Source organism: Saccharopolyspora soli, from assembly GCF_022678645.1.
Taxonomy (GTDB): Bacteria; Actinomycetota; Actinomycetes; order Mycobacteriales; family Pseudonocardiaceae; genus Saccharopolyspora; species Saccharopolyspora soli.
The window spans coordinates 57,149-113,711 of sequence record NZ_JALBWV010000022.1 but is presented as its reverse complement, the minus strand read 5'-3'; the positions used below and the strand labels follow the sequence as shown (position 1 = coordinate 113,711).

Sequence of the window (56,563 nt, the reverse complement as noted above, 5' to 3'; positions counted from 1 at the left end):
CGAGGGGGGTGCCGATGAATCCGAACCGATACGAAGTCAACCTCTCGATCCTGTTCACCGAACTGGACCTGCTGGATCGACCCGCCGCGGCCAAAGCGGCCGGATTCGACGGGGTGGAGTTCTGGTGGCCGTTCCCGGTCGCGGTGCCCGCCGATCGTGACGTGGACCGGTTCGTGCAGGCCATCTCCGACGCGGGAGTTTCCCTGGTAGGGCTGAACTTCTTCGCCGGGGACATGCCCGCCGGGGACCGCGGTGTGCTGTCCAATCCGGACCGGGCGGGCGAATTCGCCGACAACGTCGACGTTGCCGTCGGTATCGGCGAACGCCTGGGCTGCCGCGCGTTCAACGCCCTGTACGGCAACCGGATCGACGGCGTCGACCCGGCCGTGCAGGACCAGGTGGCCACCGAGAACTTGGTGCGCGCGGCGAAGGTGGTCGCCCGCATCGACGGTGTCGTGCTGATCGAGCCGGTCAGCGGAATGCCCGCGTACCCGCTGAAGAAGGCCACCGACGCGCTCGCGGTGATCGACCGGGTGCACAACGAGGGCGGCGTGGACAACCTGCGCCTGCTGTACGACCTGTACCACCTGACCGTCAACGGCGACGATCCGGACGCGGTGATCGACCGCCACGCCCGGACCATCGGGCACGTGCAGATCGCCGACGCGCCGGGCCGCAACGAGCCGGGCACCGGTGAGATCGACTTCGAGCACTACTTCGAAAAGCTCGACGCGGCGGGCTACACCGGCCGCATCGGACTGGAGTACAAGCCCAGCGGAGCCAGCGCGGACAGCTTCGGCTGGATCAAGCGCGACTGAGCGGTGCCGGTCGAGCCTGGCGAAAGCGGCTGCGCCGCTTGCAAGAACGAGCGGTCGTGAGTGGTTCTGGTCGCGGTAGCAACCGTTCCCGCTCACGACCGGCACAACCACGGAGGTACTTCAACCATGAGCAAGGTCGGATTCATCGGACTGGGCATCATGGGCGGCCCGATGGCCGCCAATCTGGTCAAGGCGGGCCACGAGGTCATCGGCTGCGACCGCAGCCAGGCCAGGGTCGACCAGCTGCTCGCCGACGGCGGCAAGGCAGCGGCGAACGTGGCCGACGCGGTCAGCGACGCCGAGGTCATCATCACCATGCTGCCGGACTCGCCGGACGTCGAGGGCGTCGTGTTGGGCGAGGACGGCGTGCTGGCCAACGCCCGGCAAGGCGCGCTGCTCATCGACTGCAGCACGATCCGCCCCGACGTCTCCCGCCGGGTTGCCGAGGCCGCCGCCGAGAAGGGCGTGCGGGCGCTCGACGCGCCGGTCAGCGGTGGTGAGCCGAAGGCGATCGACGGCTCCTTGTCGATCATGGTCGGCGGCGAGGCGGACGTCTTCGCGGCGGCGGCCGAGATCCTCGGTGCGGTCGGCACCACGGTCGTCCACGTCGGACCGGCCGGTGCCGGGCAGACCGTCAAGGCGGCCAACCAGCTCATCGTCGCGGGCAACATCGGGCTGCTCGCGGAGGCGCTGGTGTTCCTGGAAGCGCACGGAGTCGACACCGAGGCGGGCTTGAAGGTGCTCGGCGGCGGACTCGCGGGCAGCACCGTGCTGGACGCCAAGGGCGAGAAGATGCGCAACCGCGAGTTCGCGCCCGGTTTCCGGATCGAGTTGCACCACAAGGACATGGGGATCGTGCAGGCAGCCGCTCGTGAAGCTGGCGTGACGATTCCGCTCGGCGCCCTGGTCAGCCAGCTCGTCGCCGCGGCCTTCGTGCAGGGCGACGGCAAGCTGGACCACTCCGCGCTGTTCAAGCAGATCACCCAGCTCAACGGCCGCGAGTGAGACCACGCGGTGCCTGCGCGGAGCGCCCCTCGCCTCCGGCTCCGCGCAGGCGCCGCCATCCACCGCGTGCGCGATTTCGCGAGAAATCGCGTTCACCGCGGGATCCGCGCATCGTCGCGCGGCTGGCAGAAAGACGGTCACGGGTCAGCGGCCAGCGCCGCCAAGCAACTCGACCGCTAACCCGCTCCCAACTTGGTGCGCGCCGAAGCGCGTCACCCGAGAGAAAGTCTTACACCATGCCCAAAGTTCCTGTCATGCAGGCCGTCGTCGAAGTGCTGAAGTCCGAGGGCGTCGACATCACCTTCGGTTGCCCCGGCGCGGCGATCCTCCCGCTGTACGCGGCCATGGAGAACAGCGGCGTCAAGCACCTGATCGTCCGCCACGAAGAGGGCGCCACCCACATGGCCGACGGCTGGGCCCGCACCAACGGCAAGGTCGGGGTGGCCATCGGCACCTCCGGCCCGGCGGGTACCAACATGATCACCGGTCTCTACACCGCGCAAGCCGATTCCATCCCGATCGTCTGCATCACCGGTCAGGCGGTGTCCACCAAGCTGCACCAGGAGGCGTTCCAGGCGGTCGACATCGTCGACATCGCCGAGCCGGTCACCAAGTGGTCGGTGCAGGTCAAGGAGGCCGCGCAGGCGCCGTGGATCTTCCGCGAGGCGTTCCGCACCGCGCGCTCGGGTCGCCCCGGCCCGGTGCTGGTCGACCTGCCGCTGGACGTGCAGAAGCAGGAGATCGAGTGGGACTCCACATTGGACGCTCCGCTGCCGGTGCCGCGGGTGGAACCGCACCAGCCGCGGGTGGAGCGTGCGCTGGACATGCTGCTGGCCGCCGAGCGGCCGCTGATCCTGGCCGGTGGCGGTGTGATCCTGGGCGAAGCCCACGAGCAGCTGCGCGAGCTCGCCGAACTGCTCGGCATCCCGGTGCAGATCACGCTGATGGGCAAGGGTTCGTTCCCGGAGGACCACGAGCTGTTCGCGGGCATGACCGGGATCCAGACCAGCCAGCGCTACGGCAACCAGTCGTTCCTGGAATCCGACCTGGTCCTGGCGCTGGGCGCCCGCTTCGGCGACCGGCACACCGGCGACCTGGAGGTCTACCGGGGTGACCGCGAGTTCATCCACGTGGACATCGAGCCGACCCAGCTCGGCAAGGTCTTCGGGCCCGACCTGGGCATCGTCTCGGACACCCGGCTGTTCCTGGACGCGCTGCTGGACACCGCCCGCCAGCGCGGGGCGACCGGGGACCACGCGGCGTGGGTCGCCAGGGTCGGCGTGCTGAAGCAGACGTTGACCAGGCCGGACGACTACGAGACGGTCCCGATCAAGGCCCCTCGGGTGTACCGGGAGATCAACGAGATCTTCCCGCCGGAGACCTACTTCGTGACCGCGATCGGCCTGTACCAGATCTGGGGCGGGCAGTTCCAGACCGCGCACCTGCCGCGGCACTACCAGGTGTGCGGCCAGGCCGGTCCGCTCGGCTGGGAGATCCCGGCCGCGATCGGCGTGAAGTCGGCCGAACCGGATGCCGAGGTGGTCGCCGTGGTCGGCGACTACTCGTTCCAGTTCCTGGTCGAGGAACTGGCGGTGGCCGCCCAGTACGACGTGCCGTTCGTGATCATCATGCTGAACAACGAGTACCTGGGCCTGATCCGGCAGGCCGAGGGCGACGGCTTCGACATGAACACCGAGGTCGACATCCACTACGACGAGTTCGGCACGGACAACGTCAAGATCATGGAGGCGTACGGCTGCGTGGGACGACGGGTGCACGAGCCCGGCGACATCGCCGACACCATCCAGTGGGCCCGCAAGGAGGCTGTCGCCACCAGCCGCCCGGTCCTGGTCGAGGTGATGATCGAACGGGAGGCCAACACGGCGCGCGGTGCCCGAATCGACGCCATGATCGAGCCAGAAGACGTGCCGAACGCCTGAACGCCCGTTCCCAGCTCGGTTTGCGTGGCGTAGGTGGGCTGAGCGGCTTCAAAAAGGACCAAGCTCAGGTGCGGACGCACCGACGGGCTCGGGGTGCGGTCGATCGGCGACGCGCAGGGAACCGCGTCGGCCGGTCTCGCCACACTCCCGCACCCCAGCGCAGGGCTTTAGGGCGGCCCTGCGTGGGGAGCGCTCGTCGGAACTCGCGGTGGGGTTCCGGCGAGCGCACCCCGCACTTCCCCCTGGACGGGGTCGTCGGGTGGAATACGGACGACCCTTGGTGTCCTCCGCCGAGAACGTGCCGGGCGGCTCGGCGGAGGACACCGCCCAAGCGATCTCGGGAGTTCGTGTTGACTGGTCCTGTCCTCATCGCACCGGACAAGTTCAAGGGTTCGCTGAGCGCGCCGGAAGTCGCCGAGGCGGTGGCCGCCGGACTGCGCAGGGTCCGGGCCGACGTCGAGGTCCGGCTGGCGCCGGTGGCCGACGGCGGGGACGGCACCGTGCAGGCGGCGCTGGCCAGCGGATACATCTCGATTCCGGTGCGGGTGGCCGGTCCGATCGGCGATCCGGTCGACACCGAGATCGCGATCAGCGGCGACACCGCCGTCGTCGAGATGGCCTCGGCCTCCGGGCTGGCGCTGCTCGATCCGGCCGAACTCGCCCCGTTGGCGGCTTCCAGCGAGGGCACCGGCGAGGCGATCCTGGCAGCACTCGACGCGGGTGCCCGCACGGTGGTGCTTGGTGTCGGTGGCAGTGCGTGCACCGATGGCGGCGCTGGCATGCTCGCCGCGCTGGGCGTGCGGGTGCTGGACGCGGCGGGAAACCCGTTGCCCCCAGGCGGTGGTCCGCTCGCCCAGGTGGCCTCGGTGGACCTCTCCGGCCTGGACCCCCGGCTGGCCGAAACGGATGTGCTCCTGGCATCCGATGTGGACAATCCGCTGCTCGGCGAGCACGGCGCGGCGCACGTCTACGGCCCGCAGAAGGGTGCCGACCCGGAACAGGTGCGGTTCCTCGACGAGGCGCTGGGACGCTGGGCGCGCGCTGTGCTGGCCGCGGGCGGGCGCGACGTGGCTGATCAACCAGGTGCCGGCGCGGCCGGTGGGGTCGGTTATGGGGCGCTGGCGGTGCTCGGCGCGCGGATGCGACCCGGTGTCGACGTCATCCTGGAACTGGTCGATTTCGAAAAGCGCCTCGCCGGAGCGGGGCTGGTCATCATCGGCGAGGGCTCGATCGACGAGCAGACGCTGCGCGGCAAGGGCCCGGCTGGCGTCGCGGTGCGAGCCGTCGCGGCGGGAGTGCCGGTGGTGGCGGTCGCGGGCCGCTGCGAACTGTCGGCCGAGCGCCTGCGCGAGGCGGGCATCGAGGGTGTGTACGCGCTCACGGACATCGAACCCGACCCGCAGCGAAGCATGACCGAAGCGGCAACCCTTCTCGTCGACCTCGGCGAACGTCTCGCCAGAGACTGGCTCTGCTAACAGCATGTTCCTGGAGCTGCCGAGGGCGGGACGCAGGGCACCTGACCGCGTCCACCACAGGTCCGGCAAGCCGACAGCGCGGTTACGACCTCCGCAACCAGCGTCGGAGTACGCCGACCAGGACCAGCAACAGCAGGACGGTGCCACCTCCCACCGCGTACAGCCACGTGTTCGCACCGGAGTCGTCGTCCAATCTAGGCACCACGCTGAGGTAGTAGCCGCCCGTCGACCGGTGCCCGTCGTCGAACGTCGCGGTGTACCGGACCGTGTGCAGTCCTGCGTCCAGCGAGCGCAGGTGCACGGTCAGCCGGTTGTCGACGACGACTGGATCGGCGGCGACCTCGTCGCTGCCGTGCGGATCGAGGACCTCGACCTGAGGCGTGGTCGCAGGATCGAGAGGTCCGTTGAACTCCATCTCGATGCGGTCGAGCCCCGCCCGCGCCGTATCCCCAGGACCGGGGGTGGCTCGGTCGAGGCCGCTGTGCGCGTCGGCGGTTCCCACGGTGAGGACGGCCGTCAGCACCGCACCGGCGATGCCGGTCAGAAGTCGGCGCATGCTACCCGGTTGTCGGTGAGCACGGCGGGGTGCACGACGACCGACTCGGCGCCGTCGGCCTGCCGATCGTTGTTCGCCGTCATGAAGCCGTTGCCGGTCTGATCCGCGGTGAACGCCAGGTGCACTTCGTTGGGCGGCGTCGCCGGACCGGCCGGATCGAACTTGAAGTGCCCGCCGCCGTTGTCCTCCGCGCACGGCTTGGCATGCAGGTGCGCGATGTAGTTCTCGCCCGGCTGGAGTCCGGTCATCTGGAGGGTGACCGTCGTGCCACTCGGGTGCGTAGCGAGCCAGGCGGAGCCGGCCGCGTTGTCGGTGCCGGGCGGGCGGGTCCGCAGGAGGTTGAACTGATTGGTCCGCAAGTGTGCACCAGGGATCTTGTCGGCGGGGGTGGCCGACGGGTCGCCCATGTTCATCTGTCCCGCGTCACTGTTCGCCTGCTCCGCGGCGGCAGGGGCGTGATGCTGCGCGCTGTGGTCGGGGGTGGTGCCACAGGCCGCCAAGACCGGGCAGGAGGCCAGGGCGAGACCCCGGAACAACCAGTGCACTCCGCTGTTGTGTTTCATGCCCTCTTCAACTCGTCTGCTGAGGATTGTTTGCTCGACGGGCCGAAGGCTGGGCGGACAGCGCGAGACAGCCCGCCCAGCCTTCGGCTCACATGTTCTGCGCGGCCTGGTGGATGGCAGCGCGGATGCGGCCGTACGTACCGCACCGGCAGATGTTCTCGATCTTGTCGATGTCCTCGTCGGTGGGATCGGAGGTCCGGTCCAGCAGTGCGACGGCCGTCATGATCTGGCCCGGCTGGCAGTAGCCGCACTGGGCGACGTCCAGGTCGAGCCAAGCTTGCTGCACGGGGTGCAGTTCGTCGCCGTCGGCCAGCCCTTCGATCGTGGTGACCTCGGTGTCCGCGCAGTCCTTGATCTTGACCATGCAGGTCTGGACCTCCTCGTCGTCGAGGAGGCACGTGCAGGCGCGGCACACGCCGACGCCGCACCCGTACTTGGGGCCGGTGATGCGGAGCTTCTCCCGCAACACCCAGAGCAACGGCATGTCGGGCGGAGCGTCGACGCTGACGGACTCCCCGTTGACGTAGAACTCGTAGGTGGGCACGAAAACTCCTCAGAAGTTGATCGGGAAACGACGTGGCCGGGTGCCGGTCGCGCGGGCGTAGGCCGTGGCGACGGCGGCGGCCGCGAGGGGCACGCCGAGCTCGCCCGCGCCGCCGGGATCTCCCGTCGTCGCCGGCATCACGTGCACCTGCAGGTCCACCGGGATGTGCCGCTGCCGGGCCCACTTGAAGTCCGAAAAGCTGCCTTCCCGCACCGCGCCCCCGTCGATGTGGATGCCCGCGTGCAGCACTGTGGAGATCGCGTCCATCAGGCCACCGCTGAGCTGCGCCTGCACGCCGCGCGGGTTGATCGGTAGACCCACGTCGGCCGCCATGACCGCCTTCGTCACGCGCGGGTTCCGCGGGTCCACGGCGTTGATCTCCACCAGGCAGGCCGCCACCGATCGGAACTCCTCGTGCACGGCAACACCCTGGCCGCAGCCCTTCGGCATCGACCGGCCCCACTTGCCGTCCTTGGCGACCTTCCGCAGCACGTTCTTGGTCCGGTCCGACTTGAGGGATTGCAACCGGAACTCGACCGGGTCCTGGTCGATCTCCTCGGCCATCTGGTCGACCACCAGTTCCTCGGCGGTGCGGAATGTCGCCGAGTGCACCGACCGCCAGCTGCCGGTTGGCACGCCCTCAAGGTCCAGCTCGTTCAACGACATGGCGACGGAGCCGAAGTCGTACGGCACGTTCTGGCTGAGTTCGAAGTAGAGCTGGCCGACGGGCAGCTCGGCCAGCTTCAGCTTCACGAGCTCCGAGGTCAGCAGGTCGCCCGCACCGTGCGATAAATCGACTTGCACCGAGGACATCTGGTGCTGGAACGACCGCACCTTGCCGGAGCGGTGGGAGGCGCGGATGCGGTGGTGGCTTGCCGGGCGCATCCGGCCGTGCCGCATGTCGTCGTTGCGCGTCCACATCAGCTCGACGGGCTTGCCGATGGCCTTGGACACCTGCGCTGCTTCCATCGCCGCGTCGAAGAACAGGTGCCGCCCGAACGAGCCGCCGGCGCGGGAGACGTGCAGGGTTACCGCCTTCAGGGGCAGGTCGACGGCCTTGGCGACTTCCTTCTGCGCCGCCTGCGGGGTCTGGGCCGGATACCACACGTCCGCGCGGTCCGCCTTGACGTCGGCGACCGCGTACTCGACCTCCATCGGCGCGTGGTTCACGAACGCGAAGTCGAAGCTCTCGTCGATCGAGTCGCCGCCCGAATCCAGGCCCAGCGACTCCGCGAGATTCCCCGTCATCCCAGCCAGTTTCGCCTGGATGTCCGAATCGGACAGTTCGGCGACCGGCCCGGGGTTCCAGGTGACCTTCAGCGCCTCTTTGGCCTGCAGTGCCTGGTAGAAGTTGCCCGCGCTGACGGCGACACCGGTCGGGATCTGCGTCACAGCGACGACTCCGGGGCTGCGCCGGGCCGCCGCGTCGTCGATCGAGGCGACCGTGCCACCCAACGTCGGTGGCCGCACGACCACGGTCGCCACCGAACCCGGAAGCTTCAGGTCCGACACGTACTTCGTGGCGCCGGTAACGATGGAGCGAGCGTCGGGCCGGACCATGGGCTTGCCGACCACTGTGTACTTCGAAGCCGCCTTCGGCGCGGCGGAAACCGCGGCAGCCCGGATCTGGCCGGCGTCCTTGGCCAGTGAACCGAATGTCGCTTTCAGACCGTTCGGCCCCACCACCGAGGTGTCCCGCGTAGTCAGGTCCTTCGCGGACACCTGCCAGCGCTCGGCAGCCGCCGTGATCAACCGGGCGCGGGCGCCCGCGGCCATGGTCCGCAGCGGCGTCCACAGGCTGCGGACCGAGGTCGAGGAGCCGGTGAACTGGTTGAAAAGCAGCTCGGGACGGGCGTTGGCCAGCTGCACGTTGATGTTGGCGGGGTGCGCGTCCAGCTCCTCGGCCAAAATCATCACCGCGGTGGTATTGATCCCTTGCCCGACCTCGGCGCGCGGAAGTTCGAAGAGAATCTTGTTGTCCTCAGTGAACTCCAGCTTCAGCAGGGCGGAAGTCGGAGCGCTCGCGAGGACGACGACGTCGCCGAAGTCGGCGATCTCGGAGATCGGGGGCAGGGGCAGTTGGGCGGCGGCCGGCTCGGCGGCGGCCTCGCCTTCGACGGCGAGTCGCGCGGCAATGGTCAGCGTGGGGGCGGCCGCCAGGTAGGCCAGGAACCGCCGACGCCCCACCCTCGACGCCTCGGCAGGTGCCTCCGGCGTGGCGGGGTCAACCATCCAAACTCCTCTCACACATCAGCATAGGAACCACCAGGGCATTCATGGAATGGAAAAGGCATGCAGGAATTCAAACCAGACGCCGCGCCCCCGACGGCAGAACAGGCGCCCGAACTTCCGCGATGAGTGGTGGTGCAGGCACATCGCGACGCAGGTAATTTCATTTCAGATCGTGGCGCCGCCGATGAACCGGACAATCGGCGGTGCGCCACGAGTCGATAAGCGTTTCAGCTGTGCTGCAAGGACTTTCGCCCACTTCCTCTTTGGTTGTGAGAAAAAACTTGGGTTGCTGTGAATTCCTTTGGGTGTTCGCCCGGCTGGCTACGGCGCGTCAGCCTACCGTGGCGTAAATAATGCCTTGAATCGCCCATTTGGATACGTTTGTACTGGGCCAAACGGGGCAAATGATGACTCCATGCTGCCGTCTGATTACCTTGGGTTCGCGCCCACCAGGGAGTATAACAATTGCGCCGATGAGTATTTGCTCGTTGACCGCTCATAATGGCGGTTCTAAAATCCGTCGTCGTCTGTGGTGTGCAAGGGCTTGCGGATTTCGCCGCCGCCGCAGCTCGATTCGAGTCGGGTCGTCCGCACGAGTTCTTCGCTGCCCGCTAACCAACGGGGAAGGTTCTGAGACGAGGTCTATGTCAACGCTGAAACGTTTGCTCGCGTCAGGCACGATCCAAGCGCGATTACTGACCATCGCCCTCGTTCCGAGCGTCGCGGCCCTGCTCGTCGGGGTGGGCCTGTCGGGCTATCTGATCTTCCAGGGCCTGAACGTGCACGGATACGCGGGCAAGCTGGCCGCCGCCGCGGAGCCTTCCGGTCGTTTTGTCGTCGACATCCAGGACGAACGCCAACTCACCCTGCTCCTGCTCAGCGACCGCGCGCAGAACCGCACCCAGCTCGACGACGCCCGCCGCGAAACCGACATCGCACTGTCCGAAATGGACACCATCGCGGAGGGCCTCGCCGACGCATCACCGGACGAGGCCGCCGCGACCATCGAAGAGTTCCGCGGGCAGTTGGCCGCGGTGCGCGAGGTGCGCAAGCAGGTGGACTCCGGGCCGGGTGACCTGAACGCGGTGTACGGCTTCTACAACGGCCTGGTGGACTCGCTCAACATGAGCATGCGCGCGTACGCACGTGCCGCGCCGGATTCGACAGTGGCCTACGAGCAGCTGATGGCGGTCGACCTGCTGGACGCCGCAGACTCCATGGCCCGCGGTCACGCGCTGGCCATGGCCCGCACCACCAGCGGGATGACCCAGGAGCAGTACCACGAGTACATCCACCAGATCGGTGCCTTCCACGACAACCTGAACTCCTTGGTGCCGCGGATGACGCCGACGGAGCAGCAGCACTACAAGGACATCCAGAAGGGGCCGGCCTGGCAGCGGATCGACGGCGTGCAGGACGCGCTGGAAGCAGCCGGCTCGCAGGCCAACAGCGGACAGATCATCCGCCTGCCCGTCAGCACGCGCGACTGGCAGAGCTCTGCGCACGACCTCGCCGGACAGCTGAACAGCCTCTCCGGCGAGCACTCCGGCTACGCCGCATCGATCGGCGCCAGCATGGCGCGCGCAACGCTCATCACCTCCCTGGTCACTGGATCCTTGATCGTGGTGATCGCGTTGGTCGTTTTCCTGGTCGCACTGCGGCTTTCGCACCGGCTCGTCCGACGGCTCACCAGGCTGCGCGACGAAACCCTCGCCATGTCCGAGCAGGAGCTGCCCAACGTGGTTGCGCGGTTGCGCGCCGGGACGCAAGTCGACGTCGAGAACGAAGTGCCCTGGCTGAGCCACGGCAACGACGAGATCGGGCAGGTGGCCAACGCCTTCAACCAGGCCCAGCGAACCGCCATCGCCGCGACGGTGCAGGAAGCGGAGACCCGGCACGGCGTCCGCTCGGTGTTTCTCAACATCGCCCACCGCAGCCAGGTGATGGTGCACCGCCAACTGCAGGTGCTCGACAAGGCCGAGCGCAAGCTGGAAGACCCGGACCAGCTTGAGCTGCTGTTCCAGCTCGACCACCTGGCTACCCAGAGCCGCCGCAACGCGGAGAACCTGATCATCCTCGGTGGCGAGCGTCCGGGGCGCCAGTGGCGCAATCCCGTTTTGCTGCATGACGTGGTGCAGGGCGCCGTCGCCGAAACTGAGTTCTACGCCCGGGTGGAGATCAACCGGCTGCCAGACATCTCGGTCCAGGGCAGGGTCGTGGCCGACCTGGTGCACCTGATCGCCGAACTGGTGGACAACGCCACCGCCTTCTCGCCGCCCGAATCGCGCGTCGAGGTGCGCGGAAACGTGGTCGGCAAGGGCATCATCGTCGAGATCGAGGACCAGGGCATCGGCTTGGAGCCGGAAAAGCTCGAAGTGCTCAACAAGATGCTGGGCACCCGACCGGACTTCGCGGTCATGGCGCTGTCCGACGAGGCGCAGATGGGCCTGTTCGTGGTCGCGCAGCTTTCGGCGCGGCACGGGATCAAGGTCACGCTGCGCGAGTCGGCTTACGGCGGGATCCGCGCGCTGGTGCTGCTTCCCACCTCGGTCGTCGTGGACCGAGCGGATCAGTCCGACCGCCTGGACCAGGCAGGCCGACCGGAGCTTTCGAACCCCGCCGCGGAGACGGGACCGCAGCCCGCAGTGGCCGAGGGGCGGAAGACCCGGTCGAAGATCCCGCGCAAGCGCCAGATGTCGGGACGTCTCGAACCCGACGTGGTGGCCGACCCGATCGTCCCGAACAGCCCCATCACGCCACGCGATCCGATCGGGAACAACGGCGCGGCACCGCACAGCGGCCTCGCGCGGCTGGAGCCCCGGACGAACGCGCCGGCACCAGGTGAGAGCAGCATTCCGACACAATCCTCTGCCGTGGAACCGAAACGACCAGCGCCTCCGCAGCCCCGTTGGCAGCGGCCGGAACCTGCTGACACATGGCAGCCCTTGTCACCGCAGGCACCGAGCGCGGAAGCCGGCAACGCTGGATTCGTGACGAAACCTTCTGGCGCCGTCCCCAAACCACCGTTGCCGCAGCGGAAGCGCCAGGCCAACCTCGTCGCGCCGCTGCGGGAGGAGCTGGCCCGCGCGAATTCCGACGGCGAGCAAAAACCGGCCACCAGCAGTCAGCGGCGAACGCCAGACCGCTTCCAAACCAACATGAACGCCTTCCAGAAAGGCAGCAGGCGAGCACGCGCCGGGTTTGCGAACGCGGGCCCTGAGACCGGGCTACCAGGAGGAGAAGACGCATGACACTCAGGGTGTACAGCAAGGAAGCCGACTGGTTGCTCAAGGACTTGGTCCAACGATTGGCCGGGGTGGACCGGGTCGTACTGCTGTCCTCCGACGGGCTGCTGCTGGGTAAGACGCCGTCACTGCCCCAGGGGGACGCCGAGCACCTTTCCGCGGTTGCATCGGGATTCCAGAGCTTGGCCAAGGGCGCCGCAGCGCACTTCAACGGCGGCGAGGTGTACCAGACCGTCGTGGAGATGGCCAATTCCTTCCTCATGGTGACTGCGGCGAGCGAGGGCACCTGCCTGGCCCTGCTGGCCGCGGAGGACGCCGACTTGGGCATGATCGCCTTCGAGGCCAACCGCATGATCTCCAGGGTGGGCGACTACCTGACCTCGGCGCCGCGCCAGCCCGCTGGTTCGACGGTCGATACGTGACCGCCATGCCAGGCAGCTCCCAGGGATGGTTCGACGAGGACGCGGGGCCGGTGGTGCGTCCGTACGCCCTCACGCGCGGTCGGACGCGGGCCACGACCTACTCGCTGAGCCTGATCACGCTCGTCGTGGCGCGGCAGCCGCTGCCCCCCAGCGCACGCGCGCTGTCACCTAACTACCAGTGGGTGCTTGAGGCGTGCGCGTATCCGGTGTCGGTGGCCGAGGTGGCTGCCCGCGCCGACCTGCCGTTGGGTGTGGTGAAGATTCTGATCAGCGACTTGATCGAGCGGGAGTACGTGATGTTCGGGCCGGATTCGTCCGCGACGGAGGGGCCGAATCTCGACATGATGCAGAAGGTGCTGGATGGAATCCGTAAGCTCTGAACAACTCGGCCGTCCCTCGCTCGGCGCGGTCGCGGCAAAGATCCTCGTCGCCGGTGGGTTCGGCGTCGGCAAGACCACCCTGGTCGGCTCGGTGAGCGAGATCGTGCCGCTGCGCACCGAGGAGACGCTCACCGAAGCCAGTGTCGGCGTCGATGACCTCAGTGGTGCGGAGAGCAAGACGACCACAACGGTCGCCTTCGACTTCGGCCGCATCACCATCAGTTCCGACCTGATCCTGTACTTGTTCGGCACCCCCGGCCAGGAGCGTTTCTGGTTCATGTGGAACGAACTGGCCAACGGAGCGCTGGGGGCCGTCGTGCTGGCCGACACCCGGCGGCTGGACAGCTGCTTCGGCGCGATCGATTACTTCGAACAGCGCGGGCTCCCGTTCATCATCGGCGTGAACTGCTTCCACGGCACGCAGATCTACGACACCAACGAGGTCCGCAGGGCGCTGGACATCGACGATTACGTGCCGGTCGTGCTGTGCGACGCCCGCGAGCGCGAGTCCACCAAGCAGCTGCTGACCGCCCTGATGGAGCACGTCATGGCGCTCACCAGGGCGAAGCAGCAACACGCCGTGCGCTGATCGGTCGGCTGACCTCCGGGTGCCCCTGCCCGGCTGCGAGATCAACGCGCACGAGCCGACGGGTCCTTGACTGCAACGGCCGCACGGTTCAACATTTTGTTGAATCGCTGTGATGAGGAGGTAACCGAGTTGCCCGAACCAGTCACCGGCGCGTTCGACGTCGTGTTCCGCGCACCACGGCTCATCGGCCCGAACGGGGAGACAGCGGGCAGCGTCGGCGTCCGCGACGGGCGCATCGCCGCCGTCGAGCCGCTGGACGCCCAACTCGACGCCGCCCGCACCATCGAGCTCGCCGCGGACGAGGTCCTGCTGCCCGGCCTGGTCGACACCCACGTGCACGTCAACGACCCCGGCCGCACCGAGTGGGAGGGCTTCGACACCGCCACTCGCGCGGCAGCGGCGGGCGGCGTCACGACCATCCTCGACATGCCGTTGAACAGCCTGCCGCCGACGATCGACACCGGTGCGCTGGAGGTCAAACGCAAGACGGCACGCGACAAGGCGCACGTCGACGTCGGTTTCTGGGGTGGTGCGGTGCACGGTAACCGCGCCGAGCTGCGCGGGTTGCACGAGGCCGGGGTGTTCGGCTTCAAGTGCTTCCTGCTGCACTCCGGGGTCGACGAGTTCCCGCCGCTGAACCCGACCGAACTGGACGAGGCACTGCGCGAGCTGGTCCGCTACGACGCGCTGATGATCGTGCACGCCGAGGACTCCGACGCCATCGAGCACGCGCCGACGGCGCACGGCGAGACCTACGGCGCCTTCCTGGACTCCCGGCCGCGCGGTGCCGAGAACGTCGCGATTGCCCAGGTCATCGAGCTGGCCCGGCGGATCGGGGCGCGGGTGCACATCCTGCACCTGTCCTCGTCCGACGCGTTGCCGATGATCGCCTCAGCGCGGGCCGACGGCGTCCGGGTCACCGTCGAGACCTGCCCGCACTACCTGAGCTTCACCGCCGAGGAAATCCCCGACGGCGCCACCCAGTTCAAGTGCTGCCCGCCGATCCGCGAGGCCCGCAACCGGGAACTGCTGTGGCTGGGGCTGGCCGACGGGATCATCGACTGCGTCGTCAGCGACCACTCGCCGTGCACTCCCGAGCTCAAGCGCTTCGACATCGGCGACTTCGGGGTGGCCTGGGGAGGTGTGTCCAGCCTCCAGCTGGGCCTGTCGGCGGTGTGGACGCAGGCGCGGGTGCGCGGCCACAGCATCGCCGACGTCGTCCAGTGGATGGCGCGCAAACCCGCCGAACTCGCCGGGCTGCGCCGCAAGGGCGCCATCGAGGTCGGCCACGACGCCGACTTCTGCGTCTTCGCGCCGGACGATGCGTTCGTGGTGGACGTGGACAAGCTGCACCACCGGAACCCGGTCTCGCCGTACCACGGGCGTCCGCTGTCCGGCGTGGTGCGCGAAACCTGGCTGCGCGGTGCGCGGATCGTCGGCTCCGACGGGGAAACCACCGGCCCGCAGGGGAAGTTGCTCACCCGCCAGGGATCATGAGAGCCGCACCGGTCCTGAGCTGGCGGACTTCGCCGCCGGACCCGGCGTGGCACTCCCCACGTAACCCTGGTGACCAGGGCTGACGTACGCTGAGTAACCGTGCTCGTCATTGCGCTGGACACCTCGACCCCTGCGGTCACGGTGGGGCTGGTCGCCCTGGACGGCGGTCGGCCTCGCGTGGTCGCCGAGCGAGTCACGATCAACCCGCGTGCGCACGGCGAACTCCTGATGCCGCAACTGCTGGACGTGCTGACAGAGGCCGGGCACCAGCTCGCGGACGCCGATGCGATCGTCGTCGGCGCGGGCCCCGGACCGTTCACCGGCCTGCGCGTCGGCATGGCCACCGCTGCGGCGCTCGGCCAGGCGTGCGGCCATCCCGTGCATCCGGTGTGCAGCCTCGACGCGATCGCCGCGCAGGCCACCGCCGAAGGCCCCCTGCTGGTCGCCACCGATGCGCGCCGCAAGGAGGTCTACTGGGCGGCCTACGACGCCGAGCGGACCCGGATCGACGGGCCGCACGTCCAGCGCCCGGCGGAAGTTCCGACCGAGGAGTTCACCGCCGCGGCTGGTGAAATGGCCGAAGCGCTGGACCTCGACGTCGTCGAACCGCGCTACCCGACACCGGTCGGCTTGGTCGCGGCGGCCGCAGCGGCGCTGCGCGCCGAGCCCGCGCCGCTGGTGCCGCTCTACCTTCGGCGCCCGGACGCCGAAGCGCCGGGCAAGCGGAAGTCCGTACTGACCAGGGGTGGGAAGTGACCGACCGCGCGACCACCGCGCTGCGGGTGCTGGAGCTGCGCCGCAGCGACCTGAAGCGCTGCGCCGAGCTGGAGCAGGTGCTCTTCCCCGGCGACGACCCGTGGTCGTGGGCCGCGTTCGCCGCCGAACTGGACCAGGGCCACTACTACGTCGGCGCCTATGCCGACGAAGAGCTGATCGGCTACGCCGGGTTGGCCGTCGCTGGCCGTCCGCCGCACGCCGAGGCCGAGGTGCACACCATCGGCGTCGACCCGGAGCACCAGGGGCTCGGCGTGGGCAAGGTGCTGCTGCGGGCCCTGCTGGCCAAGGCCGACGAGCAGCGGGCGACGACGTTCCTGGAAGTGCGCACCGACAACGAAGCCGCGATCGAGATGTACCGGAAGCACGGCTTCGAGATCGTCGGGTTGCGCAAGCGCTATTACCAGCCGTCCGGAGCGGATGCGCACACCATGCGGCGGCCCGCCCCGGCCGAAACCGCGGAGGTGGCGGGATGACTGCGGACCGGGTGGTGCTCGGCATCGAGAGCTCCTGCGACGAGACCGGTGTCGGTCTGGTCCGGCTGGCCGCTGACGGCACGGTCGAGCTGCTGGCGGACGCGGTGGCTTCCAGCGTCGACGAGCACGCCCGCTTCGGCGGTGTGGTGCCGGAGATCGCCAGCCGCGCGCACCTGGCGGCGATGGTCCCGACGATGCGCCGCGCGTTGCGCGAATCCGGCCTCGAACTGTCCGATGTGGACGCGGTCGCGGTCACCGCCGGGCCGGGGCTGGCCGGTGCGCTGATGGTCGGGGTCGCGGCGGCCAAGGCTTACGCGGCGGCGCTGGACGTGCCGCTCTTCGGCGTCAACCACCTCGGCGGGCACGTCGCGGTGGACACCCTGGAGCACGGGCCGCTGCCGCCGCGCTGCCTGGCGCTGCTCGTCTCCGGCGGACACACGCAGTTGCTGCTGGTGGAGGGCATCGGGGAGCAGATCACCGAAATCGGTTCCACCATCGACGACGCCGCGGGTGAGGCGTACGACAAGGTCGCCCGCATCCTCGACCTGCCCTACCCCGGCGGTCCACCCATCGACAAGCAGGCCAAGCTCGGCAATCCGAAGGCCATCGCGTTCCCGCGCGGGCTCACCGGACCCCGCGACGCCAGGCACGACTTCTCCTTCTCCGGGCTGAAGACCGCGGTCGCGCGCTGGGTCGAGACGGAGCAGCGCGCTGGGCGGGAGATCCCGGTCGCGGACGTGTGCGCGTCGTTCCAGGAGGCGGTGGCCGACGTGCTGACGGCGAAAGCGGTGCGCGCGGCGCAGGACCTGGAAGTGGACGCCCTGGTGATTTCCGGTGGCGTGGCGGCGAATTCCCGGCTGTCGGAACTGGCCGCCCAGCGATGCGCGGCGGCCGGGATCACCCTGCGAGTCCCGAGGCCCCGGTTGTGCACCGACAACGGCGCGATGATCGCGGCTCTCGGCGCCCACGTGCTCGCCGCGGGCGCCAAGCCGTCACCCCTGGACATGCCAGCCAATCCGGGCCTGCCGGTCAGCACCATCGTCGTCCAGTAGCCCACTCGATCAAGTGATGGGTGAGGGGCACCCGTGACCCAGTTACTCGGTTACGGGTGCCCCTGACCTTCTCAGTACCGCCGGTCGACGGTTGTGTCGTTGGCGGCGTTCCACTGGATGTAGCCGTGCTCGAAGTCGTTGCGGCGACCTCCCGACACCGCGAACTCACCCGTGGTCGGGTAGCCGAGGTACGAGCGTTCCCAACCGAGCGCGGACCAGCGTTCCCGGATGCGCCCGTACACCTCGTGGGCGCCGGTGCGCGGAGTCCAGTAGATCGAGCCCGCCTTGGTGAAGTGGTTGTAGCGCCCGACGCCGTCCGGTGTGGTCACCTCGTCGGTCGTCGGGTACCCGAGCGGGCCGAGTTCCCAGCCCAACTGCGACCAGGTCACCCGGATCGCGCCCCAGATCGCGTGCGCACCCGAAGTCGGCGTCCAGTAGATCGAGGCAGCCTTCGAGAAGTGGTTGTAGCGCCCGATCCCGTCCGGTGTGGTCACTTCGTCGGTCGTCGGATAGCCGAGCGGACCCCGCTCGAAGCCGGTGGCCGCCCAGTTCTGCCGGATCACGCCCCACACCGCGTGCGAACCGGTGTCCGGACTCCAGTAGATCGACGCCGCCAGGCTCTCCGGTGTCCCGGCGAAGTCGTTGTACCGCCCGACTCCGTCCGCTGTGGACAGTTCATCGGTGGTCGGCGGACCGAACTTGCCGTGCGCGCCGAGTTGCAAGTACTTCGCCAGGTTCCCGCCGAAGACGTAGTGCACGCCGGCTTGCGCGGTCCAGTACAGCCGCCCGCGTTCGTAGTCGCGGTAGCGGATGCCGCCTTCGGCGATCTCCGGACCGACGGGCTGGCCGAGCACGTCCCGCAGCTGCGGTTCGGCCGCGTACCGCTGGTCGATCGGGGTGGTGTAGCGGGCGGTGAGCGTCAGGTCACCGGTGCCCATGGTCAGCACCCGCGATCGATCGGTTACGCCATCGGTCCAGCCCGCGAAGCTCGACACGCCGTCGGTGGCGGTCGCCGCCGCGACCACGTCCAGGGTGGCCCCTTCGGTGACCATCGCGGAGCTCCGCCCGCCCTCGGACGGGATCTGCAGCACGGCGGGCGCATTGCTGGTCAAAGTGAGCAGGTGCTCGCGCGGCATGGCCAGGTAGGTTTCGCTGCTGCGCACCCCGGCGCTGTCAGTCGTGGTTGCGGTGATCTCCATGTGCGAATCGGGATGATCGGTGAACGCGACCTGGAAACTCCCGCCGGTGCCGCCGACGCCCGGATGCTGGTGGCAGGTCGCCTCTTCCGGGCAGTGCACCTCGGAGCTGGTCCAGGTCACCGGCGTTGTGCCGTCCTCGACATCGGTCGCCTGCGCGGAAAGCGCCACGGGCTCGCCAACGGCGAAGGTGCGTTCGCCCGGTGTCGTCAGCTCCAGCCGAGGCGAGTTGTTCGCCGGTGCGACCACCACGTCAACGCTGCCCGACGCACCCAGCGGATCGGAGACGGTCAGCCGTGCCGTGAAGCGATCGCCGGGCGGGTAGGTGTGGCTGGTGCGCGCGCCGGTTCCGGTCGCGCCGTCGCCGAATTCCCAGCGGTAGGTCAGCGGATCGCCGTCGAAGTCCTGCGATCCGGAGCCGTCGAAGGTGACCGTGCGGGTCGTCGGATCGGTGGTGATCTCGGCTTGGGCCACCGGAGCGGAGTTGCCCTGCGGATAGCTCAGCCGCCGCAGCGCGCCGGAGTAGATGTCGGCCAGCACGATGTCGCCGTTGGGTGCGGCGGCGAACTTCACCGGGCCGCCGATGTCGCTGCCGAACGGCGGACTTTCCGGTGCCCGCGCCAGCTTCCCCTGCGCGTCGTAGCGCAGCGTCCACAGCTTCTTCGTGGTGTAGTCGCCGAAGAAGTACGCGCCCCGGTACGCCTGCGGGTAGCTCTCGCCCTGGTAGACGATGCCGCCGGTGACGCTGTTGCCCTGGTCGACGCCGCCGCCGTGGTGGTATTCCCACAGCGGTGGCGTGTTCACCACCGAGGCGCACTCGGGCAGTTCGGCGTAGCCGGGGGTCGGGTGGTTTCCTTCCCAGCAGGGCCATTTGTAGTTCTGGCCGGGCCGGACGAGGTCCAGCTCCTCCCAGGTGTTGTAGCCGACGTCGCCGACGATCGGGGTGCCGGTGCTGGGGTCCAGCGAGAGCCGGAACGGGCTGCGGAAACCGCTGGCGTACACCCGGCTGCGCCACGACGACGGGTTGGCCGCTTGGTAGTGCGGGTTGCTGGCCACGCCCCGGCCATCAGCGGTGACGTGCAGGATCTTGCCGTTGGGTGCGTCGAGGTTCATGGCCTGCAGGGCATTCCGGTCGGTGCGGGTGAAATCGGAGAGGTCGCCGACGGAAACCCACAGCGTTCCGTCATCGGCCGCGACGATCCCGGTCATGCCGTGCACCGCGTAGGGACTGCGGAATTCGAAGAGCACCTGTTCACCGGTGAGGCCGGTGGGTTCCGGGGCACCGGTGACCGTCCAGCGCGCGAGTCGCAGCAGGTGGTCGCCGGTGCCCTGGGGTAATGAGCGGATCAGGTAGACGTGCCGCGAGGTTTCGTAGTCCGGGGCCACCGCGATGCCGGTCAGCCCGAGGTCCTGGGTGGGGTCGACGGGCAGGCTGGCGATGGTGCGGGTCCGGCCATCGGCGGAAACCCACGCCACGGTGCCCTTCTTGCCGGTGCTCAGCACGCTGTCGTCGGGAAGGTAGGCGAAGTCGGTCAGGTCGAAGGCCGCCTGCCCGCTGGGTTGATTGCGGAGCACGAACCCGGACGGCATGGCCTCCGCCCGGTGCACTGGTAAGGCCGCTAGCAAGCCGATGGACAACAACGCCACGCAGCACGCGCTCAACCAGCCGCGGACTTTTCGAGCGATCACGATGACACACCCCTATTCAGCAAGGACGTGCTGATATCGCTCGAACTTCCGCCCCGGTTGCCCCAACTTCCCAAAGTTTTCCGCAGTTTCGCTACGTAACTGCACCATCACCACCAGTGACCGGGTCAGCGTGAAGGGCACCTTCGACCGAGTAAGCCGGTCAAAGTGCCCTTCACTCATCACCTGTTGGTGGTCAGCGGCGCCACCAGAACGCTTTGGTGGTGGCGAGGAATTCGCGGCGGGCACCGCGGGCGGCCACCCGGTGCAGGCCGTCGGCCGCCGCGTCGTGGCCGACGCCGTAGGCGTCGATGCCCGCTCGGCGGCACAGCGCCACGGCACGACGCAGGTGGAAAAGCGTGGTCACCACGGTGATCTCGCGCAGTCCGAAGTCCTCGGCCGCACGGCGGCAGGACGACCAAGTGTCCACACCGGACTCGTCCAGCTCGATCGCGGAAGCCGGAACTCCGTGGGACAAAAGGTGATGCCGCATCACCACGGGTTCGCTGTGCCCGCGCGACTCGGGGCTGCCGCTGACGATGATCCGCCGGACCTTGCCCGCCTCGAACAACACGCGCGCCACTTCCAGCCGTCCCCGCAGGATCAGGCTCGGCTTGCCGTCCCAGCGCACGCCCGCGCCCAGCACCAGCGCCACCTCGGTCGCGGGCACGTCGAGCACGGTGCGGATGCGACGGGCGCTGCGCACCAACGCCCATCCCGACGGCAGCGCCACGAGCACCCCGAACGCGGCCAGCGCCGCCAGCCCCACCCATAGTCCGCGCACCAGGCAAGTGTGCCATCGCCTGCGGCGAACGCGGTTCCCGCCGCGCCCAGCGTGGCGTATTGCCCGCCGAGGACCCGAGCAGCCAAACGTCCTCAATGTACAACGTGTGGAGCTGATCCGGTTGTCCCGGAACGCTTTTCGGTACGACTCGGGCGCCGCAGCGGAGACTAGATCGTCACGGGGAGTTCCGCTCGGCGGCTTCCCGGATCGGCTCCGCGGCGAGTTCGCCGTAAGCGGCGGACCTGGGCTGTGGAATGGTCAACGGGCGGACCACCGCGCAAGCCTGGTTCCGAGCCGCTCGGATCGATGCCGCGCCGGAGTAGAGAATACCGGTCAACGGCATGAGCAGGTGGTGGCAGGCCACCGAGGAACGCACCCCGAGAACAGCCGGGGTGTCGATGAAGAACGGCAGTTCGGCGAGCAGGTAGACCAGCCCCGCGCGGCGCTGCTCGGGCGTCACCGAGGCGGTCTCCGGAAGCCGTCCGAGCAGGACGTTCAACACCATGTCCTCGCAGGTCCGGTGCAGCAGCGGGTCGGTGCGAGCAGCGTGTTCGAGCCTCGCGTGCAGGGCTCGGTAAACGGAGTTGGAGCGGAATTCCGAAAGCGCCGAGACGCGTGTTCTGCGGTCCCCGGTTCTGGCGTTTTCCAGGGCTCGGCGAATTCGTCTCCGAACGCCTTGCAGCTCTTTGTGGGCACGCTTCCGCGCGTGGTCCGGGGAGTAGCCCAAGGCGTGGATCGCGGTGTCCAGGTGCAGGTCCGCGTACACGATGTCGATGGCGGAGAAGTACTTGGCGAGCCAGGACATCAGATCGGCCAGCCGCTCCGCGCTGAAGTAGCTGTTTCCCGGACTCACGCCGATCAGCACATGATCGCCCTGGTCCCACAGCGTTTGGCAGCGGTCGGTGAAAGGAAGTGCGTCGAATTCCCGGTCGAGGCCGGTGTGCTCCGATTCATGCACGGTTGACCATCCTCTCGTGCCGAACTGGGAGCAGCATCCCAGCACGCGGATCGGCGGCGCGCTGCGGAACGAGCGGGTTGACCTGAAGGGGGCGCATTTCCAGTGAATGCGGTGACGGCCGCCGCGGTGGGTCGGCGTGAGCGGTGACGATGCGCGATCAGCACCGCCCACACCGACCGATGATCCCTAGACCGGGTTGAGCACCGGGCTGCCGTCTTCGACGACGAACGACTGCGCGGTCTCTGCCGGAGCGTCCTGTCTGGACACATACGGCAGGACGCGGTAGTCGGCGCGCAGTTCGGTCTCGGTGAACGTGGTCCGCACGTAGCCGCGCCGGTTGGCGTGGAACTTCACGTGCGGGTTCTCCGCGAGCACGTCCTCGTTGCCGTCGTCGTTGCCATCCCCACCGCTGGTGACCGAAGTGGTGATGAATTCGGTTCCGACGGCGGGCGATTCCGGATCGTCGTGGGTGCGCTTGATCTCCGCGGCCCAGTGCCGGTGCACGTCGCCGGTGAGCACGACGCCGTTGCGGACCGCGCTGTCGGCCAGCGCACCGGCGATCCGGTCGCGGTTGGCCACGTAGCCGTCCCAAGCGTCCATGTTGTAGCCCTCTTCGGCACCGGGCGTCAGGTCGATCTTGGAGAAGAACACCTGCTGGCCCAGCACGTCCCAGCGCGCGGTGGTGCTGTTGAACCCGTCGATGATCCACTGCTCCTGCTCGGTACCGGTGATCGACCGGTTCGGGTCCTCGCGGTCGGTGCAACCGGACTGCACCCCGTCGCCGCATGCCTGGTCGCTGCGGTACTGGCGGGTGTCGAGCATGTGGAAGTTGACCAGCGAACCCCAGCGGATCCGGCGGTAGAGCTGCAGATCGATGCCGGACGGCTTGGCACCGCTGCGCAACGGCATGTTCTCGTAGTACGCCTGGAAGGCCGCCTCGCGGCGGTCCAGGAAACCGTCGTCGGGCTGCTCCGGCGTTTCGTCGGCCCAGTTGTTCTCGGTCTCGTGGTCGTCCCACACGACCAGCCACGGCGCGGTGGCGTGCGCGAGCTGCAGGTCCGGGTCGGTCTTGTACTGCCCGTGCCGCTGCCGGTAGTTGGCCAGCGTGCGGGTCTCCGGACCCAGCACCTCGCGCACATCGCTGTCCTTGGCCGCGTACTCGTACTGGTAGTCGCCGAGGTGCAGGATCAGGTGCGGGTTGTCCTCGGCCATCCGGCGGTAAGCGGTGAAGTAGCCCTCGCCGAAGTGCGAGCAGGAGGCGAAGCACATGGTCAACTCGCCGAGCGCATCCGGCGCGGGCGCGGTGCGGGTGCGGCCGACCGGCGAGATCGAGCCTTCGGCGCGGAAGCGGTAGTAGTACTCCGCGCCCGGCTGCAACCCGGCGAGCTCGACGTGCACGCTGTGCCCGAGGTCCGGCGCGGCATCCGCTTCGCCGCTCTGCACGATCGTGCTGAACTGCTCGTCCTCGGCGACCTCCCACTGCACCGGCACGACCCGGTCGGGCATGCCGCCGAGGCCGTCGTCGGCGGTCGGCTCCGGCGCCAGCCGGGTCCACAGCACGACGCCGTCCGGCAGCGGGTCACCGGAGGCGACGCCCAGGGTGAACGGGTCGGCGAGGCGGCGGCCGGTGCCCGCGCCGGGCAGCGAAAGAGCGTTGGCCAACGCGGACCCGCCGAGCGCGGTCGCGCCGAGTGCGGCGGCTCCGCCGAGCAGCACGGCGCGTCGGCTGACCCGGCCGGATAACGGGATGGGCGAATCGGGCATCGCAAGTCCTCCAAGTGTCGTGCGGACTCTTCCGGGACTCGACCGTTTCGTGATCGAACGCCAGAAAATACCGACGAGAGGGGAGAACTTGGTGAATTCCCGGCGAAATGGCTCCGCAGCCGCAACACCGGACGGCGGTTCGGCGGAATCGACGGTGCGGCGGCCGGAGCAGTGCGGCGGCGTACCAGGCTCGGCGAGGGGTCAGAGGTCGGTGCCGCGCGCCTTTCGCTGGGTGGCCCAGGAAATGCCCACCCCCAGCGCGCCGCCGACCACCATGCCGATCGGGATGGTCAGCAGGACGGCGAAGCTCCCGTTGATCAGCACGGCAGGCACCTGCAGCACCAGCAAACCCGCGAACAGTGCGCCGCAGAACAGCCAGAACTTCTTGCTCAGGAAGTTGCTCCGCTGCGGCATTTCCGGTGGCGTGCTGAGTTCAGCGGCCGGACCGATGCTCGCGGCCACCGGGCGTTTGAAGTAGTGGAAGGGGCCCCACGCGCCGCACAGCTCCCAGCCGTCCGGGCTGAGTCGCTCGACAACCCCGGCCTGGTTCCGGAGGGTGACTTCCCTGCGGTACTCCCAGCGCTGCGGGCGTTCGGGATCGCGGCGGGAGACGAAGTGGCCGGTCCTGTCGACGTGCGTCACTTCCCAGCCCTGCGCACCGAAGGTCGCCAGGTGGTCCAATTCGACGAAGGCGTCGGCGATCCAGCGCCAGGTGGTGGCTGTCGGGTCGGGTTGGGCGGCATCGCCGCGCGATTCCGCCAATTGCGCGGCGAATTCGTCGACCGGGCCGAATTCGGCCTCCGGATCGGCCCCGGTCTCGGCGAGGTGCCCGGCGAGTTCGTCGATCGTCGCGGTCACCTGTTCCTCGGGAACGCCGCCGCTGCGTAACCGCTCGGTGAGTTCGTCGAAGTAGGTCATCTGTTGACTCCCTTGGTCAGCACGGCTCGGACGGCCTCGTCGAAGGCCAGCCACGCCCCGGCCTGTTCGGCGAGCGTCGTGCGGCCTTGCTCGGTGAGGCGGTAGTAGCGGCGGCCGGGGCCTCGCTCGGAAACCCGGAACTCGGCCGCCACCAGGCCCGCTTCCTCCAGCCGGTTGAGGACGGGGTACAAGGTGCCGCCGCGGATCTGCCCGAGGCCCGTACCGGCCAGGGTCTTGGCGATCTCGTAGCCGTAGCTCTCGCCGTCGGTGAGGCTCGCGAGCACCAGCAGGTCCAGTACGCCCTTGAGCCAGCTCGCGCGCCGATCGGTAGCCATGGCCCCATCCTCTCCGGCCGCTAGGTAGCGGAACGGTCTAGGTCCGATGACAAGCCAGCTCCGGGTTCGAGACCCCCGGCTTCGCGGATCCCGGCTGGCATGTCTTCGGGACGATCTAAACCGTAGAGCAATCTAGTCAGCAATACAATCTAGATTTCACCGGAAGCCAGGACTGTTGAGATGACCGCGGATACGACGCCGTGCACTGCGCCAGCGCGGCGGTGCTGGGGACGGATGTCGCATTCGTCAGCGGAGATGCGCATTTGCTCCGGGTGTGCGGCGAGTTGGGCACGAGCACCGTCGACACGAGCCGCTGCCCCCTGGCGGCGTCGGTCTTGGTGGTGCAGTCGAACAGCTTCCGCGCGTCACCCGGCGTCGAGGACTCGGCGGGTCGCCGTGATCACCTGGCTCAGCGCGGCGTTGAGCTGCTCCAATTCGGCGACCTGCATGCCGAGCAGTTCGACGACGCGGTACGGGATCTTCTCGGCTTCCGCTCGCAGTTCCCGGCCCTGGTCGGTCAACTCCACCGCGAGCAGTCGCTCGTCCGCGGCGCTGCGCCGTCGATCCAGGTAGCCGATCGCCTCCAAGCGCTTGAGCAGTGGCGACAGCGTGGCCGGGTCGGCCTGCAGGGTGCTGCACAGGTCCTTCACCGATCTCGGCGACTGCTCCCAGAGCGCGAGCATCACGAGGTATTGCGGGTGCGTCAGGTCGAGCGGCGCGAGCAGCGGCCGGTAGAGGGAAATGACGTTGCGCGAGGCGACGGACAGGGCGAAGCACACCTGGCGATCGAGGGCGAGCGGGTCCTCGCCGAGATCGATCGAGCCCATCTGGTCTCCTTCCAACCGGGGTGCCGACTATCACGCTAATGATTAGCGTGCTAAGGATTAGCATATCGGTGTTCTCGGCACCTTCGATGAAGGAGGGGACGTGGCGGACGCTCGACTGATCCGGCCCAATCCGGCGCAGTGGATCTGGTACGCCTTCGGTGGACGACTCCCACAGCGCTGCCGGGAGTGGGTGCTGCACGACGTCACCTGCCGCACCTGGGTGCTGCGGCACCTCGCCCGCAGCCTGGTCCAGATCTCGCCAGGACTGCTGTTCCTGCTGCTGCCCGGACCGCTGTGGATCCCGGCGCTGGCCGTGCTGGGCGGGGTGATCCTGGCGCTTTGGTACTCGCTGTCGTACCTGGAGCACACCAGCGAGTACCGGCTGACCAAGCACGGCTACCCGCTGGGCACCGGCAAGGCGGTGCGCGAGGAGGCGCAGGCCGCCGAGCGTGCCGAACGGGCGCAGCGTTATGCCGAGCTCTACCGCCACCAGCCGGAGCAGTGAGCAACCGGCGGTGGCGACGGCGTCACTTCGGACGCCAGCTCGACCGGGTCGGGGGGCCGGACGGGCCGGGGGGCCGCGCTGGTCGGGGGCGGCGCTCCCACGGCCGGTTCGCGGGTTTCGAGAGGGCTGGCATGCCTGGCAACCTAGGGCACCGAACGGCTTTGGCGTAAACCACCTCGTGGCATTGGTGACATTTCCCGCATGCCGATCTACCTGCGAAGATCACGCACAGCTGATCGTCTGTGACAACACTCCAGGTGGCGGGCCCAGCGCGGCGCGGGGAGTTCGCTTGGCTACGATCGGTAATTGCCGCATTCGGCGTAGTGAGGACTCGCAATGACTGCCGTACCGAACCCGTCATCCCCGGATCCGTTGCCGCGGAGACAGTTGACGGTCGCGGAATACGCCCAGCTCGGCGAGGACGATCGCCACCGCTACGAACTCCAAGAGGGAAACCTGGTCGTGTCGCCGAGCCCAGCGCCGGATCGCATGATCGTGATCGCAAACTTGATCTTGCAGTTCGCTGGGCAGGTCCCGCCTGGCTTCAAGGCCATCCCGGACGTGGACATCGACCTTGAGCTCGCGCCGCCGGGCAAGCCGGGATTCTCGCGTCGTCCGGACCTGGTCGTCGTTGAGCAGACCGCCGCGAAGAGGGTGCGTCAGGAGGGCGGCCTCCTGCGGGCGAGCGAAGTCGCGCTCGTCATTGAGGTCGTCTCACCTGGTTCTCGGCGTACCGATCACGCCATCAAGCGCACCGAGTACGCCGACGCCGGAATTCCGCACTACTGGATCGTCGACCTCGACGAGCCGGTGTCATTGCTCGCTTGCCACCTCGCCGAACCGTTCGGATATCAAGATCCCGGGGACATCACGAGGGAATTCGTCGCGGAGGTGCCGTTCCCGGTGCGCATCCGGTTGGATGAGTTGATGGATTGAGCTGCTCTGGCTGGTTGACCGTCGCTTGCCGACACTCCGACATTCGGGGGATGCGGGTGGTTGTTGAGCGTTGGCACTCTCGTGGGTAGAGTGCTAGCAGAACGGCACCGGAGCGCCCCGGCACCCGCGACGGCGGGGAGCCACGGAGCCGTCTTTTCCCAGACAACGCTTCGAAGGCCCCAGAAGGTGGAGGTCACACCGTGGCGAGCATCAAGCCGCTTGAGGACAAGATCGTGGTCCAGGCGAGCGAGGCCGAGACGACGACTGCGTCCGGCATCGTGATCCCGGACACCGCCAAGGAAAAGCCCCAGGAGGGCAAGGTTCTGGCCGTCGGCCCGGGTCGCGTCGACGACAAGGGCAACCGCATCCCGGTGGATGTCAAGGAAGGCGACGTCGTCATCTACTCCAAGTACGGCGGCACCGAGGTCAAGTACAACGGCGAGGAGTACCTGATCCTCTCCGCCCGCGACGTGCTGGCCGTCGTCAACTGACGTCAGACCACGCGAGCAGTGCCGCCCCGGCGGTCCCGACCGCGGGACCTCCGGGGCGGTCGCACGTTCGGGGCCGAAGCGCCCCAGAAGATCAGGCATCCATGAAGGGCTGTTGGAACCATGGCTAAGCAGATCACCTTCGACGAGCAGGCGCGCCGCGCGCTGGAAAGCGGCGTCAACCAGCTCGCCGACGCGGTGAAGGTCACCCTCGGACCGCGCGGCCGCCACGTCGTGCTGGACAAGCAGTTCGGCGGGCCGCAGGTCACCAACGACGGCGTGACCATCGCCCGTGAGATCGAGCTGAGCGACCCGTTCGAGAACCTGGGCGCCCAGCTCGCCAAGAACGTCGCGACGAAGACCAACGACGTCGCCGGTGACGGCACCACCACCGCCACCGTGCTCGCCCAGGCGCTGGTCCGCGAGGGCCTGCGCAACCTGGCGGCGGGCGCCAACCCGGCGGCGCTGAACAAGGGCGTCCAGGCGGCCACCGACGCCGTGGTGGAGGCCCTCAAGGCCAAGGCCACCCCGGTCAAGGGCCGCGACAACATCGCCCAGATCGCCACCGTCTCGTCCCGGGACGAGGCCATCGGCGCGCTGGTCGGCGAGGCGATGGAGAAGGTCGGCGAGGACGGCGTGATCAGCATCGAGGAGTCCTCGACGCTGGCCACCGAGCTGGAGATCACCGAAGGCGTCCAGTTCGACAAGGGCTTCATCTCCCCGCACTTCGTCACCGACGCGGAGCGGCAGGAGGCGGTGCTGGAAGACGGCCAGATCCTGCTGCACCGGGAGAAGATCTCCAACCTGCAGGAACTGCTGCCGCTGCTGGAGAAGATCGCGCAGAACGGCAAGCCGCTGCTGATCGTGGCCGAGGACGTCGAGGGCGAGGCGCTGTCCACCCTGGCGGTCAACGCGATCCGCAAGACGCTGAAGGTCGTCGCGGTCAAGGCCCCGTTCTTCGGCGACCGCCGCAAGGCGTTCCTGGACGACCTCGCGGTCGCCACCGGCGCCCAGGTGATCGCCCCCGAGCTCGGCCTCAAGCTCTCCGAGGTCGGTCCGGAGGTGCTCGGCGCCGCTCGCCGGGTCACCGTGACCAAGGACACCACGACCATTGTGGACGGCCGCGGCAAGGCCGACGAGGTCAAGGACCGCGCCGAGCAGATCCGCAAGGAGATCGAGGCCACCGACTCCGACTGGGACCGCGAGAAGCTGCAGGAGCGGCTGGCCAAGCTGGCTGGCGGCGTCGCGGTGATCAAGGTCGGGGCGGCCACCGAGACCGAGCTCAAGGAGCGCAAGTCGCGCATCGAGGACGCGGTCGCCGCCGCCAAGGCAGCCGCCGAGGAGGGCAGCGTGCCCGGCGGTGGATCCAGCCTGATCCACGCCGCCAAGGCGTTGGCCGACAACCTCGGCCTCACCGGTGACGAAGCCACCGGCGTGCAGCTGGTGCGCCGCGCGCTGGACGCACCGCTGTTCTGGATCGCCAGCAACGCTGGTCAGGAGGGCGCCGTCGTGGTGTCCAAGGTCCGCGACCTGGACTGGGGCGCGGGCTACAACGCGGCCACCGACGAGTACGGCGACCTGGTCCAGGCGGGCATCGTGGACCCGCTGAAGGTGACCCGCTCCGCGGTCGCCAACGCGGCCTCCATCGCCCGCATGGTGATCACCACCGAGAGCGCGGTCGTGGACAAGCCGGAGGAGCAGCCGGAAGCGGCCGGGCACGGCCACGGCCACGGGCACGGCCACTGAGCTTCGCCTGACGCTGCCCGACCGCAGCACGACGAGATCGGGGCGGCACCCCTTTTTCCGGGTGCCGCCCCGATCTGTCTTCGTCCTGTCCGGAGCCGAATGACGCCCCTCGTAGCCATTCGACTCCGGCGGCCGACCACGGCTAGAACCGCAGCAGCCGACGCAGGCGCATCAGCTGGCTGCAGCAGCCAACTGCTGTCGCTTGCGCGCCTTGATGATCACTTCGCGCTCCGACTCCGACAGCCCGCCCCAGATGCCATACGGCTCCTGCACCGCGAGCGCGTGCGTGCGGCACTGCGCGATTACCGGACAGTGCTGGCACACCTCTTTCGCCTTGGACTCGCGCCGGGCCCGTGCTGGGCCCCGTTCGCCGTCCGGATGAAAGAAGTACGCGCTGTCCATGCCTCGACAAGAGCCCCGTATCTGCCAATCCCAGATATCGGCGTTCGGACCTGGAAGACGTCGAGTGTCCGCCATTGCGACAACCACCTCCCACCGGTGGATCCCCTCCCTGCTGCGGCGGGCCGCCGCAGACTCGCATGATCCAACCGTAAAACCGCGCCAAAACTTGTTCAACCCTTATCGGGTCAAAAGCTGTTCATCATTGGAGTGATCTTTTTGTTTTCAAGATCGACGCCGTGACCGGCTTGCTCTCCAGGGGCCAGAACCGGAACATGTCCCGCGTGACGACGCGGCCGGAACCTGTGCGCGGACAGGACAGCCCCAGCTCGATCGACGATTCGGGGCCGGTCGACAACCCCGATGGCGCTGCGTCGGACGATCAACCGAGGCTCAGCGTTGCCGCGGTGGCCCGACGACTCGGTGTGGCGCCCGCCACGCTGCGCACCTGGGACCGCAGGTACGGGCTTGGCCCCAGCGATCACACCAGCGGCCGACACCGCCGGTACGGCCCGGACGACATCGCGCGACTGGAACAGATGCAGCGCGCACTGCTGCGCGGCGCTTCACCGGCCGAAGCCGCCCGCTACGCGCGCACCGTCGCCGCTCCGCTGCCGCAGCGGTACCCCGACGCGGCCGAGCCGCCGCAGGCCGATGGCTCCGGTGACGGCCCGATGATGTTGTCCGGTGTGCTCGACGGCGCGGGCGACTTCAAGTTGGTCGGCGGCGCCAACACCGGCGGGCGCGGGCTCAAGGTCGCTGGCGCCGGTCCGCGCACGCGCGGGCTGGGGCGGGCGGCGCTCGCGCTGGACTCCTGGTCCGTGCAACGGCTGTTGATCGAGGCGCTGGACTCCGAGGGTGTTGTCGAGACCTGGAACAGCATGCTGCAGCCGGTGCTGCGCGCGGTAAACGAACGACGGCAGCGGTCCGGCTCCGGCATCGAAGTGCTGCAGTTGTTGGTCGACTGCGCCTCCACCGCGCTGCGGTCGGTGATCGCGAACGCGCCGTCCCCGGTCAATCCGCGCCCGGTGGTGCTCGCGCCAGTGCCAGGTGAGGCGCAGGAGCTCGAACTCGTGGCGCTCGCCGCGGCCTTGGCGGCCAACCGCGTCGGACACCGGCTGTTCGGCGCCGCGCTGCCGCGCGAAGGGCTGGCAGCGGCGGTGCGCCGCTCCGCACCCGCTGCCGTGGTGCTGTGGTCGGACCAATCGCATTACGCCTCGCCGCGGGTGCTGGAGGACATCCCGATCACCCGGCAGCGCGCCCGAGCGTTCGTCGCGGGTGCCGGGTGGGCGCAGGAGGCGCTGCCCGCGCACGTGGAACTGCTGGGGTCGTTCGAAACCGCTGTGGCCCGTGTTTCCGAGACCGTTTTGGGCTGATTTACCCCTACTGTGTCTTAAATCACAGTCAGAATCTGCGGGTAGAGTGACAACGTTCGTGCGGACGGGCGAAGATGCGGTCACAACCGAGTGCAATCGGGTGAATACCGCAGGTATGGCGGGTGATTGGCGACTTCACGGGGTAGCGGTCGACCCGTTGCTCCGTTCCGGTGAACCCGACCCCAACGGGGGCGGCGCAAAATTTCTTGACGGATTAAGCACCGGATCGTGTCAAGGTTTTGGCGACTGCGTCCGATAGGGGAGGTGGAACGTCACTCGCCTGCAGGAAGGAGTTCCCGTGACGACGGTCCTGATCTGCGATGACCGACGTAGCGTCCGGGAAGGGCTCACTCGTGTGATGTCTGCTGTTCCCGGAGTGAGCCGGATAGATTGCGTTGCGCACGGTGACGAGCTGTTGGCCCGCTTCTCGCGGCAGGCCGTGGACGTCGTGCTGGTCGGTACCCAGCGCGCCGTACCCAACGGCGTGGAGGCCACTCGACGGCTCGTCTCGGCTCATCCGCAAGCGAACGTGATCGTGTTCGGTGCGCCGGACGACGCGGCCAGCATCGCCGCGGCGATCGCTGGCGGCGCTCGCGGCTACCTCCGCTGGGACGCGTCCCGGCCGGAGTTGGTGGCGGCCTTGGCGCACACGCTGGCGAGCACCTCGGTGCCCGCGCCCCGGCAGCCGTCGGACCCCGGCGTGCAGCTGACCGAGCGCGAGCTCCAAGTGCTCCGGGGTATGAGCCAGGGCAAGAGCAACGGGCAGATCGGCCGGGAGCTCTACCTCTCGGAGGACACGGTCAAGACCCATGCGCGCCGACTGTTCCGGAAGCTGGGCGTGCGCGACCGTGCGCAGGCGGTGGCGCACGGATTCCGCCGCGGCCTCGTCGCGTGATCGGAGCGCACTGGCGGTGTTGCCGAGCCGCCGGTGCTCGACGAGGGCGTTGGCTTCCAGCGAGCTGACGTTGCGAAAGCGGCTGTGGCTCGCACCACTTCGGTGTGGTGCGAGCCACAGCGTCGCTGATCGGGCGAATCGGTCTCAGTCGGTCTGCACAGAACCGGCGCATGCTTCCGGGGCTGCCTCTCCGCCTCGCCGCACAACACGTGTGAAGATCGTCTCCGATCTTCATTCGCGATCCACCAAGATCCCGGTGGCCTGGACAAACGCCACCGGCCCCGGCGTCTGGTAGATGTGAATGTGTGACGATGACGGCCCCCGAACCCCACTCCCTGTTCAACGACCGTCCCTTGCCCGGTACGGTGAGCTCGGCGCGGCGTGCGGCGCACGCGATTTCCGCCAGGCAAATTCGAATCGCTTGAACGCGTAACACCAGGGCTGCTGTCTGCGATGACCAACGTGGGGGACGGGCTGGACGCTCTTGTAAGCGCCGCCGTCGACGGCGATCGTCAGTCGATCGAGCGCTTGCTGGCCGAAATCCGTCCTTTGGTGGTGCGGTACTGCCGCGCCAGAGTCGGACGAAACGAGAGGTCGTTCGCTTCGGCGGACGACGTGGCCCAGGAAGTGTGCCTCGCGGTGCTGACCGCGCTGCCCTCTTACAAGGACCAGGGTCGTCCGTTCCTGGCGTTCGTGTACGGCATCGCCGCGCACAAGGTGGCTGATGCCCACCGTGCGTTGGCTCGCAACCGCTCCGAACCGGTCGCGGACGTTCCGGACACCCCGGAATCCGATGCTGGACCGGAGCAGCGCGCTATGCAGGGTGAGCTTTCGGGCAGGATGGCGCAACTACTTCGCGTCCTTCCGGCCAAGCAGCGGGAGATTCTGCTGCTCCGGGTGGTCGTCGGGTTGTCGGCGGAGGAAACCGCCGAAGCGGTCGGTTCGACGCCGGGCGCGGTGCGCGTGGCACAACACCGCGCGTTGGCCCGGCTGCGAAAGACGCTGTCCGCGGAGGAGGTGGTCTGAATGGCTGAGCGGAAGGGGCCCGACGGGGAGCAGGCGGGACACGACCCTGTCGAGTCCGGCCAGCAGGAGGACCGTTCGAAGAGTGCGGACGAGCGGGACTCGACTCCCGCAGCGGGTTCCGCGGACGAGGGAACGGAACTGAGCGACAACCACCGGGATTCCGACTCGGCCGAGTCTGAAACCACCCACGCCGCAACCGCTAAGCCGGGCGGTGCCGAAGTGCTTGCCTTCCCGCAGCGCTCGGACGACGCTGATGACGAACTGGTCGACTTCGACGACTTCGGCGAAGAACCGATCGACCTCACCGCGCTGCAGTCCGACGACGAGCTGCTCGACGTGCTCGGCGGCACCAACCCGGACGTGGCCGCCTCGACCGCTGACGAGCGCCCCAGCCTGGAAGCGCTGCTGATCGCGTGGCGGCAGGACATCGACGCCGCACCGATCGGTGATCTCGTCGACGTGGACGCCGCCGCTGCGGCGATCGCGGAGGGCAACCGCCCGCGCCGTCGGCTCAAGCGGCGACACCTGGTGCCGGTGGCCACCGCGGCTGCGGTGCTGATGATCACCTTCACCGGGGTCGGCGTGGCCGCTCGTGACGCGCAGCCCGGCGACATGCTGTGGGGCGTGGCGCAGGTGCTCTACACCGACCACACCCGCGCGGTGGTGGCGGCCAGCTCGGCGCGCGAAGACCTGAACACCGCCGAGGGTGCGATCGAGCGGGGCAACCGAAACGCCGCCGAGGCGGCCTTGCGTTCCGCGCAGGAGCAGATGCGGGGCGTTGACGACGAGCACGGGCTGGCCGATCTGCGGGCCGCGCACGCCTCGCTGACCGCGCGGATGGATCGGGACGACCCCCAGCAGAGCTCGCAGCAGCCGGTCTCCCCGACTCCGACGCCGACGACTTCGCCATCGCCCTCGCAACCTCCGGAATCGGCACCCCCGACGGACAGCTCGTCGGTGCCGCCGACTTCGTCGGCGCCGACGGAGACCAGTACCTCGCCGAGCGAGACCAGCGGCAGTTCGGAAAACCCGTCCAGCGGCTGGGGTTCCGGACTCTTCCCGCACAGCAGCAACAACCCCTGATCCAGAACTCCCCGAGCGCTGCGTAGCAGAAGAGGGGTTCCCGAGCCGGGAACCCCTCTTCTGCTGTTCACGCGAAAAGCGCGGGTCAGCGGGTGCTTTCCCGCTCCGTCATGCCGTCCGCATAACCGCGGCAGTACTCCCAGGTGACGTAATCGCTCGGATTCGGGTCGAAGGCTGGCTCGTGCGGACGCATCCGGCCGTCGTGCAGCAGCTGTTCGAGGCTGGCGCGCAACAGCTCCCAGTCGTGGTAGTGGCATTCACCGCAGTCCGCGCAGTCCACCACTATGCCGCGGATCCCACGGGGCTCCAGCAGCGCCTGGTAGACGGCGAGATCGGTCAGATCGGCGAGTAGCTCGGCCCGTTCCTCGTCGCCGATCGGTCGTCCGTCGTCGGCGTCGTGATCACCGAGTGCCATGCTCGGATCTTCCGGGTCACCCGCGAACGGGTCTGGTGGCATCGGATCGTGCGGCACGGCCCGCACGGTACCGGCTGCGTCGACCGAGTGGGGCTGTCGGGGCGGGTTTGGCGCTTCGGTGGTGGCGTGGCCCACGCCTGCGCAGACGTGGCAATCGGGCTCTGACCTGTGGTCTCTATGATTGAGGGAATCCCCGCAGCAGATGCCGCGTTGCACGACGTGATCGCCGAGGACATCCGCCTCAGCGGGTTTGTTGACCACAGCGTGAAGGAAGGCACATCCGCCGCCATGAGCAGCGAACTCACCGCACCCGGCCTCCCCTCGAAGTTCGCGACACTGGGTCTGACCTTCGACGACGTGCTGCTGCTGCCCGACGAATCCGATGTCATCCCCAGCGGGGTCGACACGTCCACCCGGCTCTCCCGCAACATCCGGCTGCGGGTGCCGCTGCTGTCGGCGGCGATGGACACCGTGACCGAAGCGCGGATGGCGATCGCGATGGCCCGGCAGGGCGGCGTCGGCATCCTGCAGCGCAACCTGTCGGTGGAGGAGCAGGCCGCGCAGGTCGAGGTGGTCAAGCGCTCCGAGGCCGGGATGGTCACCGATCCCGTGACGTGCTCGCCGGACGACACCCTCGCCGAAGTGGACGCCCTGTGCGCCCGATTCCGCATCTCCGGTGTGCCGGTGACCGACCCGGACGGCACGTTGGTCGGCATCATCACCAACCGCGACATGCGCTTCGAGGTGGACTTCACCCGCCGGGTGCGCGAGGTGATGACGGCCGCGCCGCTGGTGACCGCGCAGGTCGGCGTCACCGCCGAAGCCGCGCTCGGGCTGCTGCGGCGCAACAAGATCGAGAAGCTGCCGATCGTGGACGGTGCTGGCAAGCTGCGCGGGCTGATCACCGTCAAGGACTTCGTCAAGACCGAGCAGTACCCCAGCGCCACCAAGGACCCGGACGGTCGGCTGCTGTGCGGCGCCGCGGTCGGAGTCGGCGCGGACTCGCACGAGCGCGCGATGGCGCTGGTGGACGCGGGTGTTGACGTGCTCATCGTGGACACCGCGCACGGACACTCCCGCGCGGTGCTGGACACCGTTGGGACCTTGAAGAAGGAACTCGGCAACTCCGTCGACGTCATCGGCGGCAACGTGGCGACCCGCGCGGGCGCGCAGGCGCTGGTCGATGCCGGAGCCGACGCGGTGAAGGTCGGCGTCGGGCCGGGCTCGATCTGCACCACGCGGGTGGTCGCCGGGGTGGGCGTGCCGCAGATCAGCGCGATCTACGAGGCGAGCATGGCCTGCCGCCCGGCGGACGTGCCGCTGATCGGCGACGGCGGGATCCAGTACTCCGGGGACATCCCGAAGGCGATCGCGGCCGGTGCGAGCAGCGTCATGCTGGGCAGCCTGCTGGCCGGGACCGCCGAGTCGCCGGGGCAGCTGGTGCTGGTCAACGGCAAGCAGTTCAAGGTCTACCGGGGCATGGGTTCGCTGGGCGCGATGCAGTCGCGGGGCCAGGGCAAGTCGTACTCCAAGGACCGCTACTTCCAGGACGACGTGCTCTCCGAGGACAAGCTGGTGCCGGAGGGCATCGAGGGCCGGGTGCCCTTCCGCGGACCGCTGGCGCAGGTCGTGGACCAGCTGATCGGCGGGCTGCGTTCGGGCATGGGCTACACCGGCTCCACCACCATCGCGGAGCTGCAGGACGCGAAGTTGGTGCGGATCACCGCAGCGGGGCTCAAGGAGAGCCACCCGCACGACATCACCATGACCGTCGAGGCTCCGAACTACACCACGCGTTGACGCTGATCTCCCGCGAAATCGACCGCGGGGCTCGGCCGCGGAGGGTTGGGCATGCCCCCGTTGCACGTCACCCGGATGCCGTAGAGACAATGATTCGTTGGACAGCTGTGCGGCGAGGAGGGACCGACGGTGCGGGATCAGGTTGAGATCGGCATGGGCCGGACGGCCATGCGCGGCTACGACTTGGACGACGTGGAGATCGTGCCGTCCCGGCGGACCCGGTCGTCGAAGGACGTTTCGCTGTCCTGGCAGATCGATGCGTACCGCTTCGACATCCCGCTGGTGACGCACCCGACCGACGCGATCGTCTCGCCCGCCACCGCGGTCCGCATCGGCGAGCTCGGCGGTCTTGGCGTGCTCAACGCCGAGGGCCTGTGGGCGCGGCACGAGAACGTCGAGGAGAAGCTGTTCGAGGTGGTGCGCGCTGCCGAGGAGAACAGCGATCCAGAGGCAGCGATCCGGCTCTTGCAGCAGTTGCACGCCGCGCCGATCCGGCTCGACCTGCTCGCGACGGCGCTGAAGCAGATCAAGGACTCCGGTGTCACCGTGGCCGCTCGGGTCAGCCCGCAGCACGCCGAGGAGCTGACCCCGGACGTGCTCGCGGCCGGGGTCGAGATGCTGGTCGTGCAGGGCACCATCATTTCCGCCGAGCACGTGGCCCGCGACGGCGAGCCGCTGAACCTGAAGCGGTTCATCGCCGAACTCGACGTGCCGGTGATCGCGGGTGGGGTCGGCGACTACCGGACCGCGATGCACCTGATGCGCACCGGTGCGGCCGGGGTGATCGTCGGCTTCGGCCAGTCCCGCGCGGCGACCACCACCCAGGTGCTGGGCATCGGGGTGCCGATGGCCACCGCGATCGCTGACGCGGCCGCGGCCCGTCGCGACTACCTCGACGAAACCGGCGGTCGCTACGTGCACGTGATCGCCGATGGCGGCCTTTCGTACTCCGGGGACATCGCCAAGGCGATCGCCTGTGGTGCGGATGCCGTGATGCTCGGCGAGGCGCTCACGGAGTCGGCCGAGGCGCCCGCGCAGGGCTACTACTGGACTTCGGCTGCTGCGCACCCGAGCCTGCCGCGCAGCGAGATCGTCGGTTTCGCGGGTTCCGGCGCGGACTTGGACCAGCTGCTGTTCGGCCCGAGCAGCGACCCGTACGGCACCCTGAACCTCTTCGGCGGCCTGCGCCGAGCGATGGCGAAGACCGGCTACCGGGAACTCAAGGAGTTCCAGAAGGTCGGCCTCATGCTCCGCGGCTGAACCGGACAGTCCCGGCAGAACTGCCACTTCGGTGTCGGTGCAGCCGCGTCGCGAGCTCTAGCTACTGGTGAGTAGTTACGGCTACTCTGTCGCGCATGGCTGGACGTGAGCAGGACACCGATTTCGACGTGGTCGTCATCGGTTCCGGGTTCGGCGGCAGTGTGGCCGCGCTGCGCCTGACCGAGAAGGGCTACCGCGTCGCGGTGCTCGAAGCCGGTCGTCGATTCGCCGACGACGAACTGCCGCAGACGTCCTGGGACCTCCGGAAGTTCCTCTGGGCACCCCAGCTCGGCTGCTTCGGGATCCAGCGGATCCACCTGCTGCGCAACTGCCTGATCCTCGCGGGGGCGGGCGTTGGCGGCGGCTCGCTGAACTACGCCAACACCCTCTACCGACCGCTGGCGCCGTTCTACCGGGACCCGCAGTGGGCGCACATCACCGACTGGGAAACCGAGCTCGCCCCGCACTACGACCAGGCCACCCGGATGCTCGGCGTCGTGGCGAACCCGACCGAAACCCCGTCGGACGTGGTCATCAAGCAGGTCGCGGAGCGAATGGGCGTCGGCGAGACCTACCACCGGACACCGGTCGGGGTGTACTTCGGCAAGGCGGGGCAGACCGACGCCGACCCCTTCTTCGGTGGCGCCGGGCCCGCGCGCACCGGCTGCACCGAATGCGGTGCCTGCATGACCGGCTGTCGCGTCGGCGCGAAGAACACGCTGGTCAAGAACTACCTGTATCTGGCCGAGGTCGGCGGCGCCCAAGTCTTCCCGATGACCACGGTGACCAGGCTCGCGCCGGGCGCCGACGGCCGGTGGCGCATCGCGTCGGTGCGCACCGGGGCGAAACTGGCCAGGCAGCCCCGGATCTTCCGCGCCGACCAGGTCGTGGTCGCGGCAGGCACCTGGGGCACCCAGAACCTGCTGCACCGCTGCCGGGAGCGCGGCGATCTGCCGCAGTTGTCCGGACGGCTCGGGCGACTCACCCGGACCAACTCCGAGTCGATCATCGGTTCGCAACTGCTGCGGCTGGACCCGGCCCGCGACTTCTCCACCGGCGTGGCCATCACGTCGTCGTTCCACCCGGACGACGACACGCACATCGAGCCGGTGCGCTACACCAAGGGCGCCAACGCGATGGGTCTGCTGCAGACCCTGGCGACCAGGGGCGGTACGTCGGAGTCGCGTTGGAAGCAGTGGTGGCGGTCCGCGCGGCAGCACCCGTTGCGGACGTTGCGCATGCTGTCGGTCAAGAACTGGAGCGAGCGCACGCTGATCCTGCTGGTCATGCAGAGCTTGGACAACTCGCTGACCACCCGGCTCAGGCGGCGCTTCGGCAAGTCCCGCCTGACCTCGCGGCAGGGGCACGGCGCACCCAACCCGACGTTCATCGCCGCCGGTGAGCAGGCCAACGAGCTGGCCGCCGAGCAGATCGGCGGGATCGCCGGCGGCACCTGGGGCGAGCTGTTCGACATCCCGCTGACCGCGCACTTCCTAGGTGGCTGTCCGATCGGGGAGAGCGTCGAGCAAGGCGTCATCGACCCGTACCACCGGGCGTTCGGCTACCCGACGATGTCCATCGTGGACGGTTCGGCGGTCACCGCGAACCTCGGCGTCAACCCGTCGCTGACGATCGCCGCGCAGGCGGAGCGGGCGTTCTCGATGTGGCCCAACAAGGGCGAGGCGGATCCCCGGCCCGACCAGCGCGCCGACTACCGCCGAGTGTGGCCGGTCGCCCCGAAGTCCCCAGCGGTCCCGGCCACTGCTCCGGCGGCGCTGCACCTCCCCCTCGTGTGACGGCGCGCGGTCAGGGTCGGTGCCGCTGTGGCCTCGGTTACCTGGGACAATGGGTGTAGCCGCTCTCGCCAGGAGGTTTCGACGACGTGTCCGGTACCGCAAGCAACAGGGTCGCCGATCGCCAGGGGCCGGTGCTCGTTGTCGACTACGGCGCCCAGTACGCCCAGCTGATCGCGCGGCGGGTGCGGGAGGCGCAGGTCTACTCCGAGGTGGTCCCGCACGACGCCTCGGTCGAGGAGATCGTGCGGCGCAACCCGGCCGCCATCGTGCTCTCCGGCGGTCCGGCGAGCGTCTACGCCGACGACGCGCCGCAGGTGGACGCGGCGCTGTTCAACGCCGGTGTCCCGGTCTTCGGCATCTGCTACGGCTTCCAGGCGATGACTTCCGCGCTCGGTGGCACGGTGGAGCACACCGGCACCCGCGAGTACGGCCGCACCGAGCTGGAGATCAGCGGTGACGGCGGTTTGCTGCACGCGGAGCTGCCCGGTCACCACCCGGTGTGGATGAGCCACGGCGACTCGGTCAGCAAGGCCCCGGAGGGCTTCGCCGTCACCGCTGGCACCAAGGACACCCCGGTCGCCGCCTTCGAGAACGTCGAACGCCAGTTGGCCGGTGTGCAGTACCACCCCGAGGTGGTGCACTCGCCGCACGGCCAGGAGGTGCTGCGGCGGTTCCTGCACGAGATCGCCGGAGTCCGCCCGCAGTGGACCACTTCGTCCATTGTGGACGAAACGGTGGCCGCGATCCGCGAGCAGATCGGTGACCGGCGGGCGATCTGCGCGCTGTCCGGCGGCGTGGACTCGGCAGTGGCCGCCGCGCTGGTGCACCGTGCCATCGGCGAGCAGCTGACCTGCGTGTTCGTCGACCACGGCCTGCTGCGCTCCGGGGAGCGCGCCCAGGTGGAGCGCGACTTCGTCGCGGCCACCGGGGTCCGGTTGGTCACCATCGACGCGGTGGACCGGTTCCTCGGCGCGCTCAGCGGTGTCACCGACCCCGAGGAGAAGCGCAAGATCATCGGTCGGGAGTTCATCCGGGTCTTCGAGCAGGCCGCCCGCGACCTGCAGGCCGAGGCGGGTGCGGCTGGTGAGCAGATCGACTTCTTGGTCCAAGGCACGCTCTACCCAGACGTCGTCGAGTCCGGTGGCGGCTCCGGCGCGGCGAACATCAAGAGCCACCACAACGTCGGCGGCCTGCCGGACGACCTGCAGTTCGAGCTGGTCGAACCGCTGCGCGCGCTGTTCAAGGACGAGGTGCGCCGGGTCGGGCTGGAGTTGGGCCTGCCGGAGACGATCGTGCACCGGCAGCCGTTCCCCGGACCGGGGTTGGGCATTCGGATCATCGGCGAGGTGACCGCGGACCGGCTCGCGACGCTGCGCGCGGCCGACTCGATCGCCCGCGAGGAGCTGACCACCGCTGGCCTGGACCGCGACATCTGGCAGTGCCCGGTGGTGTTGCTGGCGGACGTCCGCTCGGTCGGGGTCCAAGGCGACGGCCGCACCTACGGGCACCCTGTGGTGCTGCGCCCGGTGTCCAGCGAGGACGCGATGACCGCGGACTGGACCCGGTTGCCGTACGACGTGTTGGAGCGGATCTCCACCCGCATCACCAACGAGGTCGCGGACGTCAACCGGGTAACCCTGGACGTCACGTCGAAGCCCCCGGGCACCATCGAGTGGGAGTGAATCACCGGGGACGCGGTGCGAAAGCGCGTCGAAGCGAACCACACTTCGTCGCACCGCAAATAGACGAGGACGAGGTGAGGGGCACCTGTGACCAACTTACTTGGTCACAGGTGCCCCTCACTCCTCACCTGAATGGGGTCGTGAGTGCGAAAACCGGCTGGAACCGGCTTTCGCGCTCACGGCTGTTCGACGCGGACCCAGTCGACGAGGTAGCGGACATTGCCCGCAGCGATCTTGTCCACTGTGGACTGCGGTAGGCCGAAGTACGGTTCGGTGACGCCGTTGACGGCGTTCGGATAGACGCCGCCGAGCGCCAGGTTCAGGATCATGAACTGGGGGTCGTCGAACACCCAGGTCCAGCCGTTGGACTGCATCTCCTGCTTGGTGATCCGGTAGGTCTCGGTGTCGTCGACGAAGAAGGTGAACCCCTCCGGCGTCCAGTCCACCCGGTACACGTGCCAGTCGGCCGGATCCTTGCCCTCGAAGTTCTGCTGCCCGGCGATCGGGGTGTCGCCGTTGTACTCCGGGCCGTGCATCGCCACGCTGGTCCACGGCTCGCCGACGTGTTCCATCACGTCGACCTCGCCGCACTGCGGCCACGGTTTGCCCGCGTCGATGTTCGCGCCCAACGACCAGAACGCTGGCCACAATCCGGATCCCGTTGCGTTCTCGGGGAGTTTGATGCGCGCGGAATAGCTGCCGTAGGTGAACTCGACCTTGTCCTGGGTCTTGATCCGGCCGGAGACGAAGTCGTAGGTCTGGCCGTCCGGGGCCTGGTGGCCGGGTGCGTACCGGGCGTGCAGGGCCAGCGCGCCGTTGCTCGCGCCGGTCGCCGGGTCCGGATCGAGGTAGATGGTCTCCGGCGAGTCGACGTATGCCTGCTGTTCCTGGTTCACCGTGCCGAAGTTCTCACCGGTGACGTCGACCGTCCACTTCGAACGGTCCAGCTCGGTGCCGGAGAAGTCGTCGAAGAACACCTCGGCACGAGGTGCGGCGCCCGCTTCGAAGAGCAGGAGCGTGGTCAGCAACGCGAACGCGGTGCCGATCGCGAGCAGTCGTCGGGGGGCCATGACAGCTCCTTCGGGGGTAGGGGCGCACAGCGGATCGATCAAGTATCAGCACAGTTGACGTGGCCGATCCCGAACTTGGCGGGTTTTCGAAATTTCCCGTTAAATCCAGTCGTGAGCGCGCAACCGGGCTGGAGCCCACTTACCCCAGTCGGGTGAGGAGTTCACCTGTGCTGCCGCGAAATGCGGTTCGCGGCAGGCTGGCTGCGCATTCACGCGTCAGTGGTCTCGGCGGGTTCGGAATGACACGATCAGCATGCCGATGCCGATCCCGACCGCGGTTACCGCGAGCAGCCATTGCAGGTTGCCGCCGAAGCCGAGCAGCACGCCGCTGGCGATGGCGACCGAGAGCAGACCGGCGATCAGCGTGACCATGTCGGGGCCGTCCCGGTCCGGGCGGCGGGTGGTTTCCTCGTCAGCCACGGACGACCTCCACATCTCCGGTACCAACCACCAGGTCGAGAACGATGCGCCCGCCACCAGGACCGTCCGCGCCGTTGTCGACGACGGAGCGCTCCACCGACGAGCCGTCCGCTGAAACGTCCAAGCAGTTCACGGAGCCCAACTCCGACAAGCACCGAACCTGCAGATCCGCTTCGGGGGGCGCGTGCACGGTGATGTCGCCTATCCCGACGTTGGCGCCGGTGCGCAGTTCCTGGCCGTCTGCCATCCGCAGGTCCTGCAGGTCGAGCATGATGGAACCGGCCGACTTCTGGTAGCGCGGCGCGACGTTCTCGATCGAGGTGGGCCGGATCTCCACGTCCCCCACGTCTCCGCTGAATCCGGTCGACGCGCCGAGCACCATCGCCAGCGCGCCAACCGGGACCGCGGCCCAGATCAGCCCACGCCCACCGCGCAGGAACGCGCCGACGACCATGCCGAGGCCGAGCACGCCCAACGCGATTGCCAGCGCGGTGCCCAGGCTCGCACCCAGCGTGGTGGCCAGGCCCGCGAAGAACGCGGCCACCGCCAAGGCCACGAAGCTGATCCAGCGACGTCGCGGGCGTCGTGGCTGGGCATCCTCCGGTTCGTCGGGCTCGGGCAGGTCCCAGGCGAACGGAGCAGCGCCGAGCGGGTCCCAGGTGGGCGGCGCCTGCTGCGAGGACTCGCCAACCGGGGCATCGGTCGAGGTGCCGCCGGGGTAGACCCAGGTGTTCTCGCCCACCGGAGTCGCCACCGGTCGGGTGGTGCTCGGCGCTGCGGTGGCCAGTGCCATGCCCTTCTCGCCGTAGTTGCGGTGCAACATGTAGAGCGCGCCGAGGCCGACCGCCAAGCCGATGATGGCTGGCGAGGTCGTCAGCCAGAACACGCCCGGTATCAACAGCAGCACGAGCACCACGGCCGCCCTGGTGGAGGTCGGCTGTCGGATCGGCTCGGTCGAGCCGGGCACCGGGTCGCCCTCCCTCGGGAACAGCAGCCACCCGAGCAGGTAGAGCACCAGACCGGCACCGCCGTAAACGGTGGCCAGGACGAAGGCGACTCGTACCAGGATCGGATCGACGCCGTACCGCAGGCCGATGGCCGCCGACACCCCTCCCAACTTGCCACCGTTGCGCGGTCGCACCGGGCGGGTCGCCCAGAAGTCGCGCAGGGTGTCCTCGATACCGGCGAAACCGGATCGCTTCGTGCTGCTCATGGCTACCACTATCGGATTCCGCTGCGCCCGATCGCATCAGGGACGCCCCTGAGACCGCCCGGAAAGTCAGGGACGGTCCCTGATGCCCGCGCCCGCGCGACCGTGTGACCATCAATGCTGTGAAGGCCCGGTACAAGCGGAAACGGACTCGTGCGGCACCGCCGGAATCGACGCACCCGCCGAACACCGCGTTCCCGCAGTTGCGCCGACGGCGCACCGGGCGACTGCTCGCGGGGGTGGCCGGTGGCGTGGCCGACCACCTCGGTCTGCCGGTGCTCTGGGTGCGGGGTGCCTTCGCGATACTCGCCGCGTGCGCCGGGGCGGGAATCCTGGCCTATGCGCTGCTCTGGGTTTTCGTGCCGCAGGGCACGGGCTCCGAACGCCCGGTGTCGGTCAAGGAGCGCCAGCAGGGTTTCGGCATGATCCTGCTCGGCGTCGGCGCGCTGGTGGCGGTCGTTTCCCTGGTGTCGATGTCGGCGTGGCTCACCGCGCCGCTGGTGGTGGTGTTGGTCGGCGCCGCGGTGGTCTGGCGGGAAGCCGACGAATCGCAGCGCCGCCGATGGCGGCAGGGCGCGCGATCCGGCGTGGTCGGAGTGCTGCTCGGCGGTGGCGGCCGGTCCGCGTTGGTGCGCATCTTCGCCGGGGCGGCGCTGGTGGTCGTGGGCATCGTGGTCTTCCTGGCGGGGCGGGCCGCGATCGACGACGTCAGCTTCGCGCTGCTGGCCGTCGCCGCCACGCTGATCGGTGTCGCGGTGCTCACCGTGCCCTGGTGGGTGCGCCTGGTGCGCGATCTCAACGTCGAGCGGGCCAGCCGGATCCGTTCCCAGGAGCGCGCCGAGATCGCCGCGCACCTGCACGACTCGGTGCTGCAGACCCTCGCGCTGATCCAGAAGCAGGCCGACTCCGAGCGCGAGGTGCGTCGTCTGGCGCGGGGGCAGGAGCGCGAGCTGCGGAACTGGCTCTACGGTCCGGACGGCTACGGTTCGCCGCGCCGGTCGGCGGCCGATGACGCGCCGGCCACCACGTTCTCCGCCGAGCTGACCCGGATCTGCGGCGAGGTCGAGGACGCCTTCGCCGTCAAGGTTCAGCAGGTGGTTGTCGGTGACTGCGACGTCGACGAACGGCTGGTCGCGCAGCTGGCTGCGGCTCGCGAGGCGGTCGTCAACGCCGCCAAGCACGCCGGGGTCGCGGAAGTCAGCGTCTACGCGGAGGTGGAGTCCGAACAGGTCTCGGTGTACGTCCGGGACCGGGGCGCCGGGTTCGACCCGGACGCCGTCCCCGACGACCGGCACGGCCTGGCCGACTCGATCCGGGGCCGCATGCAGCGGCACGGCGGTCGGGTCAAGGTGCGCACCTCGCCCGGCTCGGGTACCGAGGTGCAGATGGAAATGCCCAGGGCAGCGGCATGAACTCACGTACGCTACCGGGCGAGCCCAGCGATGGAGGATGTTGATCGTGACCGGTGAAGCGACTGCCGACGTCAGCGAATCCCGGCCGGTCCGGGTGTTCCTGGTCGACGACCACGCGTTGTTCCGCGCCGGGGTGCGCGCCGAGCTCGCCGCGGCGGCCGACCAGGTCGAGGTGGTCGGCGAGGCCGGGTCGGTGGCCGAGGCGGTTGCCGGGATCAGCCACTACCAGCCCGAGGTGGTGCTGCTCGACGTGCACATGCCCGACGGCGGCGGTGCCGAGGTGCTGCGCCAGGTGCGCAGCCAGAACACCGGCGTGGTGTTCCTGGCGCTGTCGGTGTCGGACGCCGCCGAGGACGTCATCGCGGTGATCCGGGGCGGTGCGCGGGGGTATGTCACCAAGACCATTTCCGGGCGCGATCTCGCGGACGCGATCGAGCGGGTGCGGGCCGGTGACGCGGTTTTCTCGCCGCGGCTGGCGGGTTTCGTGCTGGACGCCTTCTCGGAGGGCCCGAACTCGGCGCCGGTCGGTGACCCGGAGCTCGACCTGCTGACGCCGCGGGAGCGCGAAGTGCTGCGGCTGCTGGCGCGTGGTTACGCGTACAAGGAGATCGCGTCGGAGCTGTTCATCTCGGTGAAAACGGTGGAGACGCACGTCTCCAGCGTGCTGCGCAAGACGCAGCTGTCGAACCGCTACGAACTCTCCCGTTGGGCCTCCGACCGCCGCCTGGTGTGAACCCGAACTTTCGGTGCGCCGCGCACCCGCTGGCATGCGGTCGCGTCACTTCCTCGGGTTGCTGTTGGCCAAGTCGGCGTAGAGCTGGGAACCGCGCATCAGGGCGAGGCGGAACCGGGCCCACCGGCTCAGCGGCCCGATCGGCGGGAGTTCCGAGGTTCGCGTCGCCAGCTCGACGCTGCTCGCGGCATCTCCGGTGCGGGTTCGGCCAGACATGTCGTCCTCCTGATCCAGGGTGCGAACTTCAGTTGTGCCAACGGTTTTCGAAGCGGGTGTGCGACGGGTCAGCGCGACGCCGAGCAGCACGATCGCCATGCCCAGCAGGATTCGCAGGCCCAGTTCTTCGCCGAGCAGCAGCCAGCCGAGCAGCACCGACACGATCGGCATCAGATAAGCCACGGTGGATGCGGTCGTCGCACCCTCGTCGCTGATGATCCGGTAGTTCAACGCGAAGGCGATTCCGGTGCCGAAGATGCCCAGCACCGCGATGGCGAGCAGCCCGAGCGGTGCCCAGCGAACCGCCTGCAGGCCGTCCAGCGGCAGCGCCAGCAGCGCGTAACCCGTGGCGGCGATCATCTGCATCGCGGCCAGGGTCAGCGGCGGAAGGCCGTGGCCGCTGGTCAAATTCCGTCCGATGTAGACATATCCGATCCCGTAGCTGACCGCGGCACCCAAGCAGGCGAGCACACCCCAGCTGAGCAGGCCGCCGCCCTGCCACGGCGCGAAGATCAGCAGCACGCCGAGGAATCCCAGCAGCAGTCCGGAGAGCCGGGCGGGTGGCATCGCCTCGCGGCCGACGAACAGCCCGAACAACACCGTCCAAAGCGGCGTCGTCGCGTTGAGCACGCCGGTCAGGCCGGAGTCCACGGTCTGTTCTCCGAGGCCGAACAACACCCACGGCAGGGCGCTGCCGAACAGTGCGGCAACCGCGATGTGCCGCCACAGCCCGCGGTCGCGGCTCAACCGCAGGCCGCGCAACGCGCACAATGCCAGCAGGACCAGGGCACCCAGGACGATGCGCAGCAGTGCGATCTGGGTAGCCGAAAGCGCGTTCAGGCCGAGCTTGATCAGCAGGAAGCTGGATCCCCACAGCAGTGCCAACACGCCGAGCCGGACGTAATTGGTCGGGTTGTTCATGTCCTCTCCGGTCTTGTGGGACACCCCGCGGTCGGGGTGTCAGTCCGCCGGGACGGTAGGTCGCCGATGTTTCGGTACCTGCCGAACCGATCGCCGCTTTCCACGTTGCGCCAATCAAGGCATAAGGACAAGTGAATTTAAATCAACCGATCTTTCAGATCTGCTGTATCGTCGGGGCATGCTGGACGTACGTCGGATGCAAGTGCTGCGCGCCGTGGTCACCAGCGGCTCGGTCAGCGCGGCGGCAGCGAATCTCGGATACACCCCGTCCGCGATCAGCCAACAGCTGTCCACCCTGGAGAAGGAGGCGGGCACCCCGCTGCTGGAGAAGGTCGGGCGCGGGCTCAAGCCGACCCCGGCTGGCACGCTGCTGGCCGAGCGAGCCGGTCAGATCGCCGAGCTGCTCAGCGGCACCGAAGCGGAACTGGCCGACATCCGGGCCGGGCGAACCGGGCTGCTGCGGGTGCGGTTCTTCCACACCGCCAGCGTTGGGCTGATCCCGCCCGCGGTCGCCAAGTTCCGCGCCGAGCATCCCGAGGTACAACTGGACCTGCGGATGCAGGAGGTCGGACTGCTCGACGACGTAGCCGCGGGCGAGGCCGACCTCGCGATCATCGTGGTGGGTCGCACCGCGCCCGAGCGGCGCGGCGTGCGGTTCGTGCACCTCACCGACGACCCCTACCGCGTGGTGCTGCCGAAATCGCATCCGATGGCCGACCAGGAGTGCGTCGGCCTCGCCCAGTTGGCCGGTGATTCCTGGGTGAACAGCGCCTTGACCAGCGACGACATTTGCTCGTTGTTGCTGCGGGACGCCTACGCCAGCGCCGGGTTCACCCCCAAGGTGGTCCTGGAGACCGACGGCAGCTATTCCGCGCAGGGCTTCGTGGCCGCCGAACTCGGAGTCGCGCTGGTCCCGCGCCTAGGTCTCGACGTCGTGCATCCCGGCGTGGTCGTGCGGCCGGTGCGGCATCCGGAGCCGGTGCGCCGCCTCTACGTCGCGGTGCGCGAAACGGTGGCCGACCGCCCGGCCACCCGGTCCCTGTTGAACACCCTCTTGGAGATCGCGCGCGAATGAACACCTCGTGAGTGCGCAACCGCTTTCGCACTCACGACTGCGACCCGTCAGCCGCGGCGGTCGGTGTTGATCAGCGGCTGGCCGTCCCGGGTGGTGACCATGCCCAGCACGTGCTGTTCGGTGATCTTGTTGTGGCCCTTGGTGAACTGCAGCGTCACGATGACGTTGTCACGGGCCTGCACCGGGTCACCGATGATCCGGACGTCGTCGATCGATTCCCAGAACGCCTCGTAGCGCTCCTTGCCCTGCGCCTGCAGGCTTGGCCCTAGCAACTGCCACGCTTCGTCCAACCGCTTCGGCACCAGCGAGTAGTACTCGCGCACCACCTGCACGATCTCGGCCTGGGACGGCTGCTTGACGCTGGGCGGTGCGCTGGTCTTGGTCGTCGTCGCGGCCGAGGACTTCGGCGTAGCCGATTCGGTCGGTGGTGCAGTGGACGGCGCTGCCGGAGGCTGCGGCGCGGCACTGGTCGGACTTGGTTGGCCCTGCGGTGATTCGTCGCCGAACGCGTTCGCGACCAGCACCCCGACCAGCACCGCGACCACGATCGCCACCACCCACAGCGCCGTCTGGCGGTAGTTGCGGCGCGGCGGCTCGGCCGACACGGCATCGCCGACCCGAGTGGGCGGGTTGGCAGCCGGTGGCGGGCCCATCCGCGTACCAGCCGGTGGAGTGCGCGTTTGCGCCGCCGGGGGGCGTTGCCAGCCGACGTTCGGCGAGGCGTTCGGGATCGGTCGCCCGTCGAGCACGGCCTGCAGCAGTTCGCGGGCCTGCGCCATGGTCGGCCGCTCGACCGGATCCGGCCGCAGCAGCTGCATCAGCGCCGGGGCCATCGGACCGGCTTGGCGCGGCGGCTCGATCTGCCCGCGTGCCACCCGGTGCAGCAGGCTGATCGCGTTCTCATCCACCCCGAACGGCGGCCCGCCCTCGATCGCCGCGTACAGCGTCGAGCCCAGCGAGAACACGTCGGAGGCCGGTGCCGGATCCCGCCCCAGCGCCACCTCCGGCGCCAGGTACGCGGGGGTACCGGCGAGGATGCCGCTCTTGGTGACCGCGACGTCCCCGATGGCCCTGGAAATGCCGAAGTCGGTGATCTTGGCGATGTCGTTGTCGCCGAGCAGGATGTTGCCCGGCTTGAGGTCGCGGTGCACGATGCCCGCCATGTGCGCCGCGGCGAGCGCGCCAGCCACCTGCACGCCGATCCGGGCCACCTGCAGCGGCGGCAGCACGCCCTGTTCGTCGATGACCGATGCCAGGCTCTGCGAGGGCAGATATTCCATGACCAGGACCGGCTGGCCCTCGTCCTCGGCGACGTCGAAGACGACGATCGCGTTCTGGTGCTGCAATCGGGCGGCGATGCGACCCTCGCGCATCGACCGCTGACGGGCTTCCTCGGTCTCTTCAGGGGTGTAGCCGGGCTGCAGCAGCAACTGCTTGACTGCGACCGTGCGGTGCAGGCGCTCGTCCACCGCCTGCCACACCACCCCCATGGCGCCGCTGCCGATCTGCTGCTGCAAGCGGTACCGGCCCGCGATCAAACGACCTTCGGCGCTCACCGGTGTCTCCTGGTACTGGCTGTGCCTACTTGGACAGTACTGACCGGACCCCCGTGGCCAGCTTTCACCCGACGGTGTGCAACGTTACTGGGCGTCTCGTACCCGGCCACACACCGGGGCCACCCATGCCCGAGAACACCGACGGCCGGGGCGCTCACCTCGCGGTGAATGCCCCGGCCGTAGAGCCTTCGCGACCGGAAGGATGCTCAGCCGCCCGCGTTGCCGGTCGCGGTCGAGGTCGGTTCCTCCACCGAGGACGTCGGTTCCTCCTCGGAGGAGGTCGGCGGCCTCGAAGTCGTCGTCGGTCGCGACGTGGTCGGCGGCCTCGAAGTGGTGGTGGGCGGGTTGGTCCGAGTCGTGGTCGGAGTGTCCCTGGTGCTCGTCGGAGTGTCCTCGCTGGTCGTCTCGACCGGGACCGGCGGCGCCTGGTTCACCGAGCTGCTCGGATTGCCGGTGTTGGTCGGCGGGGTAGTCCGGTTCATCAGCGCCGAGGTGACCAGCACCGCGATCACCGCGACCGCCACCAGTGCGATACCGGAGATCACCACCGGTCGCTTGCTCTTGCGCGGCCGCTCGTAGATCGCCGCGTCGCCACGGGTGTCGGAGCCCATGTAAGAGGTGGCGTCTTCGTACGCCTGCTCCGTGTACGGGTCCTCTTCGTAGTAGGCGACGGTCGTGCCGTCCGAACCGACGACGCTGGTCGGGGCCATGTCCGGCTGGCTGGACTCGGGGGCCAGCGCGGGCGGGATCGGTGCCGCCATGGTCGGGATCGATGTCACCGAACCGCCGTCGGCCACCGACTGCAGCATGTCGCGGACCTGCGCCATGTCCGGCCGGTCCTCGACCCGGTTGGCCATCATCGCCATCAGCGGCTGCGACATCGGTCCGGCCTGCTGCGGGGGCTCGATCCGCCCGGCCGCCACCGCGTGCAGCAGCGCGAGGGTGTTCTCGTTGAGCCCGAACGGCGGGCGGCCCTCGATCGCCGCGTACAGCGTGGCGCCGAGCGAGAAAACGTCGGAGGCGGGCGTCGGCTCCTGGCCCATCGCCACGTCGGGCGAGAGGTAGGCGGGCGTACCGGCGAGCATCCCGGTCTTGGTGACCTGGACGTCACCCTGCGCTCGGGAGATCCCGAAGTCGGTGATCTTCACCTGGCCGTTGTCGCCGAGCAGGATGTTGCCCGGCTTGATGTCGCGGTGCACGACACCGGCGGCGTGCGCGGCACCGAGCGCCGAGGCGACCTGCGCACCGATGCGCGCCACCTCGCGCGGCGGCAGCGGCCCGTGGTCGGACATCATCCCGGCCAAGCTGGTCGACGGCAGGTACTCCATGACCAGGACCGGCTGACCTTCGTCCTCAGCCACGTCGTAGACCGAGATGGCGTTCGGGTGCTGGAGCCGGGCCGCGATGCGGCCTTCCCGCATTGCCCGCTGCCGCGCTTCCTCGGCCTCACCCGGATCCAATCCGGGCTGCAGCAACAACTGCTTGACCGCGACCGTGCGGTGCAGGCGTTCGTCGACACACTCCCACACCACGCCCATCGCGCCACTGCCGATGCGTCGCTGCACTCGGTAGCGTCCGGCGACCAGGCGACCTTCGTCGCTCACCGACGTCTCCCCGTACTGCTATCGATGCCCAGCGGCCACCGCGAAACCCGGGGGAAGATGATCCCGGGCACGGTCCCACCGAACATCGGCGGATTAGGCGGACCGGCTCCGGCCCCCCGACTTGTACACGTTCTCAATGCGATTCGGGGTGAGGTGATGACCCGAACCGAACCGCGATTAGGGAGCCTAGCCGACGGCGTCTCGGCGTAGGCCCGAAGTCGAAAAGATCCGTACGACCCATTTCGACGGTACGCCGACGGTCGGTTTCCTCGGCCGAGCGGGATCCGTCTCACAGCCGTTTCCGCTGGTGACGTTGGTCCTACTGGGCGGTTGGCGGGGATCGCGGCAGCAGCCAACCGGTTGCGGAGCGCAACGAAGTTGGCGATGCCTGGTTCGTCCCGGTACTCGCCGAGGCCATTCGGCGGGCGCTCGTCGTTGCCGCATTGTTGTGAGAGCCCGCCTTTGCCGCTCGCGGTGCGGGACTTCGATACCACCGCCCGAGAGGTCGTCCCGCGAGTGCCGTTCACTGCGGCGGGACGTGCCGGGCGCTGAGCAATTCCGCACCGACGATCTGCGGATTGGTACCGGACTCGACGGTGAGCAACTGGCGCAGCACCACCCGGTGCCCATCCGGATAACCGGCCTCGACCTCCGCAAGCACTTCCCCGGCCGAGACGGCCCGCACCGACGGCTGCACCGTCTGGACCGCGTCCCACGCTTCGGCCAGCTGCGCCTGCTGCCCGGCGAGCAGTTCGGGGGCGACCAGGGAAGCCGCGGTCGTCGGGTCCTGCTCCAAGTCCCGGTAGAACTCGGTGACCACGTTGATCGCCGACTCGTCGCTACCGGCCGCCGGGTTCGCGGCGCTGCGCTCCGCGGCCTCCGGCGCCGCGTCGGTGGGTCCCGAGTCGGCCGCCGCGGCGAAGCCGCCGTTGGCGGTGAACGGCCAGCGGGCGTCCCGCACCAGGTCCGGTCGCAGCGCCAGGGCACCCTTGATCGGCGTGGCGGAAGACGCCTGGCGTGGTGTCCCGACCGGTTCCGCGATGATCATCCCGCTGGCGGCCGTGGCGCCGAGGAGCAGCAGGACCCCAAGCGTGCACAAGGCGATCCGGGTGCCCAGCGGCGGTGTGCTGTCCGTCGGCTCGGCGGTCCTGAGTAGCTGGTCGGCGAGCTGTTCGTGCTCGGGCGACATCGGCTGGCGTTTGATCAGCTCGGCCACGGTGACCGTGTCCGACGCGCTGCGGTCGCGTCGTCGGCTGGTCGAAGGATGCTCCACTGCGGCCCGTCCTCATGCGTGCGCCTGTTCGGTCGGAAGCGGCTCGTGTGACGTGACAGTGCTGCCGAGTTCGTCGGACTGCTCGATCCGCACGACGTCTTCGCGAACACGTACCTCGACAGAGCCCGGATCGAGAAGCCTTGCCGCGCAGTTCACTGGAAGAGATGGTCGGCAATGACTCGAACGGAGCAGTGGATCACGATGCGTGATCAGGAAATCCGCTCGTCCGAGGTGATCAGCGGGTCGCGGCCCATCTCGTACTGCAACTCCCGGCGCTCGGTCCGCACCGCGCCGTCCGCCCCGGTCAACCGAAGGGTGTGCACCGTGCTGAACGGCGTCACGTAGACGTCGACCACCTCGACAGAAGCGGCGTCCGAGTATCTGGCGGCGAACGATTCGTAGCCCTCCGCGCGCAGCGGCCCGGTGGTCAACGAGTAGGCGCTGCGCAGGTCGCCGCGCGCGATCGCGGCGTAGTACTCGTCGCCGCGCCGTTTGATCGCCTCGGTATCGGTGAGCGCCAGCGCGTACGGGGCCTCGGTGGTGCTCGCCGGACTGGTCGGCGTGCCGCTGGCGGTCGCCGACCCCGGCCCTCTGGGGGCCGGGCCGTGGATCGCGCTCGGCCGGTTCGCGATGTCCGGCACGGTCAGTGGCGGCAGCAGCTGCACTGAACCGGTCACCTGGACCGCCTCCGGTCGCGTCGGATCGCCGGTCAGGTAGTACGGATCGGGCTGCGGCAACGGCGGGTAGTCCCCGCCGCGCGGCATGCTCGGTAGTTCCAGGCCCTCGATCCGCGTCGAGTTGTCGGCCAGGAATGCGGTGACGAGCACCAGCCCGCCCAGTGCGGCGGCCGACGAGGCGATCGCGAACCACGCCGCCTGCCGCCAAGTGCGCGGCGGGGTGACCGAGGCCGGGACCATGCCCAGATCGAACTTGTGCAGGCCGCCGACCGGCATGGTGTCGACCAGCGGATCGGCCGCCAGCCCTCCGGCGGGCGCGGGCGGTGCGCTCGCGCGGGGTCGGGGTGTCGGCGTCCAGGTGGCCGCCGACCCGGTCCTGCGGTGCCGACCGTGCGCTGGCGGTGCCGGGCTGGGTGGCCAGTCGAGCTGGCCGCTCCAGCCGAGGGTTCTGCCGCTGTGCATCGGAGGTCTCGACTTTCTGCGACTCGCGGGGAGTTCACGACGTGTCGACTACGTGGAATGCCTCGGCCAGCCGACCGGGCATGCCGTGCCGGTCGGCGTTTCGGGCCAGATATCGCCGGATCATGCCCCTGAGATCGTCGAGATGACCGGTCTGCGACCGGTGCGCGGACAATGCGGCCAACTTCGCGTCGAAGTAATCGGTGACGTCGACGACGTGGTTGATCCGCTCTTCGGGTGATCCCGACATCCAGAGCTCGGCGACCGTCCACGGCTGCAGGTCCTGCTGCAGCAGTTCGGGATAGGCGAAGCCGTTGCGCGCATCCGGGTAGATCGCGGCCAGCGTGGCCTCGCCGACCGCGCGGTGGTCCGGGTGCGCTGTCGGGAGGTGCGTCCAGTTGATCTCCGGAGAATGGCTGACGACCCGGTCCGGACGAACCGCGCGGATCACTCTGGTGATGTCCCGCCGCAGTTGCAGGCTCGCCGTGACCTGCCCGTCCCGGTAACCGAGGAAGCGCACGTCGGTGACGCCGACCGCGGCAGCGGCAGCGCGCTGCTCCTCCTGCCGCAGGCGCGGCATGTCCGCCCGCGACACGTCACCGAAGCCGCCCGCACCACCTGCGGTGCACACGCAATAGGTGACCTGCACGCCTGTGGCGACCCAGGAGGCGACGGCGCCTGCGGCTCCGAAATCGACGTCATCGGGGTGCGCGGTGACCACGAGGACGCGCCGGACAACCAAGGACGCTTCCGGCGAAGTGGTCATGGTCACAGCCTAGGCTGTGTGCTCGGCAACTCCGGTGCGGGGTCGCGCAAACACGCACTGTGACTCGTTTGCGCTGGTCGGGCGCATTGGTTGAGCCAAACGGTCCTATTTCGATCCGCCTTGGGGACGATGCGTGTACCGCTGCCCGGCGATCCGGACCTCAAGCCGCTCCAAGTGGAGAACTGTCGATTTCGCGCGAAATCGGCCCCTCACGAGCAGGGTTCGACTCCCGTGCAGCCGCGCAACGACGAGTTCTCAGAACTCACCTTTGCGGAACTTGCTCTGGCTGGACTGGAGAGCCTTCAGCGAGGCGATGCCACCGCCACCACCGAGCAGCATCGCGAAGACGTCCGCGCCCCACGTGTCGCCGCTGCTGATCAGGAAGGCCAGCAGGGTCACGCCCAAGCCGACCCCGGCGATTGGGAACCGCTTCCGTGCGAAATCGACAGCTGGCTGGCCACCGGCGCGCTTCTTCGCCGCCGACGTCAGCATTGCGAGGTAACCCGCGTGTCCGGCTGCGGCGAGCACGGCGGCCAGCGTCACGAGGAAGGCCACTAGACTGAGCATGGCTCCAGTCTGCCCTGTCCGGGCGTTGCCCGGTATGGGTGATATCCCTGATGCCCGCCGCGCCGCGGACGTCGCCGCCATCGCGCGGAACAGGCATGCGTCCCAGTTGCGCCGCCGAGGCTGGAAAAGGTTGCGTTCGGCCCCTGGATTGGGACCGGACTCACGCCTAGGTTCTCAGGCTATGAGTGATCGCTCGGCCGAGTCGGTTGATACGAACTCCGCACGATCCCGCTCCGACGGCCCGGATCTGACTGGCAAGCGCGCCCTCGTCACTGGCGCGGCCAGCGGAATCGGGGCAGCAGTGGCCCGTCGACTGGCGGCGGTCGGAGCCGAAGTAATCGCCGTGGACCGAGCCGACGCGGTCGAGGCGGTCGCCGCCGAGATCGGCGCCGTGGCCCGCGTGGTCGACCTCGCCGATCTCGACGCCGCCGCCGAACTCGGTGACCGGGCGGACATCGTGGTCAACAACGCCGGTCTGCAGCACGTGGCGCCGATCCACCAGTTCCCGACCGACACCTTCAGCACGATGCTGCGGGTGATGGTGGAGGCGCCGTTCCGGATCGTGCGGGCCGCGCTGCCGGGCATGTACACCCGCGGCTGGGGGCGGATCATCAACATCTCGTCGGTGCACGGCTTACGGGCTTCGCCGTACAAGAGCGCCTACGTCACCGCCAAGCACGCGATCGAAGGTCTGTCCAAGACGATCGCCCTGGAGGGCGCGGCACACGGCGTGACGTCCAACTGCGTCTGCCCGGGTTTCGTCCGCACCCCGCTGGTGGAACGCCAGGTCGCCGAGCAGGCCGAGCTGCACCGGGTGCCCGAGGACCAGGTGGTCGAGGACGTCCTGCTGGCCCGCACACCGATCAAGCGCCTGGTGGAACCTGCCGAGGTCGCCGAACTCGCGGTGTGGCTGTGCGGCCCCGGCACCACCTCGATCACCGGGTCGTCGTTCCCGATGGACGGCGGCTGGACCGCGAACTGAACTTGCCCGCCCGCTCAACATGAACTGGCGCGGACCGGGAGGTCCGCCGAGCTCAACCGGCACCGCAAACCGACCAGTGCACCTTCCGATGGCAGCTCGGCAGGAGAGGACACCGCGATGAGCACCGAGTCAGTTCCGGCGAGATCATCCACATCACGTGTCGTGCTGGCGAGCCTGGT

52 protein-coding genes (1 of these 52 only partly in view) are annotated in these 56,563 nt (G+C 68.9%); 29 read left to right on the top strand and 23 right to left on the bottom strand.

Going from position 1 to position 56,563, the window contains the following annotated elements; translation table 11 throughout:
* Positions 1-14: 14 nt before the first annotated feature.
* The 4 genes from MOQ72_RS18645 (at position 15) to MOQ72_RS18630 (ending at position 5,238) form a co-directional block, all read left to right on the top strand.
* Positions 15-818 (top strand): hydroxypyruvate isomerase family protein, encoded by an 804-nt coding sequence (locus tag MOQ72_RS18645; protein WP_242185059.1) that lies wholly within the window; start codon positions 15-17, stop codon positions 816-818.
* Positions 819-884: 66 nt separating this feature from the next.
* On the top strand, positions 885-1,823 hold the full coding sequence (locus tag MOQ72_RS18640) for a 2-hydroxy-3-oxopropionate reductase (protein WP_277954308.1): 939 nt from the start codon (positions 885-887) through the stop codon (positions 1,821-1,823).
* A 236-nt stretch (positions 1,824-2,059) separates the two neighbouring features.
* Complete coding sequence (gene gcl / locus MOQ72_RS18635; RefSeq protein ID WP_242185056.1) at positions 2,060-3,763, top strand: glyoxylate carboligase; 1,704 nt, start codon at positions 2,060-2,062, stop codon at positions 3,761-3,763.
* Positions 3,764-4,113: 350 nt separating this feature from the next.
* A complete protein-coding gene (locus MOQ72_RS18630) occupies positions 4,114-5,238 on the top strand; it encodes a glycerate kinase (RefSeq protein ID WP_242185055.1) in 1,125 nt (374 codons plus the stop codon).
* An 82-nt stretch (positions 5,239-5,320) separates the two neighbouring features.
* On the opposite strand, the gene MOQ72_RS18625 is transcribed toward MOQ72_RS18630, so the two are convergent.
* The 4 genes from MOQ72_RS18625 to MOQ72_RS18610 all read right to left on the bottom strand — a co-directional run bounded on the left by MOQ72_RS18625 (position 5,321) and on the right by MOQ72_RS18610 (position 9,133).
* The gene (locus MOQ72_RS18625) at positions 5,321-5,794 is read right to left on the bottom strand and encodes a copper resistance CopC family protein (protein WP_242185054.1); all 474 of its coding nucleotides are present in this window, start codon (positions 5,792-5,794) and stop codon (positions 5,321-5,323) included.
* Positions 5,779-6,357, bottom strand: coding sequence for a hypothetical protein (locus MOQ72_RS18620; RefSeq protein WP_242185053.1), 579 nt, complete (start codon positions 6,355-6,357; stop codon positions 5,779-5,781). Before MOQ72_RS18620 ends, MOQ72_RS18625 begins: the two co-directional genes overlap by 16 nt.
* Before the next feature lie 88 nt (positions 6,358-6,445).
* Positions 6,446-6,901, bottom strand: coding sequence for a (2Fe-2S)-binding protein (locus MOQ72_RS18615; protein ID WP_308197908.1), 456 nt, complete (start codon positions 6,899-6,901; stop codon positions 6,446-6,448).
* A gap of 9 nt (positions 6,902-6,910) precedes the next feature.
* Positions 6,911-9,133, bottom strand: coding sequence for a xanthine dehydrogenase family protein molybdopterin-binding subunit (locus MOQ72_RS18610; protein ID WP_242185052.1), 2,223 nt, complete (start codon positions 9,131-9,133; stop codon positions 6,911-6,913).
* 473 nt (positions 9,134-9,606) lie between these two features.
* Here MOQ72_RS18610 and MOQ72_RS18605 point away from each other — a divergent pair, with 473 nt between their 5' ends.
* From MOQ72_RS18605 to tsaD, 8 genes are all read left to right on the top strand, one after another.
* A complete protein-coding gene (locus tag MOQ72_RS18605) occupies positions 9,607-12,384 on the top strand; it encodes a nitrate- and nitrite sensing domain-containing protein (RefSeq protein WP_242185051.1) in 2,778 nt (925 codons plus the stop codon).
* Positions 12,381-12,800 (top strand): roadblock/LC7 domain-containing protein, encoded by a 420-nt coding sequence (locus tag MOQ72_RS18600; RefSeq protein ID WP_242185050.1) that lies wholly within the window; start codon positions 12,381-12,383, stop codon positions 12,798-12,800. The genes MOQ72_RS18605 and MOQ72_RS18600 overlap by 4 nt, the downstream gene beginning before the upstream one ends.
* Positions 12,801-12,805: 5 nt before the next feature.
* A complete protein-coding gene (locus MOQ72_RS18595) occupies positions 12,806-13,180 on the top strand; it encodes a DUF742 domain-containing protein (protein ID WP_242185084.1) in 375 nt (124 codons plus the stop codon).
* Positions 13,161-13,769 carry a GTP-binding protein gene (locus MOQ72_RS18590; RefSeq protein WP_242185049.1) on the top strand — a complete coding sequence of 203 codons (609 nt, stop codon included), beginning with the start codon at positions 13,161-13,163 and terminating at the stop codon, positions 13,767-13,769. The genes MOQ72_RS18595 and MOQ72_RS18590 overlap by 20 nt, the downstream gene beginning before the upstream one ends.
* A gap of 129 nt (positions 13,770-13,898) precedes the next feature.
* Entirely contained in the window at positions 13,899-15,266 is a 1,368-nt protein-coding gene (gene allB / locus MOQ72_RS18585; protein WP_242185047.1) for an allantoinase AllB, read from the top strand.
* Between the two features lie 99 nt (positions 15,267-15,365).
* Positions 15,366-16,022 (top strand): tRNA (adenosine(37)-N6)-threonylcarbamoyltransferase complex dimerization subunit type 1 TsaB, encoded by a 657-nt coding sequence (gene tsaB / locus MOQ72_RS18580; RefSeq protein ID WP_242185046.1) that lies wholly within the window; start codon positions 15,366-15,368, stop codon positions 16,020-16,022.
* 20 nt (positions 16,023-16,042) lie between these two features.
* The gene (gene rimI / locus MOQ72_RS18575) at positions 16,043-16,516 is read left to right on the top strand and encodes a ribosomal protein S18-alanine N-acetyltransferase (RefSeq protein WP_242185082.1); all 474 of its coding nucleotides are present in this window, start codon (positions 16,043-16,045) and stop codon (positions 16,514-16,516) included.
* A complete protein-coding gene (gene tsaD, locus MOQ72_RS18570; RefSeq protein WP_242185045.1) occupies positions 16,513-17,568 on the top strand; it encodes a tRNA (adenosine(37)-N6)-threonylcarbamoyltransferase complex transferase subunit TsaD in 1,056 nt (351 codons plus the stop codon). Before rimI ends, tsaD begins: the two co-directional genes overlap by 4 nt.
* Positions 17,569-17,639: 71 nt before the next feature.
* Here tsaD and MOQ72_RS18565 read toward each other — a convergent pair whose 3' ends face one another.
* The 7 genes from MOQ72_RS18565 to MOQ72_RS18535 all read right to left on the bottom strand — a co-directional run bounded on the left by MOQ72_RS18565 (position 17,640) and on the right by MOQ72_RS18535 (position 26,036).
* On the bottom strand, positions 17,640-20,354 hold the full coding sequence (locus MOQ72_RS18565; RefSeq protein ID WP_242185081.1) for a PQQ-dependent sugar dehydrogenase: 2,715 nt from the start codon (positions 20,352-20,354) through the stop codon (positions 17,640-17,642).
* Positions 20,355-20,646: 292 nt separating this feature from the next.
* Positions 20,647-21,234, bottom strand: a complete 588-nt coding sequence (locus MOQ72_RS18560) for a SanA/YdcF family protein (RefSeq protein WP_242185044.1) — start codon at positions 21,232-21,234, stop codon at positions 20,647-20,649.
* A 175-nt stretch (positions 21,235-21,409) separates the two neighbouring features.
* Positions 21,410-22,192, bottom strand: coding sequence for a tRNA-dependent cyclodipeptide synthase (locus MOQ72_RS18555; protein ID WP_242185043.1), 783 nt, complete (start codon positions 22,190-22,192; stop codon positions 21,410-21,412).
* Between the two features lie 186 nt (positions 22,193-22,378).
* Positions 22,379-23,956 carry an alkaline phosphatase D family protein gene (locus MOQ72_RS18550; RefSeq protein WP_242185042.1) on the bottom strand — a complete coding sequence of 526 codons (1,578 nt, stop codon included), beginning with the start codon at positions 23,954-23,956 and terminating at the stop codon, positions 22,379-22,381.
* A 201-nt stretch (positions 23,957-24,157) separates the two neighbouring features.
* Entirely contained in the window at positions 24,158-24,874 is a 717-nt protein-coding gene (locus MOQ72_RS18545) for a DUF2812 domain-containing protein (protein WP_242185041.1), read from the bottom strand.
* Positions 24,871-25,209 carry a PadR family transcriptional regulator gene (locus MOQ72_RS18540; protein ID WP_242185040.1) on the bottom strand — a complete coding sequence of 113 codons (339 nt, stop codon included), beginning with the start codon at positions 25,207-25,209 and terminating at the stop codon, positions 24,871-24,873. Before MOQ72_RS18540 ends, MOQ72_RS18545 begins: the two co-directional genes overlap by 4 nt.
* Positions 25,210-25,574: 365 nt before the next feature.
* Positions 25,575-26,036, bottom strand: coding sequence for a MarR family winged helix-turn-helix transcriptional regulator (locus MOQ72_RS18535; RefSeq protein WP_242185039.1), 462 nt, complete (start codon positions 26,034-26,036; stop codon positions 25,575-25,577).
* Positions 26,037-26,136: 100 nt separating this feature from the next.
* Between MOQ72_RS18535 and MOQ72_RS18530 the strand changes: the two genes are divergently transcribed.
* From MOQ72_RS18530 to groL, 4 genes are all read left to right on the top strand, one after another.
* Complete coding sequence (locus MOQ72_RS18530) at positions 26,137-26,541, top strand: DUF5313 family protein (protein WP_242185037.1); 405 nt, start codon at positions 26,137-26,139, stop codon at positions 26,539-26,541.
* A gap of 336 nt (positions 26,542-26,877) precedes the next feature.
* A complete protein-coding gene (locus MOQ72_RS18525) occupies positions 26,878-27,477 on the top strand; it encodes a Uma2 family endonuclease (protein WP_242185036.1) in 600 nt (199 codons plus the stop codon).
* Between the two features lie 200 nt (positions 27,478-27,677).
* The gene (gene groES, locus MOQ72_RS18520; RefSeq protein ID WP_010316109.1) at positions 27,678-27,968 is read left to right on the top strand and encodes a co-chaperone GroES; all 291 of its coding nucleotides are present in this window, start codon (positions 27,678-27,680) and stop codon (positions 27,966-27,968) included.
* Positions 27,969-28,088: 120 nt separating this feature from the next.
* Positions 28,089-29,711 carry a chaperonin GroEL gene (gene groL / locus MOQ72_RS18515; protein WP_242185034.1) on the top strand — a complete coding sequence of 541 codons (1,623 nt, stop codon included), beginning with the start codon at positions 28,089-28,091 and terminating at the stop codon, positions 29,709-29,711.
* A 171-nt stretch (positions 29,712-29,882) separates the two neighbouring features.
* Here groL and MOQ72_RS18510 read toward each other — a convergent pair whose 3' ends face one another.
* Positions 29,883-30,188, bottom strand: a complete 306-nt coding sequence (locus tag MOQ72_RS18510; RefSeq protein ID WP_242185032.1) for a WhiB family transcriptional regulator — start codon at positions 30,186-30,188, stop codon at positions 29,883-29,885.
* A gap of 197 nt (positions 30,189-30,385) precedes the next feature.
* Here MOQ72_RS18510 and MOQ72_RS18505 point away from each other — a divergent pair, with 197 nt between their 5' ends.
* The 4 genes from MOQ72_RS18505 to MOQ72_RS18490 all read left to right on the top strand — a co-directional run bounded on the left by MOQ72_RS18505 (position 30,386) and on the right by MOQ72_RS18490 (position 34,490).
* Complete coding sequence (locus tag MOQ72_RS18505; RefSeq protein ID WP_242185080.1) at positions 30,386-31,486, top strand: MerR family transcriptional regulator; 1,101 nt, start codon at positions 30,386-30,388, stop codon at positions 31,484-31,486.
* A gap of 298 nt (positions 31,487-31,784) precedes the next feature.
* Positions 31,785-32,381: a response regulator transcription factor gene (locus MOQ72_RS18500; RefSeq protein ID WP_029536209.1), complete on the top strand. Its 597-nt coding sequence runs from the start codon at positions 31,785-31,787 to the stop codon at positions 32,379-32,381.
* Positions 32,382-32,834: 453 nt separating this feature from the next.
* Positions 32,835-33,407 (top strand): sigma-70 family RNA polymerase sigma factor, encoded by a 573-nt coding sequence (locus tag MOQ72_RS18495; RefSeq protein ID WP_242185029.1) that lies wholly within the window; start codon positions 32,835-32,837, stop codon positions 33,405-33,407.
* Positions 33,408-34,490, top strand: a complete 1,083-nt coding sequence (locus tag MOQ72_RS18490) for an anti-sigma-D factor RsdA (protein ID WP_242185027.1) — start codon at positions 33,408-33,410, stop codon at positions 34,488-34,490. It abuts the gene before it with no gap.
* An 85-nt stretch (positions 34,491-34,575) separates the two neighbouring features.
* Here MOQ72_RS18490 and MOQ72_RS18485 read toward each other — a convergent pair whose 3' ends face one another.
* On the bottom strand, positions 34,576-34,947 hold the full coding sequence (locus MOQ72_RS18485) for a DUF5319 domain-containing protein (RefSeq protein WP_242185079.1): 372 nt from the start codon (positions 34,945-34,947) through the stop codon (positions 34,576-34,578).
* Positions 34,948-35,193: 246 nt separating this feature from the next.
* On the opposite strand from MOQ72_RS18485, the gene guaB reads away from it, so the two are divergent.
* The 4 genes from guaB to guaA all read left to right on the top strand — a co-directional run bounded on the left by guaB (position 35,194) and on the right by guaA (position 41,443).
* Positions 35,194-36,705 carry an IMP dehydrogenase gene (guaB, locus tag MOQ72_RS18480; RefSeq protein WP_242185078.1) on the top strand — a complete coding sequence of 504 codons (1,512 nt, stop codon included), beginning with the start codon at positions 35,194-35,196 and terminating at the stop codon, positions 36,703-36,705.
* A gap of 129 nt (positions 36,706-36,834) precedes the next feature.
* Positions 36,835-37,965 carry a GuaB3 family IMP dehydrogenase-related protein gene (locus MOQ72_RS18475; protein ID WP_242185025.1) on the top strand — a complete coding sequence of 377 codons (1,131 nt, stop codon included), beginning with the start codon at positions 36,835-36,837 and terminating at the stop codon, positions 37,963-37,965.
* A 95-nt stretch (positions 37,966-38,060) separates the two neighbouring features.
* A complete protein-coding gene (locus MOQ72_RS18470; protein WP_242185024.1) occupies positions 38,061-39,761 on the top strand; it encodes an FAD-dependent oxidoreductase in 1,701 nt (566 codons plus the stop codon).
* 86 nt (positions 39,762-39,847) lie between these two features.
* Complete coding sequence (gene guaA / locus MOQ72_RS18465) at positions 39,848-41,443, top strand: glutamine-hydrolyzing GMP synthase (protein WP_242185022.1); 1,596 nt, start codon at positions 39,848-39,850, stop codon at positions 41,441-41,443.
* 176 nt (positions 41,444-41,619) lie between these two features.
* Here the strand turns inward: guaA and MOQ72_RS18460 are convergent, their stop codons facing one another.
* The 3 genes from MOQ72_RS18460 to MOQ72_RS18450 form a co-directional block, all read right to left on the bottom strand.
* The gene (locus tag MOQ72_RS18460; protein ID WP_242185021.1) at positions 41,620-42,513 is read right to left on the bottom strand and encodes a glycoside hydrolase family 16 protein; all 894 of its coding nucleotides are present in this window, start codon (positions 42,511-42,513) and stop codon (positions 41,620-41,622) included.
* A gap of 216 nt (positions 42,514-42,729) precedes the next feature.
* Entirely contained in the window at positions 42,730-42,933 is a 204-nt protein-coding gene (locus MOQ72_RS18455; RefSeq protein ID WP_242185020.1) for a hypothetical protein, read from the bottom strand.
* Complete coding sequence (locus MOQ72_RS18450) at positions 42,926-44,146, bottom strand: PspC domain-containing protein (RefSeq protein ID WP_242185019.1); 1,221 nt, start codon at positions 44,144-44,146, stop codon at positions 42,926-42,928. Before MOQ72_RS18450 ends, MOQ72_RS18455 begins: the two co-directional genes overlap by 8 nt.
* Before the next feature lie 119 nt (positions 44,147-44,265).
* Here MOQ72_RS18450 and MOQ72_RS18445 point away from each other — a divergent pair, with 119 nt between their 5' ends.
* Together MOQ72_RS18445 and MOQ72_RS18440 are read left to right on the top strand one after the other, a co-directional pair.
* Positions 44,266-45,555: an ATP-binding protein gene (locus tag MOQ72_RS18445; protein WP_242185018.1), complete on the top strand. Its 1,290-nt coding sequence runs from the start codon at positions 44,266-44,268 to the stop codon at positions 45,553-45,555.
* Positions 45,556-45,592: 37 nt separating this feature from the next.
* A complete protein-coding gene (locus MOQ72_RS18440) occupies positions 45,593-46,288 on the top strand; it encodes a response regulator (protein ID WP_242185017.1) in 696 nt (231 codons plus the stop codon).
* Between the two features lie 45 nt (positions 46,289-46,333).
* Here the strand turns inward: MOQ72_RS18440 and MOQ72_RS18435 are convergent, their stop codons facing one another.
* Positions 46,334-47,425 carry a DMT family transporter gene (locus MOQ72_RS18435; RefSeq protein WP_242185016.1) on the bottom strand — a complete coding sequence of 364 codons (1,092 nt, stop codon included), beginning with the start codon at positions 47,423-47,425 and terminating at the stop codon, positions 46,334-46,336.
* A 178-nt stretch (positions 47,426-47,603) separates the two neighbouring features.
* Between MOQ72_RS18435 and MOQ72_RS18430 the strand changes: the two genes are divergently transcribed.
* Positions 47,604-48,500 (top strand): LysR family transcriptional regulator, encoded by an 897-nt coding sequence (locus MOQ72_RS18430; protein WP_242185015.1) that lies wholly within the window; start codon positions 47,604-47,606, stop codon positions 48,498-48,500.
* A 47-nt stretch (positions 48,501-48,547) separates the two neighbouring features.
* Here the strand turns inward: MOQ72_RS18430 and MOQ72_RS18425 are convergent, their stop codons facing one another.
* The 6 genes from MOQ72_RS18425 to MOQ72_RS18400 form a co-directional block, all read right to left on the bottom strand.
* On the bottom strand, positions 48,548-50,056 hold the full coding sequence (locus MOQ72_RS18425; RefSeq protein ID WP_242185013.1) for a serine/threonine-protein kinase: 1,509 nt from the start codon (positions 50,054-50,056) through the stop codon (positions 48,548-48,550).
* A 206-nt stretch (positions 50,057-50,262) separates the two neighbouring features.
* On the bottom strand, positions 50,263-51,660 hold the full coding sequence (locus tag MOQ72_RS18420; RefSeq protein ID WP_242185011.1) for a serine/threonine-protein kinase: 1,398 nt from the start codon (positions 51,658-51,660) through the stop codon (positions 50,263-50,265).
* Between the two features lie 523 nt (positions 51,661-52,183).
* Complete coding sequence (locus MOQ72_RS18415; RefSeq protein WP_242185009.1) at positions 52,184-52,933, bottom strand: hypothetical protein; 750 nt, start codon at positions 52,931-52,933, stop codon at positions 52,184-52,186.
* A 209-nt stretch (positions 52,934-53,142) separates the two neighbouring features.
* Positions 53,143-54,072 carry a hypothetical protein gene (locus tag MOQ72_RS18410; protein WP_242185008.1) on the bottom strand — a complete coding sequence of 310 codons (930 nt, stop codon included), beginning with the start codon at positions 54,070-54,072 and terminating at the stop codon, positions 53,143-53,145.
* Positions 54,073-54,106: 34 nt separating this feature from the next.
* Positions 54,107-54,835: a PIG-L deacetylase family protein gene (locus MOQ72_RS18405; protein WP_242185007.1), complete on the bottom strand. Its 729-nt coding sequence runs from the start codon at positions 54,833-54,835 to the stop codon at positions 54,107-54,109.
* A 255-nt stretch (positions 54,836-55,090) separates the two neighbouring features.
* Positions 55,091-55,402 carry a hypothetical protein gene (locus tag MOQ72_RS18400; RefSeq protein WP_242185006.1) on the bottom strand — a complete coding sequence of 104 codons (312 nt, stop codon included), beginning with the start codon at positions 55,400-55,402 and terminating at the stop codon, positions 55,091-55,093.
* A 181-nt stretch (positions 55,403-55,583) separates the two neighbouring features.
* Between MOQ72_RS18400 and MOQ72_RS18395 the strand changes: the two genes are divergently transcribed.
* A complete protein-coding gene (locus MOQ72_RS18395; RefSeq protein ID WP_242185004.1) occupies positions 55,584-56,384 on the top strand; it encodes a 3-hydroxybutyrate dehydrogenase in 801 nt (266 codons plus the stop codon).
* 117 nt (positions 56,385-56,501) lie between these two features.
* A protein-coding gene (locus MOQ72_RS18390; RefSeq protein WP_242185002.1) for an MFS transporter crosses the window boundary here: on the top strand, positions 56,502-56,563 show its 5' end (the start). 1,255 nt of this gene lie beyond the right edge of the window; 62 of the gene's 1,317 nt are visible here — the first part of the coding sequence; it begins with the start codon at positions 56,502-56,504; its stop codon lies off the right edge, out of view.

What these genes read in the sequence shown, in the direction of transcription:
- MOQ72_RS18460 (WP_242185021.1), bottom strand. Translation starts at nt 42,513, where the DNA reads ATGGCCCCCCGACGACTGCTCGCGATCGGCACCGCGTTCGCGTTGCTG.
- MOQ72_RS18395 (WP_242185004.1), top strand. Translation starts at nt 55,584, where the DNA reads ATGAGTGATCGCTCGGCCGAGTCGGTTGATACGAACTCCGCACGATCC.
- MOQ72_RS18565 (WP_242185081.1), bottom strand. Translation starts at nt 20,354, where the DNA reads ATGCCGTCCGGGTTCGTGCTCCGCAATCAACCCAGCGGGCAGGCGGCC.
- MOQ72_RS18430 (WP_242185015.1), top strand. Translation starts at nt 47,604, where the DNA reads ATGCTGGACGTACGTCGGATGCAAGTGCTGCGCGCCGTGGTCACCAGC.
- guaB (WP_242185078.1), top strand. Translation starts at nt 35,194, where the DNA reads ATGAGCAGCGAACTCACCGCACCCGGCCTCCCCTCGAAGTTCGCGACA.
- MOQ72_RS18645 (WP_242185059.1), top strand. Translation starts at nt 15, where the DNA reads ATGAATCCGAACCGATACGAAGTCAACCTCTCGATCCTGTTCACCGAA.
- MOQ72_RS18470 (WP_242185024.1), top strand. Translation starts at nt 38,061, where the DNA reads ATGGCTGGACGTGAGCAGGACACCGATTTCGACGTGGTCGTCATCGGT.
- MOQ72_RS18610 (WP_242185052.1), bottom strand. Translation starts at nt 9,133, where the DNA reads ATGGTTGACCCCGCCACGCCGGAGGCACCTGCCGAGGCGTCGAGGGTG.
- MOQ72_RS18490 (WP_242185027.1), top strand. Translation starts at nt 33,408, where the DNA reads ATGGCTGAGCGGAAGGGGCCCGACGGGGAGCAGGCGGGACACGACCCT.
- MOQ72_RS18400 (WP_242185006.1), bottom strand. Translation starts at nt 55,402, where the DNA reads ATGCTCAGTCTAGTGGCCTTCCTCGTGACGCTGGCCGCCGTGCTCGCC.
- MOQ72_RS18535 (WP_242185039.1), bottom strand. Translation starts at nt 26,036, where the DNA reads ATGGGCTCGATCGATCTCGGCGAGGACCCGCTCGCCCTCGATCGCCAG.
- MOQ72_RS18590 (WP_242185049.1), top strand. Translation starts at nt 13,161, where the DNA reads ATGGAATCCGTAAGCTCTGAACAACTCGGCCGTCCCTCGCTCGGCGCG.
- MOQ72_RS18495 (WP_242185029.1), top strand. Translation starts at nt 32,835, where the DNA reads ATGACCAACGTGGGGGACGGGCTGGACGCTCTTGTAAGCGCCGCCGTC.
- MOQ72_RS18485 (WP_242185079.1), bottom strand. Translation starts at nt 34,947, where the DNA reads ATGCCACCAGACCCGTTCGCGGGTGACCCGGAAGATCCGAGCATGGCA.
- MOQ72_RS18410 (WP_242185008.1), bottom strand. Translation starts at nt 54,072, where the DNA reads ATGCACAGCGGCAGAACCCTCGGCTGGAGCGGCCAGCTCGACTGGCCA.
- tsaD (WP_242185045.1), top strand. Translation starts at nt 16,513, where the DNA reads ATGACTGCGGACCGGGTGGTGCTCGGCATCGAGAGCTCCTGCGACGAG.
- MOQ72_RS18405 (WP_242185007.1), bottom strand. Translation starts at nt 54,835, where the DNA reads ATGACCACTTCGCCGGAAGCGTCCTTGGTTGTCCGGCGCGTCCTCGTG.
- gcl (WP_242185056.1), top strand. Translation starts at nt 2,060, where the DNA reads ATGCCCAAAGTTCCTGTCATGCAGGCCGTCGTCGAAGTGCTGAAGTCC.
- MOQ72_RS18450 (WP_242185019.1), bottom strand. Translation starts at nt 44,146, where the DNA reads ATGAGCAGCACGAAGCGATCCGGTTTCGCCGGTATCGAGGACACCCTG.
- MOQ72_RS18440 (WP_242185017.1), top strand. Translation starts at nt 45,593, where the DNA reads ATGTTGATCGTGACCGGTGAAGCGACTGCCGACGTCAGCGAATCCCGG.
- MOQ72_RS18525 (WP_242185036.1), top strand. Translation starts at nt 26,878, where the DNA reads ATGACTGCCGTACCGAACCCGTCATCCCCGGATCCGTTGCCGCGGAGA.
- groL (WP_242185034.1), top strand. Translation starts at nt 28,089, where the DNA reads ATGGCTAAGCAGATCACCTTCGACGAGCAGGCGCGCCGCGCGCTGGAA.
- MOQ72_RS18600 (WP_242185050.1), top strand. Translation starts at nt 12,381, where the DNA reads ATGACACTCAGGGTGTACAGCAAGGAAGCCGACTGGTTGCTCAAGGAC.
- MOQ72_RS18545 (WP_242185041.1), bottom strand. Translation starts at nt 24,874, where the DNA reads ATGACCTACTTCGACGAACTCACCGAGCGGTTACGCAGCGGCGGCGTT.
- MOQ72_RS18435 (WP_242185016.1), bottom strand. Translation starts at nt 47,425, where the DNA reads ATGAACAACCCGACCAATTACGTCCGGCTCGGCGTGTTGGCACTGCTG.
- MOQ72_RS18505 (WP_242185080.1), top strand. Translation starts at nt 30,386, where the DNA reads ATGTCCCGCGTGACGACGCGGCCGGAACCTGTGCGCGGACAGGACAGC.
- MOQ72_RS18625 (WP_242185054.1), bottom strand. Translation starts at nt 5,794, where the DNA reads ATGCGCCGACTTCTGACCGGCATCGCCGGTGCGGTGCTGACGGCCGTC.
- MOQ72_RS18595 (WP_242185084.1), top strand. Translation starts at nt 12,806, where the DNA reads ATGCCAGGCAGCTCCCAGGGATGGTTCGACGAGGACGCGGGGCCGGTG.
- MOQ72_RS18605 (WP_242185051.1), top strand. Translation starts at nt 9,607, where the DNA reads ATGAGTATTTGCTCGTTGACCGCTCATAATGGCGGTTCTAAAATCCGT.
- MOQ72_RS18550 (WP_242185042.1), bottom strand. Translation starts at nt 23,956, where the DNA reads ATGCCCGATTCGCCCATCCCGTTATCCGGCCGGGTCAGCCGACGCGCC.
- MOQ72_RS18540 (WP_242185040.1), bottom strand. Translation starts at nt 25,209, where the DNA reads ATGGCTACCGATCGGCGCGCGAGCTGGCTCAAGGGCGTACTGGACCTG.
- MOQ72_RS18510 (WP_242185032.1), bottom strand. Translation starts at nt 30,188, where the DNA reads ATGGCGGACACTCGACGTCTTCCAGGTCCGAACGCCGATATCTGGGAT.
- MOQ72_RS18620 (WP_242185053.1), bottom strand. Translation starts at nt 6,357, where the DNA reads ATGAAACACAACAGCGGAGTGCACTGGTTGTTCCGGGGTCTCGCCCTG.